Here is a 48,016-nt window from a genome sequence, read left to right as displayed (position 1 = left end):
CGCCGGCAAGGCCAATCCGCCTGGACCGCCATCCGCGACCTGATCGACGGAACCTTCGTCGTCGCCTGACCACTTACCAGCCGCCAGCCAGGTGAGCAGTTACGCGGAGGCCGTGGCGGGGTAGTATTGCCCCTATGGGCAGGACGGAGCGCCGCAATAACAAATTTGCGCAGGCACATTTTTGGGGCGCTTCTCAGGCCATTTTATTTCTACGCCACAAACATTTTTGAAAATAGCTTTGTCGAGATTGTTGGAATTGCTAAAGTCTGCGCGACTGATGTTCGCTCCGCTGAAGTCTGCTTTCTCCAGATCGGCTTCGTCGAAAACGGCTCCTTCGAGCCCGGCTCCGATAAAGGTCGCGCCTTTCAGGTGTGATCTGGTGAAATTCGCCGAATAATTGTACCGCATCCAATCCCACCAACAGCTTTTCCTGGAAATTTCATTCGACCAACCTTTATCTTCTTCATCCTGGCATGTGCTTCTATCCGGGGCGTGATGGTCGTTTTCGCTGGGTGCGCCAAACGCCCTCCAATCGCCAAAATTTGCACCGTCAAACTTTGAATATTCAAAGTTGGCATCACGCATGTCAGCACGAAGAATTGTTGCTCCTGAAAACAGGGAATTGTGATAAGCTCCTGTTCCGTGAAAATTTGGCTGAATAAGGTATAGGTGGCTGAAGTCGATGGCTCGGAAGCCTCTGTCGTAGTCGTTCCACCCGAGTACGTCGATGGCGGCTTGAATGTCTTGTGAAATCTTTTTGTATTCCATTTTCTCTCCAGACTTTATTTTCTCAGGCTCCTGTTCTGTGTGATTTCTGATGTACAGCGTTAAAGACTGCGAAGTAGCGTTATTTAAATCGCTGTCAATTTTAGAGAGATTGCCGATTGAATATATCGCGGAGGCCTTTACGAACGGATCGGATCCGGACAGTGCCGTCATATATTTTTCCATCTGAGCAACGGTTTCTTTCCTGTTCTCCATCTTTCTTGTAGAAAGTTCGTGCTCTTTTTGTTCCGCTTTTGTATCGACGTCTTTGTAAACTCCATAAACGAAAGCTATCGCAGCTCCAATGACGGTTAGGGATGCTGAAAGTATAGCCCTGTGCCGCTCTTCTTCTTTTGCTCTCAATTCGAAAATTTTGATTTCGCTTTCGCTGGCTCCTTTATCGGGCAGGTCTGAGATGAGCCTTTTGGGTGCAAATGCGTAAACGACGAAGAAGGCTGCTGCGAATATAAGTGTGCCGATAATGAGGGTAGTGACCATTCCATCCTCCCTGATTTGTGCCATGGGGATTGCCGCCGACGTTCGGCAGAATGGAATGGTACACCGACCAAAGAGTGTCTCCACCCTATATTTTTTCTATTGAGAACCCCTCCGGCGCCATTTCGAACCCGGCAAACTCGAAGGCCGGGGACACCGTGCAACCGACCAGAACCCAGCCGTCCAGCGGGCGGGCGGCCTGCCAGGCATGAGCCGGGACGACCCCCTGGGGGCGCTGGCCGGCCAGCAGGTCCATGCCCAGGATCAGGCGGTCCACCGACCGCCCGTCCTCGGAAATGGACAGTTCCAGTGGGCCGCCGGCGTGCCAGTGCCACATCTCGACCGCGTCCACCCGGTGCCAATGCGAGTGTTCGCCCGCGCGCAGCAGGAAATAGATGCCGGTCTTCACCCCGCGCCCGCCGCCCTCCGCCCCTTTGTCTTCCGGGACATGCCGGTAGGTTTCCACATAGTGGCCGCCTTCCGGGTGGGGCTGCATGCCCAGCAGGGCGATGATGCGCTCCGGCGTCAGTGGTTCCGGCGTTTGTGGCTCGGTCATGGCCGACGGTCCTTACGCCGGGGGCGGGGCGGTGCGGCGGAAGCTGTCGCGGTCTGACATGGCCGCGAACCACGCCGTCAGCGCCGGGCGGCCCTCCCGCCAGTCCTCATGCCCGAATCGGAAATCCAGGTAGCCCAGCGCCACCAGCACGGCCAGCGTGCCGACGGTCAGCGTGTCGCCAAGCCCTGTGGCGGCCTCCGCCTCCAGCACGTCGAGCGCGCGGGCGACGGCGCGGCGCTGGCGTTCCATCCAGTTGGGCGACTTCTCGCCGTCCGGGCGGTTCGCTTCCAGGCGGCGCAGGATCGCGGCGTCGCAGATGCCATCGGCCAGCGCCTGCTGGCGCAGCGCGGTCCAGCGCGCCGGGCCATGCGCCGGGAACAGGCGGGGGCCGTCGTGCAGCGTGTCCAGATACTCGGCGATGACCGGGCTGTCGTAGAGCGCGGTCCCGTCCTCCAGGACCAGCGCCGGCACCTTGCCCAGCGGGTTGTCCTTGGGCAGGTCCGTTTCCGGCGACCAGGCGTCGGTCTTCTGCGTCTCGACGGCCTTTTCCAGCCCGCATTCGATCGCCACCATCATGACCTTGCGGACGTAGGGCGAGGTCGGGCTCCAGCGCAGCTTCATGCGATTCTCTCCTCCCGGTTGGGTGCACAGGGTAATGCAGTTGCGGACGCCGTCGATCAGAAATTGTCCTTCCGATGGCGGATTTCCGCGAAGACCGCCACCGGGTCGGCCCCGGCCATGCCGACGGCGGCCTGCACCTCCGGAAGGTCGGCGCGCAGGAAGGGGTTGGTGCGCCGCTCCAGCGCGATGGTGGTGGGGATGGTCGGTTCGCCGCGCTCCCGCTTGGCGGCGATTTCCTTGGTGCGGGTCTGGAGGTCGGCGTTGCCGGGCTCGATGGTCAGGGCGAATCGGGCGTTGGACTGGGTGTATTCGTGCCCGCAATAGACCCGCGTGTCGCCCGGCAGGTCGCGCAGCTTCGTCAGCGACAACCACATCTGGGCCGGCGTGCCCTCGAACAAGCGGCCGCAGCCCAGCGCGAACAGCGTGTCGCCGCAGAAGACCGCCTTGGCCTCCGGAAACCAGAAGGCGATGTGGCCGGAGGTGTGGCCGGGGACGAAAAGCACACGCGCCGTCTGGGATCCGAACGAAATGGTCTCGCCTTCGCCCAGGCACGTCTCCATATCCGGTATGCGGGCCACGTCGGCGCGCGCCCCGATGACGTCGGCCCCGGTGCGGGTCTTCAGGGCGTGGTTGCCGCCGATGTGGTCGTTGTGGTGGTGGGTGTTGAAGATGTGCGTCAGCGTCCAGCCGCGCCGCTCCAGCTCGTCGATAACGGGCGCGGCGTCGCCGGGGTCGACGACACCGACGGCCCCACTGGCCGGATCGTGGAGCAGGTAGATGTAATTGTCGGCGAAAGCCGGAACGAGGTGGATCTCCATGGCCGAGCGCCCCTCCGTCATAAATTCATGTTAGTCTCGGGTGACCATGTACACCGATATCGTCGATCTGCGAGAGTTCTACGAGTCCAGCCTGGGGCAGGCGGCGCGGCGGATGATCCGCCGGCGCATCCGCATGATCTGGCCGGACGTGCGCGGGCAGATCATGCTCGGGGTCGGCTTCACCACGCCCTACCTGCGGCCCTTCCGCGACGAGGCGGAACGCGTGATCTCCATCATGCCCGCCACCCAGGGCGTGACCTTCTGGCCACCGGAGGGGCCGGGGCTGGTGGCGCTGGGCGACGAGGCGGATTTGCCGCTGGGCGACATGTCGGTGGACCGCGTGCTGCTCGTCCACGGGCTGGAGGGGACGGAGCAGCTTCGCCCCATGATGCGGGAGATCTGGCGCGTGCTGGCCGGTGGCGGTCGCGTGCTGGCCGTGGTGCCGAACCGGCGCGGTCTGTGGGCGCGCGCCGACTGGACGCCCTTCGGCCACGGCTTCCCCTATTCGGCGTCCCAACTGAAGCAGGTGCTGCGCGACACCATGTTCGTGCCGGAACGCACCGGCCACGCGCTGTTCATCCCGCCGCTGCGCTCCCGCTTCCTGCTGAAGACCGCGCCCGCCTGGGAAGAGGTGGGGGAGCGCTGGTTCAAGGCCTTCGCCGGGGTGACCATGATCGAGGCGTCCAAGCAGATCTTCGCCGGCGTCCCGCGCAAGGCGCAGCCGGTCAAGCGCCGCCTGATCGTCCCGCTGCCCGGCGGCACCGCGCCGGCCCGGCGCCCGGCCGGTTCCGGGGCGTGGCGGGTGTCCGAGGAGCCCAAGTAAGCTCAGACCAAGTAAGCTCAGACGCAGCTCAGTCGTCGGGCGGGCTTTCGATGTCCGGGCGGTATTCCAGAATGTCGCCCGGTTGGCAGTCCAGCACGCGGCAGATGGCCTCCAGCGTGCTGAAGCGGATGGCCTTGGCCTTGCCGGTCTTCAGGATCGACAGGTTCGCCATGCTGATGCTCACGCGTTCCGACAACTCCATCAGCCGCATCTTGCGCTTGGCCAGCATGACATCAAGGTTGACGATAATCGCCATGTCGGCCCGGCTATACGGTGAGTTGATCGAGATCCTGCAATTCGGCGCCGCGCATCATGATCTTCCCCAGCACGAAGAAAAAGGCGCCGGCCATGATGAGGTCGACGCGTATCAGCGCCAGGAGCGGCGTATCGCCCAACCAGGGGCTGATCCTGCGGCAGTACAACAGTTGGGCCATCGCCGGATACGCCAGCGTGTCCAGCACCCCCATCACCGCCAGCCCCATCCCGATGCGCAGGAAACACGGCGAGAGAAGGGAATCGAACAGAATTCCGCGCCGATATTTGTGGGCCAGCCTCCACACCTGCAACGACACGTAGACCCAGGCGAGTTCCGGGCCGAGGACGAGCAACGCGATCGCCCCGGCGTCCAAGGGTGCCAGGGCTTGATAGGTGGTGTTCCAGGTTTCCCCGTCCCTATGCAGCGTGATCGGCGTCCCCCCCAGGAACAACGAAAGCGGCTCGACAAGACTTTGCACCACTGTCAACGAAGCCAGCAGAAGCAGGATGGTGCTCCACCGGGTGAGTTGCGCGTCCTGTGTCGTCGAGGCGGTCATCGCTGTGTCCATGGTGGGGAAAGGCCATTGTCGGAAAGGCGTCCCGACAGGATTCCCCCTCCTCGCCCGGCAAGCAAGCCCCGTGAGGGCGGGGACGAGCCCCGTCGCTCACACGCCGGCCCCGCGTTCCGGTCAATTCAGGAAGACCACCGCGCGTCCCGTTCCGGTCATCAGGCCGCGGCTGGCGAGGCCGGTCCGTTCCGTCACGTACTTCACCTGGATTACCGCGTCCGCGCCCTGGCGGGCGGCCTCCACGCGCAACGCCTCGTCCACGTCGGCGCGCGTCGGGTCGGACGACAGCAGGGTGATCGAACGGCCGTAGCCTTCGACCACGCCGATGACGCGGTAGGGGCGGTTGGTGACGTCGGTTTCCCGGATGATCACGTCGTCGGGGGACTTGATCTTCCGCGGCGCGGCGCTCGCCGCCGACTCGACCCCCTCGGGCCGGAAGCTGGCGTTCGTGTGGACGCAACCGGCCAAGGCCAGGATGGCCGCGCCGAGCATGGCCTGCTTGATGAAAGCGTTCAGCATGGCGGCATCCCGGGGATCAGAAGAAATACTTGAAGCCGAGCTGCACGCTGTGGATCGACGGCGCGTCCACCTTCACGCGGCCGGTCGACGTCTTGAACTTCGTCTCTTCCGTGTTGAAGAAGTTGTAGCCGATCGATTATTCGGTGCCGGGCAGCGCTTCCGGCGCGTAGGAGACGCCGGCCGAGACCTGGTACGCCAGGACGGGGTCCTCGCTGCTCTTGTCCGTGATGCCGAGGCCTGGATACTTGGAAAACAGCGCTCCGCTCGCCCCCAGGCCGCCGCCAACATAAGGCGTGAACGATGTGCCCGTGTGGAAGTCGTAGTACACGTTGTTCATGATGGCGCCATAGGACAGGTAGCCGCCGGGGCTGGACGTGGCGTTCCCGTTCTTGACCTTGTCGGTTTTCAGGCTGCGGCTCGCCAGTTCAGTTTCGAAGCGGACATCGCCGGTGGCGGTGTTGAGCGCCTGCGGGCGGAATCCGACCTTCAGGTCCGTCAGGCCGATGGCGGCCTTGTGGTCGATGCTGCCGGTGGTGCTGCCGCTGACGGAGCTTTTGTCCGCAAAAGACGTGACGAAGTCCGCCCCGACATACCAGGACCGGGACGGTTTTTCGTCGGCCGCAAGAGCGGGGGCAGCCGCAAGGGTGGCCGCGATGGCGGCGGAAATCAGCGTTTTCATGGGAGGATCTCTGGAGTGGGTAAGTTCAGCGATTAGCAGCGAATATATATTGAATATCGATAACAATTTAATGCGTCAACGGGAATTCACGCGCCGCGCGTCCCAGCGGGACAGTCCGAGGGCGCATTCTGGACGGCGGGATTCCAACGTCCGAAAAGCAAGTGTCCGAAAAGCAAAAGGGCGTTGCGGATCCCCGTGGATCCGCAACGCCCCGAAGTAAAGCCTGAGTGATGGAGAAAGGTGGTGGGGACAGGCTTCCGCCTACCCCCGCATCTGCCGCAGCGTCTCGCCGATCTTGCCGTTCAGGCCGCTGACCCGCGAGGTGAGCGTCTGCGCCAGTGAGCCGAGCGTGTCGAGCGTCTTGGACGCGCCGCCGACGGCGCGCTCCGCGTCGCCGATGCTGCGCTCCGCCGCCGCGGCGTCCTGGCGGGACCGGTCGATGGTGCGCGACACCTCGGTCGTCAGGCCGGCCTGCTCGTTGATGGCGGCGGCCACCGTGTCGTTGATCGTCTGGATCGACCCGATGGTGCCGTGGATGCGGCCCAGCGCCTCGTCCACCGCGGCGGTCTCGCGTTGCAGGTTGGCGACCTGATCGGCGATCTGCTTGGTGGCGTCGGCGGTCTGGCGGGACAGCGCCTTCACCTCGTTCGCCACGACCGCGAAGCCGCGCCCGGCCTCGCCCGCGCGGGCGGCCTCGATGGTGGCGTTGAGCGCGAGCAGGTTGGTCTGGCTGGCGATGGCGTTGATCAGCTTCACCACGCTGGCGATCTGCTCCGCCGCCGCGCGCAGCGAGGTCATGACGGTGGTGGCGCGGTCGGAATCGGCGGCGGCGGCCTGGCTGATCTCCCGCGCCTTGGCGGTGTCGCCGGAGATGCGGTCGGCCGTGGCCGACAGCTGGTCGATCACGCTGGCGATGGAGGCGACGGTGCCGTCGACCGCGCGGGCGGCCTGCGCCGCGTCGCCGGTCTGGCGCAGCCCGTCGGCGGAGGCGCGCTTCACGCTGCTCACCGCCTCGTCCAGCTTGCGGCCGATGTCCGCGGCCTCGGCGACCAGACCGCCGACGTCACGTTCCAGCCGCTCGGACAGATCCCGCAGAGGCTGGCGGCGTTGCGCCTCCGCCGTTTCGGCGCGGATGATGGAGATGGCCCAGTGGCGGGCGACGCGGGCGTAGCGGCGGGCCTGATCGACCGGTGCCGCGACGCCCAGCGAGGCGATCCGCCGGCCGTCCACGTCGATCCCGACATTGTAGCCCTCGCGCATGCCGGAGGAGCGCGCGGCTTCCTCCTTGGTCACGGCGCGCTCGTCCGTGCGGCCGGCCATGATTTCCGCCGCGATGGCGTGCTGGCCGCCGATCCGGTCGCGCGCGCTGGAGGCGATGATGGTGCCGCCCGGCCCCATGAAGGACACGACGACGTCCAGTTCACGGCCGATGTGGTCGCAAATCTCTTGAGCGGTGCTGGCGCTGAGTTCCACCTGTTTCCTCCGAGCCGACGGTTTCGGCCGCTGTTGTCGGGCCTTCTTGTTCCGCTACCATAAGGCGGCAAGATTAACGCGGGGTTGAGGATATGGCGAAGGCGAGCGTTCTGATTCTCCCGGGATTGGGGAATTCCGGGCCGGACCATTGGCAAAGCTGGCTCGCCGGCCGCCATCCGGGCTTCCGGCGGGTGGAGCAGGCGGATTGGGACGCCCCGATTCTGGATGACTGGATCGCCGCCCTGGAGCGCGCGGTGGCCGAATCGGCGGCCCCCGTGGTGCTGATCGCCCACAGCCTCGCCTCCATCCTGGTGGCGCACTGGGCGCATTCTGATTTGGTGAGGGCCGACTCTGTGAGGGCCGGCTCGGTGGACAAGGTGGCGGCGGCGCTGCTGGTCGCGCCGCCGGACGTGGAATCGGCGGACCACACCCCGCCGGAGGTGCACGGCTTCGCCCCGGTGCCCACCGACCCGCTGCCTTTCCGCGCCGTGGTGCTGGCCAGCCGGAACGATCCCTACTGCACGGTGCAGCGCGCCTGCGCCTGCGCCTTCGCCGTGGGCTGGGGCGCCGATTTCATCGACGCGGGCGATCTCGGCCACATCAACACCGCCTCCGGCCACGGCCCCTGGCCGGACGGCGAGCGGCTGGTGCTGGACCTGCTGAAGGAGGTCGAAACCGGGCGCTGAGGCGCGCCCTTACGCGATGTAGTTCAGCAGCGACAGCTTCTGCGTCTGGCCGGCGACGGTGTAGGCGGCCTCCAGCGCGTTCATGGAGGATTTCAGGCGCGCTGCCACCTCGGTCTCGTCGATGCCCTCGATGTCGGCGATGCGTTGGGTCACCGTGGCCGAAGCGTCCTTGTGCTCGGTCTTCTTCTGGTCCAGCGTGGCGACGTCGGACGCGACCTTCGCGTGCACGGACCGCACCTCGTCCTTGGCCTGCGACATCAGTTCGCGGGCCTTGCCGACGTAATCCTCGTACTTGCCGGGGTTGGAGGCTGCGACGCGCGCCATGCGGAAGGCGGCGACCAGCTTCTGCATCGCCCGGTCGTTGCTGGACACGCCGTAGGCGATCATTTCCCCATCGTCGATCGTCACGGCCGCCTTGTCCCAAGCCTTGCCGTTCTGCCGCTTGCTCATGAATTCGGAGTCGTAGAAGGGCAGGTTCGGCGGATCGACGTAGGGCAGGTCGGTGATGGAATCCGACTCCGCCGGCAGGTTGGAGACCGTGATGGTGTTGTCGATCTTGCCGTTGATCGCCTTGGCCGTGGTCGCGAACTGCTGGATGCGCGACGGATGGTTCGGGTCCATCGTCGTGTTGCTGGTCAGCGAGATGGTCGACCCGCTGCCCGCCGGGTCGATGGACACCGGCGGCTGCGGCTTTGCCTTGGCGAATTCCGCCCGCAGCTGGTCGGCCACCTTGGACACGTCGGTCACGCCGGCGTTGTAGTCCTGCTCGGTGACCGTGTAGCGGATCGTGTATTTCTGGTAGACCGGCAGGTCTTTCGGCTCGGTCGGATTCTGGGTGTAGTATTTCTGGTTGTAGGGGTCGTCCGGATCACCGACCGCCACGGAGAACTCGAAGGTGTCGCCGATGTCCACGTTGGCGCCGGTCAGCGTGAACTGGTCGATCTGCTTCGCACCGGTGCCGGCCGGTGGCGGCAGCGTCGCCGTTTGCGTCGTGGTCGGGGCGGTGATCGAGTTGTCGATGTTCATCGAATTCTCGACCCGGGCCTTCACGTCGAAGGTCTGGTTGGGGTCGTTGCCGACCAGCGTGATGATGCCGTTGGACGCCAAGGCGCTGATCGGCAGCGCCGGGGACGCGGACTGGATCATGCTGTTCAGCGTGCTGGCGACGAAGGTCACCGTCTTCGGGTCGCTCGCCTGGACCTGATAGGCGAAGGGCTTGCCGTCGATGGACACCTCGAAATAATCGTCGGTGTTCACCATGCCGCCGTTCAGCGTGATCTTGGTCTTCTGCGGCGCCGCCAGCAGGTCGCCCACCGGCTCCGTGCCGTAGCGCGAGCCGGCGAACAGGAAGCGGTCGCCCACCCGCTCGTTCAGCAACTGCCGGATGTCGCGCATCGCGCCCTCGACCCGGCTGAGCGTGTCGTTGGCCTGCGGGTAGGTTACGGTGAAGGTGCTGCTGGAGGCGGCCTGGAGGTTGTCGAAGTTCAGGTTCAGCACCGCGCCCTCGCCGGGGCCGCCGCTGATCGCGAAGTTGTACCCGCCGCCGTCGTTGGGCGGCACGGTTTTCAGGTTGATGGAGCGCGTGGACTTGCCGCCCAGCCCGTCGGTCACCGTGACGTCGAAGGTGCCGTTCACGCCGTTCTGCGACGGCACGGCCGTCACGGAAAAGCGGGCGTTCTGCATGAACTTGGACTTGTCCGTGCTGACCGACACCTTCATCGCGTCGGGGTCGCTGTTGAAGGCGGAGGTGACGGTCGGCGGGCCGGGCTGGAAGGGCATCAGGTTGTTGCCCTGCCAATCCGTGGCCAGCTTCTCCAGCGAGTTCAGCACCGTGTCGGTGGCCTTCAGCCGGGTCGACGCGGTGTCGATGTTCTGGACGTAGTTGTCGCGCTTGACCATCTCCGCCCGCAGGTCCAGGAGCTTCTGCGTCTCCGGCCCGTAGGCGTTGAGGTCCGTGGACTTCTTGCCGGTCGTCAGCTGTTCGGACAGTGTGTCGACCTGCTTCTGGCCGGCGGTCAGGTTGCGGACCAGCCCCAGATACTTGGCATAGCTGCCGGTTTGCGTGATCGAGCTCATCGGATGACCGCCTCCAGCGCGTCAAACATCGAATTAGCCACTTGCATGACTCGTGCCGAAGCGGCGTAGGACGTTTGAAGCTGCTGAAGGTTCGCGATTTCCTCGTCGATGTTGACGCCGGTGGAGGAGTGATAGCGTTCCTCCAGCGTCTGCCGGGCGTTCTTGTCGGCTTCGCTCGTGCCCTGGATGGTCTTGGCCGCCGCCATCCAGGTGCCGGTGATGTTGCTGGCCATGCTGGTGTAGGACGCGTCCTCCAGCTCCAGGCCGTCGGCGTTGAAGCTGCGGCCCGTGGCGTTGACCGCCGCCACCACGTCCTTGGCCGCCGAGGACTTCACCTTCGTTTCGTGGCTCAGCAGCTTGTCGTTCACCGCGATGGTGAAGCGGTCGCTGCCCATGAAGAACTGCGTCGGCTCTTCGCCGGGCTGCACCGGCTTGGCGTTGTCGTAGGCGTCGCGGAAGCTGGTGGGTTCGCCCGGCTGGGTGTGGGCGGTGAACATCTGCGCGTAGGTGTCGAGCTGCGAGCGCATCTTGCGGATGATCTCGCTGGTCGGGTCGCCGCTGGCCGGCTTCGGCGGGTTGGCCGTGGAGCCGTCGGCGCGCATGTCCATCAGCGCCGCGATCTTCCCGTCGCGCAGATGCTGGTTGATGGTGGTGACGTGATTGCCGTTCACTAGGTTGATGTTGCCGCCCTCGACGGTAAGATTTGCCGCGTCGCCGTCGACCAGCGCCAGGCCGGTCGGCGTGAAGATCGCGACACGGCCGTCGGGCCGGTCCACGGTCCGCACGCCGATGTAGGTGCTCAGCTCCTTGATCAGGCCGTCCCGCTTGTCGGCCCCGTCGTCCGCGGCCCCGCCGTAGCTCTGCAGCGACGCCATGTTGTTGTTGATGTCGTTGATCTGCTTCAGCAGACGGTTGACCTCGCCCACCGAGTTGGTGAGGTCGCTGCGCATCTCGTGGTCCAAATCCTCCACGCCCTGCGACACCCGGACGATCTCGCGCGAGAATGTATCGGCCGCCTGCACCAGCTGGTACTGGGCGACTTCGCTTTCCGGCGAGGTCTCCAGCGTCTTCCAGGCGGTCTGGAATGCCTCGGCATACTGGTTCAGCAGCGGCTTCCCGTCGGTCGTCCGCATCATGTCGCCCAGCTTCTGCAGGTAGGACGACTTGGTCGCCGACCCGCCGTCCTTGGCGTTCAGGTCCTGCACCTGGGCGCGCATGGCCTTGTCCACCTCGCGCCGGTACTGGGTCGAGAGGACGAAGCCGCTGCCGTCCAGGACGTTGGAGACGGTGTGGCGGGTGCGGGTGGGGTCGTCCGACCGGGCGATGTTGTCCGAGACAACCTTCACCTGGGCTTGGACGGAGCGCAGACCGGCCGTCGCGCTCCCGAGGGCGCTGAAGAGGGACATGGTCGTTTGACCTTTCGTCGGCGGGGTGGTCGTCTGCTGGGAGGACGGGGCGGCCGCCCTTTATGGGGCCGCCCCCTGTCGTCCGGCGCTTAGCGCTTCAGGCCGAGGACTTCCTGAAGCATCTCGTCGGAGGTCGTGACGATCTTGGTGTTGGCGGAGTAGGTGCGCTGCGTCACGATCAGCTTGGTGAACTCGTCCGCGATGTCCACGTTCGACGCTTCCACGCTGTTCGCCACCACCGCGCCGGCACCGTTGCTGTCCGGGTCGTTGAAGTTCGGCCGGCCGCCTTCGTCCGTCTCGATGTACACGCCGCCGGCCTCGCGCTGCAGCGCGTTGGGGTTGTTGAAGGTGACGACCGGGATGCGGCCGATGATGCGGCTGCGGCCGTTGTCGTAGTTCACGATCACGTCGCCGTTGTCGCCGTAGACCACTTCCTTGTACTGGCCGCGCGACGCGCCGTCCTGGACCAGTTCGCGCACGTTGATCTCGCTGCCGGCATACTGCGTCACGCCGCCCGCCTTGCCGATCTTGCCCAGGTTCAGCGTGATCTGCTGCGGGCCGAAGCCGTAGTCCACCGTGAAGGTGACGTTGGCGTCGGCGCCCAGGGACTGGTTCGCGGCGGTGACCGCCGTGCCGGTGCCCACCTTCGCCGTGCTGATGCCGGTGATGGTGCCGACGTTGTCCGGATCGGTGCCGAAGTTCAGCAGGATGTGGGCCGGGGTCTGGCCCGGGGCGGCAAAGGGGGAGACCGTGAACTGCGAGGCGGGATCGCCCGTCGCCGTCTTCGCGACGATGTTCACCACGCTGCCCTCGGCGCTCGCGGTAACCGGCAGGGAGGTGTTCTTGTTGACCAAGTTCGCCAGGCTTGCCGCGATGGACTCCATCGAGGTCTCTTCGCCGGTCGTGCGGTAGGTGATGGGCGTGCCGCCGATGGTGATCGTGTATTCGGCGCCCTTGTCGCCGGGCGAGCCGGTCAGCGTCACCGACTGCTTCTGCCGCACGCCTTCCACGTTCGACGTGGTCGTCGACGCGGTGAGAGTGCCCGAGCTGCCGGTCGAATTCTGGATGTTGACCTTGGCTTCGAACTTGCCGGTGAGGACCGTGTTGTGGGTGATGGTCAGCCGGCCACCGGAGGCCGTCGCGGTGACGTTCATGCTCTTGGCGTTGATCCGGTTCGCCATTTCCTGCAGGACGCCGGAGATGTCCTTGTAGTTCCCGTAGGTCGTCTTATCCACGTCGACCGAGATCGGCACGCCGTCGATTGCCACCGTGTAGCGGTCGCCGACGTCGATCTGGGTCTGCGGGAACGAGAATTCCTGACGCTGTCCGCGCGAATCCGTCGGATCGCTGATCGTCGGCCCGGTGTAGGTGTTCATCGTCGCCGCACCCGACGTGTACTCCTGCTCCACCTTGAACGGCGTGCCGGCGTTGCGGGCGGTGAGCTGCAGTTCGGAGTTGACGACCGTGGCGATGACGGGCGCCTGCGGCCGGGCCGAATTGATCTTCGCGGCCAGCGCGTTGGCGATCCCGTCGTAGTCGCCCAGGGTCAGCATGTTGTCTTCGGTCACGGACACCGTGTAGGGGATGTTGTCCACCTTCACGGTGTAGGCGTCGCCCAGGCGCACGTTGTCCGATCCGGTGACGGCCAGCTTGTAGGCGCCGACGCCCAGGGCCGTGTTGGCGATCGTGCCCGTCAATTGCAGCGCGCCCGACGGCAGGCGCGTCGCCCCCACGGCCAGACCGGCGGCGTTGATCTGCGCGGCCAGGTCGTCGATGACGCCGTTCATGTCCTTCAGCGTGTTGATGTTGGAGTGCGAGATCGTCGTCTTGAACTCCGTTCCCAGCACCGTGACCGAATACTGGTCGGGAACCTTCAGCGTCGCCCCGGCCGGGAAGGGAACCTGGGTGATTTCGACGATGCCGAGCGCGGGCGCCTGCGTGGTGACCGGGGTCACGCCCGTGTATTTGACGGGCGGAGTACCGGTCACGTCCGACGTTCCGTCGACGTCGTTCTTCCGGCTGTCCGCGTGGGTGAGGCCGTAGGACGTGGTGAAGGTCGCGGCGGTGGCGCTGCCGTCGAGCACGAGCTGGAAGTTGGTGGCGGGCGCGGCGGCACCGGTGACGGCGGCGCCGGTGGCACCGGTCACGCCGGTCACGCCCGTGGCCGCGTTGATCTGGGTGATGAGGTTGTTGATGACGCCCTGGATGTTGGCCAAAGCGCCGATGTTGGTCTGCGTGACGCGCGTCTTGAATTCCTGGCCCGCGACGGTGACGCGGTATTCGTCGCCCACGTCGATGGGGGTGTTGGAGAAGGTGTAGGTCGTCTGCTGCTTGCCGCCGACCGTGCCCGTAAGATTGGTGTTCGGCCCGCTGACGGTGGTCGTCTGCGGGTTTGCGTTCGAGAAGCTGCCGGTGACGTCCACGGGCGACCCATCGGTCGTCCGAACCAGGATGCGGCGCGAATCCGCCGGGTCGGCCTCGGCCACATAGGTGCCCAGGGCGTTGATCTGGCTCATCAGCGCGCCGGCGACGTCGCCGTACGTCAGGAAGCCGGCGATGTTGTTCGGGCCGGCCGCGGTGGTGAGCGGGCCGACCGTCAAGGTGGTGCCGTTGACCGTCACGCTGTAGGTGTCACCCACGCGGATGTTGTCCTGCGACGTGGCCGGGGTGCCCGGATAGTAATTGGTCCGGCCGCTGATCATGAACGACGACTTGGAGACGTAGTTCGTCCCGTCGACGCGCACGCTGCTGACCTGGGCGACCGCCGTCACACCCGCCACGGCACCGCCGGTGTTCATGTTCACGGCCCCGCCGGTGAAGGAACCGGCGACCGGCTGCGTGGAGCTGCCCGGCGCTTCGATGCCCAGACGCCAGGCGTTGTTGCCGTCCTGGCGCCAGTTGAACTGGACGGTCCGCGCGTTGCCCTGCGTGTCGTAGACCTGGATGCTGGAGGACGGGATCGGAACGCCCGGCGTCGGCGTGGCCGGCAGGTTGGCGCTCAGCGTGATGCTGTTGGTCGACTGCGGCTTGTCGGTCAGCGTGTTCACCTGGAGCGGCTGCACGACGTCCTTCTTCAGCTGCCCGGTCACGTCGTCCACGATCCAGCCGTTCAGCGCGAAGCCGGCGCTGTTGACCAGATAGCGGTTCTTGTCCAGTTCGAAGTCGCCGACGCGGGTGTAGTAGACGTTGTCGGCGTTCAGCGTGCCGGTCTGCGTCTGCACCGTCTCGCCCTGCTGGCCGGGGCCGGTCAGGCCGCGGCTGAGCTTGGACACGCTGAAGAAGCCCTGGCCCTGGATGGCGGCGTTGGTCGCGCTCTGGACCTGGGTCAGGTTGCCCTGGATGTTGTTCATGAAGACGGGGGCTGCGGTCACGCCGCCCGGCTCGTGCAGGCGGGAGTTGGACTGCAGGACCATCGTCTCGAACGCGGTGTTCACGCGCTTGTAGCCGTTGGTCGAGGCGTTGGCGATGTTGTCAGAGATGTGACCGAGGGCCTTCGACTGCGCGCTCAGGCCGAGGACGGCGGTGGTCATCGAACCGAAGATGCTCATGGCCAGGGATCTCCACGAAGAAAGGGTGCTGCGTCTTTGCGCACCAACAAGCAAGCCGGATGCCAACTGGCGCGGCCGGCTCAGGACCCTGTTTCCAAAGGAGTTTTCGCGGACGCGCGGTGGAGCGCCCGCTTTTTGCCGGCCTGTGGGAAAAATTCGCCTAGCGCCCCCGGCAGGGGATGGGGAAGAAAGCTCCTCCCGCTTCGCAGACTCCCCACACGGCCCGCCCCCTTGGCCCGCCAGGGTATCCGCTATGGCTAGGAAGTCGCCGAACACACGCGCTGGTAGACTGCCCCGGAGCGAGCGAAACAAGGGAAGGAGGGAGCGTCGTGGACCGCGTCGAACCGATGCTGCTGTCGCTGCTGGCCGCGGCGGTGCTGGGCCAGATGCTCAGCACGGCTCCCGTGCGTTTCGAGGCGCTGTTCGCGGCACCGCGCGACCCGGCCCCCTTCGACGTAGCGTCCATCATGATCCCGCCGGACGAACCGATACCCCACCGCGTCGCGATGAGCGATCAGGCCGCGCCGGAGGATCGCAACGACTGCTTCTGCGGCGCCAACTGAATCAAAGGGAGTTGGTCGCGCCGGCTTTCGCTTCCGCCAGGGTGCGCAACTCCGCCGCCACGGTCTCCAGGACGCTGCTCCAGTCGCCGGGGCGCGTCTGGCGGTGGACTCGCAGGGACGGATACCAGGGGCTGTCCGACCGGTCGAGCAGCCAGCGCCAGTCCGGCGCGTAGGGCACCAGCAGCCAGGCCGGTACCCCCAGCGCCCCCGCCAGATGAATGACCGCCGTGTCCACCGCGATCAGCAGGTCGAGGTTCTTCAGGATGGCCGCCGTGTCGGCGAAATCGCGCACGCCCTCGATCAGGTCCGTCACGCCAGCCGGCCGGGACGCGCGCGCATCGCCGGTTTGCAGGCTGAACACGCGCACCCCCGGAATCGCCAGCAGCGGACCCAGCGCCTGCACGGGGATCGAGCGGTTGCGGTCGTTGCGGTGTTGCGGGTTGCCGGCCCAGACGAGGCCCACGCGCAGGCCGCCGCCCATGGTCCCGCTCCCGGTGTCCCTTTCGGCGATGCGCCGGCCCCAGCGTTCGACCTCGTCGGGATCGGCGGACAGGTAGGAGGGGGTGGTGGGGATGGACGCCAGCTCCGTACCGAAGGCGCGCGGCAGGCTCATCAAGGGGCAGTGCAGGTCGTGTGGCGCCGGTTTCGGGCTGTGGACGAGCACCTGGATCTCCGGCCCCAGCGTCTTCATCAGGCGGAACAGCAGCGGGTGGATCTCCAGGATCACCCGCCCGCCGGTCCGCGCGACCATCGGCGCGTAGCGCGCGAACTGGATGGCGTCGCCGAATCCCTGCTCGGCGTGCAGAAGGATGGTCCGGCCCTCCAGCGGCTCGCCGGCCCAGGGCGGCGCGGCGAAGCGGCGCCAGCGCCATTCGAATCCCTCCCATCCAGCGCGCAAGTCACCCTGGAGCAGACGCCCGACCGCGCGGGCCAGATGGGCTTCCGCATGGTCTGGCCGGGCGGCGAGGGCGGCGTCGAAGCAGCCCTCCGCTTCCGCGAAGCGGCGCACGTCGCGCAGGACGGTCCCCAGGTTGACAAGCGTGTCGGGATGACGGGGCCGCAACCGCGCCGCCCGCGTCAGCCAGGACCGCGCCGCCTCGTACCGCGCCAGCGTGTGACACGCCGCCCCCAGATGGTCGAGGGCGTCGTCCTGAGCCGGGTCCAGGGCCAGGGCTCGGGCCAGCACCGGTTCCGCTTCCTCCACCCGGACCAGCGCCCGCAGCACGCCCCCCAGATGCGCCCACGGGGCGGCCGTTTGGGGCCGCAGGCGGATCGCCCTCGTGATCAACCGGGCCGCCCGTTCGTGGGTGCGGCGCTGTGCTTCCAGCACGCCCAGCAGGTGCAGCGCGTCGGGCAGCGCCGGCTCCACCGCCAGGACGAGCCGGTAGAGCGCCGCCGCCTCGTCGAGCCGGCCGGCCATGTGGTGGTTGACGGCAGCGTCCAGAGCGTCCAGGAGAGTCGCCATTCCTGTTGTCTACACCGGGGGCATGGCCGATGGCGAGCCCCCAGCATTGGGGAGCTTCATGGACGACCGCCTGCCGACGCATCTCTGGGTCATGGCGCACATCCGCGCCGCGGATTCCCAGGGCGTTTCGATGATGGTGCTGCGCAAGGGCGACCCCAGCCGCGGCACGGTCATCCTGAAGCTGAACCGGCTGGACCGGACCTTCAGCGTCCTGGTCCAGGTGCGCGAGGAGGAGCGTCTGCGCTGGTCCCGCGGCACCGGCGCCGACCCGGTGGACGAGGCCACCGCCGACGCCTACATCGCCCGCCAGACCCGCTACGACCCCGACGTCTGGGTCATCGAGGTCGAAGACCGCCACGGCCGCCACTGGTTCGAGGGCGAGGTCATTTAAGCATCCCCATACCGGCGAGCCAGCAAGCTGACTTGCCGTATTGCGTTCAAACGCCACGCAGGCTTTTCCGCGCCAACCATAAAGAATTAAGGGGGCGCGGCGCCCTCTTGGGCGCTCCGTCAAGGGAATGAACGGGAGAACCCGTTCATTCCCTTGACGGCATCACACCGCCCCCGCCTCGGCCTTCGCGCCGGCCGGGGCCGGGGCGACGCGGGGGAAGCGCAGGGTGAAGCGGGTGCCTTCGCCCGGGGTGCTGGCGACGGCGATGCTGCCGCGCAGCGTGCCGGTGACGAGGTTGTAGACGATGTGCAGGCCCAGGCCGCTGCCGCCGCGCCCGCGCCGCGTCGTGAAGAAGGGGTCGAAGATCTTCGGCAGGATGTCGGGCGGGATGCCGGCCCCGTCGTCGGCCACCTCCAGCTCCACCATGTCCGACGGCAGGGTGCGCGCGGTGATGGCGAGCCGGCCCGGCCGGTCCGGCGTGAAGGCGTGCGTCAGCGCGTTGATGACGAGGTTGGTCAGCACCTGCGACAGGGCGCCGGGGTAGCCGTCCAGCTCCAGCCCCTGCGGGCAGTCCAGGGCGGTGTCGACCCCCTTCAGGTCCTTGTAGGCGGGGCGCAGGCTGCGCAGCAGCTCCCCGACATAGTCGTTCAGGTCGAAGCGTCGCCGCTCGCCGCTCGACTGGTCCACGGCGACCATCTTGAAGCTCTGCACCAGATTGGCCGCGCGCGTGCTGTTGGACAGGATGAGCTGCGCCATTTCCCGCCCGTCGGACAGGAACCGCAGGAAGTCGGAGCGCTTGATGGCCCCTTCCGCCTGCTGGCGGGCCAGCTCGTCGATCAGGGTGACGAGCTGCGAGGCGCCGGTGATGGTGATGCCGATGGGGGTGTTCACCTCGTGCGCCACGCCGGCGACGAGCTGGCCGAGCGAGGCCATCTTCTCCGCCTGGATCAGGTTGGCCTGGGTTTCCTTCAGGTCGCGCAGTGCCTGCTCCGCCGCGTCGCGGGACCGGCGCAGCGCCGCTTCCGCCTCCACCTCGCGCGTCACGTCCACGGCGATGGACTGCACGGCCGGCTGGCCCATCCAGTCGACCAGACGGCTGGTCAGCTCGATCCACAGCTCCGTGCCGTCGAACCGGAAGGCGCGCAGGCGCCGCCGCTCGCTCGGCCGGCCGGATTGGACGATGTGGTAGTAGTTGGCCTGCACCGTGTCCCGCTCGTCGGTGGGGATCATGTCCAGGACCGACCGCAGGTCGAGCGCCTGGTCGATGCTGGTTCCCAGCATCTGGGCGAAGGCGTCGTTGGCGTAGAGCGGGCGGAAGTCGCGGTGAATGACGATGCCCTGGATCGACCCTTCGACGAGGTCGCGGAAACGCCGCTCGTTCTCCGCCAGATCGTGCTGGCGGCGGTCGATCTCGTCGATGAAGTAGCGGATGGAGGCGCCGATGTCCGTGATCTCGTCGTTGCCGGCGACCGGCACGGCGGTGTCCGAACCCGAGGTATTCGACCCCGACAGGCGGGCCAGCACCGCGCCGTTCAGCGCCACCAGCCGCGAGGTCAGGAAGCGGCGGAAGAACAGGTAGACGCCAATCGCCAGCAGCACCGACGCGCCGCCCAGCCCCATCACCACCCGCGTGCGCTCGTTGATCAGGGCCTTCAGCGCGCTCGTCCGCTCGGTCGAGCGGTCGTGCAGGGAGTCGAACAGCGCGCGGGTGGAGCGGTCCACCGTGTCCACCAGCACGCGGGACTGCCCGGACAGCGCCTGGGCGCGGTTGCGCGCCTGCAACCGTTCGGCGGAGGCGTCGAACAGGCCGCCCGGCGCCAGCAGGATGCGGGCCAGCTCGCCCCGGACGCGCTCCATCGCGCCGCCGGCCGGTTCCGGTGTCGCGGCGGCGATGCGGCCCAGCTCGGCCAGGGTGTTCTCGGCGGTGCGTCGTTCCGTGCGCAGCCGGTTCAGATGGTCGATCTGCACCGCCCCCGCCGCGCGGGCCATCAGGCCGCCCGCCCGCACCGCCCAGGGTCCGAGCGTCCCCGCCGCATCGGATCCCGACAGCCCTTCAAGAGCGTCGGACAGCTGGGCCAGCGCGCGGATGGCTTCGGCCTGCCGTTCGCCCGCTTCGATCTGGCGTGCGACCTCGCTGTTCAGGTCCGCGACCGTCGCGGCCAGGATCGGCAGGGCGGAGCGCACCTGCTCCAGTAGGCGGGCGTCGCCGCCTTCCCCGTCCCGGTCATCCTCCCCGCCGGCCCGCCGTCGGCTCGCCTCCTGAAGCACCTGCATGCGGTCCACGAGCTTGCGCAGGGACTCCAGCTCGGCCACCAGTTCGTCAAAGACGGCCCGGCGCTGCGGCATGCTGGCGGCCCCCGCCAGCACCGGCAGCCGCGCCACGAGCTGCTGGAGCGACCCGCGCAGCTCCGCGCTGGCGATGACCTCCGGCAGGGTGGTCGCCGACAGGGACGACACCTCCGCCCGGAACAGCCGGAAGGAGGATAGGGAGACGGCGCCGATCAGCACCACCAGCATCGCCATGACGCTCAGGCCCAGGGTGATGCGCAGCACGATGCCGACCCGCCGGCGCGCCGGGCGGGGCAGAGGAGGGGCGGCCGCCGCGGGCAGCTGCTGGTTGGGCGGCTGGTTGGGACAGTCCATTGGGGCGGCTTACCGTTTGATCGTCACGCGCCCGTCGAGCCGCGGCGCGAAGCGTCCGGTGCGGGCGATCTGGGTGGCAAGGATCGTGGAGACGAAATCGGCGTCGCGGTCGTCGACCAGACGCCGCGCCGAGGCCAGCGCCCCATAGCCGTCGCCCCCGCCGGCGAGATAGCTGCCCGTGGCGAGCCGGTAGCGCGCCGCCGGGTCCACCGGCTTGCCGCCGACCGTCAGCTCGACCACGCGCTGCCCGGCGGGCTTGGTCGCGTCCACCGTCACGCGGGCGTTGGACAGGTGGGGAAAGCGGCCGTGCATCTGCTCGATCCCGGAATAGCCGGCCTCCAGCACATCGCGGAGCTGCTTGCCCGTGACCTCGACCAGCACGGCGGTGTCGTGGAAGGGAAATTCGGTCTGGATGTCGCGGCGGGTCAGCACGGTGCCGGCCGCGTATTGCCGGTCGCCGCGGATGGAACCGCCGTTCATCAGCGCCACGTCGGCCTCCATCGCCGCGCGCAGCGCGTCGGCCACCGCGTTGCCGAAGGCGTTCTCGCCGCCGCGCACCGATTCACGCCGGGTGTCCATGGGCGTGTCGAGCAGCCCGACCTCCGCGCCCAGCATGCCGTCCAGCCGCGCGAGATAGGCCTTGGCCCGGCTTTCCACCGCGCTGTCGGGCGGCACCCCGGCGGTGTCGACCGCGCGCACGCCGGCGGTCCAGGCGGTGCGGGGCGTCGCGTTCGCGGCGTGCCCGGCCTTCTCCACCCGGTCGATGGTCAGGTCCAGCGCCAGCACCCAGGCCGCCTGCGCGTCCACCGTGGCGGACAGCATCTTGCCGCTGTAGTCCACGCCGACGGTGCGCCCCCGGTCCTGGTACAGCACGATGTCGGCGGCGCGGGCGGCGATGATGCCGCGGTGCGTGTCGCCGGAATTTCCCGTCAGCACGACGATCAGGTCCACCCCGTTGGCGCGGAGTTCCTGGGCCTTCTCGGTGACGGCCTTGACGGGATCGCGGAACTCCGTACGGGGGGAGCGGGTCGTCTCCCGCGTCTGCGCCGGGGTCGCCGCCAGCACGCCGACCCGGTACGGCCCGGCGGTCAGCACCACCGCGTTCTCAAGCCCGTCCAGAGCCTTTCCGGTCCCGCGGTCCACGGCGTTGGTGGTGACGAGGGGGAAGTTCGCCTCGAAGGCGCGGCTCATCAGGATGTCGTCGCCGTGGTGGAATTCCCGGTTCAGGGCCGCCATGGCGTCGATGCCCAGCCCGTTCAGCAGGTCGATGACGTGGGCGCCCTGGTCGTAGAAGGACATCACCGACGGCGCCAGAGACTGCCCGCCGTGCAGAACCAGCACCGTGCCGCGCGCCGCGCGCTCCCGCTGGATCAGCGTGGCCAGCCGGGCGAGCCCGCCGCGCCCCTGGCTTTCCTCCAACTCCGTCGTGCTGTGGGCGTAGAGGATGGTGAAGTGGAACGGCTCCGCCCGCGCCGGTCCCAGGAGGGCCGACAGCGCCAGGAAGAACATCGTCAGGATCGGTGCCGTCAGGATCGGGGCAACCCGCGAACGCCACACACCCTTGCCCCAGCCCATACTCCATCCTCCCCGTGCGCCGCTCCCGGCGATTGGATGTGATTATGCGCGTTCTCGCGCCGGTGGTGAAGCGTTGCCGTGGATGACAAATCGCCCCGTCCGATCGCTACTTCCGGCCGGGTCGGCGCTTGTTGCCGGTTTCGTTTGCAACAATCTGTAGGGCAAAGCCATCGAGACCCAGAAGGCTCCAGGGGAGGGCGCCGCCGTGAAGAACTTCATCACCCCGCCGCGCGTGGAGGGCTCGTCCTCCCGCCAGGCCCACGCCGACCTGCCGGCCGGAACCTACGAACGGGAGCTGGGGAAGGAGGGGTTCTTCGGCCCCGCCACCCACATGTACCACCGCCACCCGCCCACGGGATGGGTGGACTGGGAAGGTCCGCTGCGCCCGCGCGCCTTCGACCTGACGCGGATCGAGGGCGCGCAGGACTCGCCTTGGGACGCGGCGGACATCCTGCACAACGCCCATGTGCGCATGCGCCTGTGGCGCGCGCCGGAGCGGATGGACCATCTGGCCCGCAACGGCGACGGCGATGAACTGATCTTCATCCACGCCGGCCGGGGGGAATTCTTCTGCGACTACGGACACCTGAGTTTCCGGACCGGCGACTACATCGTCCTGCCGCGCTCCACCATGTGGCGGATGGAGTGCGCGGAACCGGTGACCGCCCTGCTGATCGAGGCGACGAACGGCACCTACCGCCTGCCGGACAAGGGGCTGGTCGGGGCGCACGCCCTGTTCGACCCGGCCATCCTGGACGTGCCGGCCATCGACGACGCCTTCCTGGCGCAGCAGGACGAAAAGCCCTGGCAGGTCCGCATCAAGCGGCGCGGGGAGAACTCCACCGTCACCTACCCCTTCAACCCGCTGGACGCGGTGGGGTGGAAGGGCGATCTGGTGCCGGTGCGGCTGAACGTGGCGGACATCCGGCCGCTGATGAGCCACCGCTACCACCTGCCGCCCAGCGCCCACACGACCTTCGTCGCCGACCGCTTCGTCGTCTGCACCTTCACCCCGCGCCCCTTCGAAAGCGACCCCGGCGCGCTGAAGGTGCCCTTCTTCCACAACAACGACGACTTCGACGAGGTGATCTTCTACCACGCCGGCGATTTCTTCAGCCGCGACAACATCCATCCGGGGATGGTGACCTTCCACCCCTGCGGCTTCACCCACGGCCCGCACCCCAAGGCGCTGGGCGCCGCCTTCACCCCGCGCAAGCCCGCCACCGACGAGTATGCCGTGATGCTCGACACCCGCGACGCGCTGGAACTGGGGGAGGGCGCCAAGGCGGTCGAATGGACCGGCTATGTGGACAGCTGGAAGGCCCCCGGCGCCGCCCCCAAGGCTGGGGAGTAACCGCCATGCCCCACCGCAGCCTTCCCCTGCACTACGTCACCCCGCCCGAACTGCGCGGGGAGACGGCCGGGCGCCGGCCCGTGGTGATCGTCGGCGGCGGGCCGGTCGGTCTGGCCGCCGCCATCGACTGCGGGCTGCACGGCATCCCGGTCCTGTTGCTGGACGAGGACGACCGCGTGTCCACCGGCAGCCGGGCCATCTGCTGGTCCAAGCGGACGCTGGAGATCTTCGACCGGCTGGGCGTCGCCGGCCGCATGCTCGCCAAGGGCATTACCTGGAAGGTGGGCAAGCTGTTCCACCGCGACCGCATGGTCTACCAGTTCGACCTGCTGCCGGAGGCCGGGCACAAGATGCCGGCCTTCATCAACCTCCAGCAATATCACGTGGAGGAATACCTGATCGAGCGCGCGGTCGAACTGCCCCAGGTCGAGCTGCGCTGGAAAAGCCGCGTCATCGGCCTGACCTGCACGCCCGACGGCGTGACGCTGGAGGTGGAAACGCCGGAGGGGCGCTACAGGGTCGAGGCCGACTGGCTGCTGGCCTGCGACGGCGCCCGCAGCCCGATCCGCAAGATGATGGGGCTCAGCTTCGAAGGGAAGGTGTTCGAGGACCGCTTCCTGATCGCCGACGTGAAGATGACGGCGGATTTCCCGACCGAGCGCTGGTTCTGGTTCGACCCGCCCTTCCACTCCGGCTCGAGCGCTTTGCTGCACCGGCAGGCCGACAACGTCTTTCGCATCGACCTGCAACTGGGCTGGTGCGCCGATCCGGAGGAAGAGAAGAAGCCCGAGCGCGTCATCCCGCGCCTGCGCGCCATGCTGGGGGAGGAGGTGCCATTCGAGCTGGAATGGGTGTCCATCTACACCTTCCAGTGCCGGCGGCTGGAACGGTTCCGGCACGGCCGCGTGCTGTTCGTCGGCGACAGCGCGCATCAGGTCAGCCCCTTCGGCGCGCGGGGAGGCAACGGTGGCCTTCAGGACGCCGACAATCTGGTGTGGAAACTGGCCCTGGTCCTGCGCGGGGCGGCGCCGGATGCGCTGCTGGACAGCTACGACGAGGAACGCATTCGCGGCTGTGACGAGAACATCCGCAACTCCACCCGTTCCACCGACTTCATTTCGCCCAAGGGACCGGGCGCGCAGCTCTTCCGCGACGCGGCGCTGAGCCTCGCCGCCGATGCCCCCTTCGCCCGGCGTCTGGTGAACTCCGGCCGGCTGTCGGTGCCCTGCTCGCTGGAGGGCTGCGGGTTGCAGACCCCGGATTCGGCGCCGTGGGAGGACGGGGCGGGCCCTGGCACGCCCTGCCCCGACGCGCCTGTCATCGAACGCAATGGCATGCCCGGCTGGTTGCTGACCGAGCTAGGACACGACTTCGCGCTGCTGGTCTTCGCCGACAGCCCCGCTAACCTGCCGGACCGCGCGGCGCTGAAGCGTCTGCAACGCCATCCGGCGGGTCTGCGGGAACTGGTGGTGGCGCCGAGCGCCGAGGGCTTCGACGGTGAGCTTGCCCTTCTCACCGACGCGGACGGCTTGGCGCGGCGCCGGTACGGCGGCCGGCCGGGCTCGGTTCACCTGATCCGTCCGGACCAGCACGTCGCCGCGCGCTGGCCGGTATTGGACGAGGCGGCGGTGTGGTCCGCCCTGGACCGCGCCACCGGCCGCCCCACCTCCCCGGCGGTGGCCGCGGCGTGAGGCGGGGGGTAAGCACAAAATCGCAGCGAAATCACAGCAAATTCGTGGCGTATGCGCATGCTGCACTGCACCCATTCCGGATTGGTAATACCAGTTTGTGTGCGCTGCATCATATCTTGGCCTTGCCCATTCTCGGGGCGTTTCCTCCCTAGACTCAGGGCCGCGGCTTTCCGCGGCCCTTTTTTCTTGCCCTCACCCCCGCTCGCCCCAGCGGTCCTGGAAGACCAGATCCTCCAGCGGCAGACGCTCCCGCCAGCCGGCCTTTTCCAGCTCCGGCGTCTCGTGGAAGTGGGAGACGTGGCCGATGCACAGGTAGGCGATGGGGACGATCCGCTCCGGGATGCCCAGCGCCTCGCGGATCTTGTCCTCGTGCAGGATGCTGACCCAGCCGACGCCCAGCCCCTCCGCCCGCGCCGCCAGCCACAGGTTCTGCACGGCGCAGACGCAGGAATAGAGGTCCATGGTCGGGATGTGCGTGCGGCCCAGCACGACGGGGCCGGCGCGCTCGCGGTCGCAGGTGATGCACAGGTTGACGGGCGCCTCGCGGATGCCTTCCAGCTTCAGGCGGTTGTAGAGCGCCTGCCGCTCGCCGGTGAACAGGCTTGCCGCTTCCTCGTTGGCCTGCGTGAAATCGGCGTGGACGCGGGCCTTCACCGCCGGGTCGCGGATCACGATGAAGTTCCAGGGCTGCATGAAGCCCACGGACGGCGCGTGATGCGCGGCGGTCAGGATGCGGGTCAGCACCTCGTCCGGCACCGGGGCGGGGGCGAACTGCCCGCGCACGTCGCGGCGCGAGAAGATGGCCTTGTAGAGCGCGTCGCGCTCCTCCGGTGTAAAGGCGTGGTTCATTCGGAACGGTCCGCCGCGATGACGTGGAAGAAGGACGCGAAGACGTTGCCCCGCCGCCCGCCGAGCGGCCCGAGGTCCGACCCGTCTGCCGCCGTGGCGGTGACCAGCGGATCGTCCTCCCCGCGCGCGAGGACGGAGGCGTAGTGGAACTCGTGCCCGCGCAGCGCCGTGCCGGCCCGCCCCAGTGGGGTGTCGGCCAGCAGCACCGCCCGGCGGTAGCCCAGGTGCAGCTTCCGCTTGGCGAAGGAGGTCCGCACGCCGAGCAGCCCCAGCATCGGGTGCGTGGTGCCGCCTGCGTCCTCCAGCGTTTCGCCCAGCACCATGTAGCCGCCGCACTCGCCATAGACAGGCCGGGTCTCGGCGAAGCTGCGCAGGGATTCGCGGAACCGCCCGGCGGCGGCGAGCCGCCCCGCGTGCAGTTCCGGATAGCCGCCGGGCAGGTAGACGGCATCCGAGCCCTCCGGCGGTGCCTCGTCGGCCAGGGGGGAGAAGGTCACGACCTCCGCCCCCGCCACGCGCCAGCTTTCCAGCAGATGCGGGTAGGCGAAGGTGAAGGCGGCGTCCCGCGCGATGGCGATGCGCTGCCCCAGCGGCGGCAGGGCGGGCGCGAAGGCCCCCTCCGGCGCGCGCGACGGCGTGGCGAGCGCCGTTATCTTGTCCAAGTCCACATGCTGCGCGACGAAGCGGCCGAGCGCCTCCAGCCGCGCCTGAAGGTCCGCCGTCTCCTCCGCCTGGATCAGGCCCAGGTGGCGTTCCGGCAGGATCACGTCGGGCGTGCGGGGCAGGGCGCCCAGCAGGGGAATGCCCAACGCCTCGATGGCGGTGCCGGCCAGCGCGGTGTGGCGGGGGCTGCCGACGTTGTTCAGGATGACGCCGCCGATGCGCACGCCCTCCCGGTAGGTCGCGAAGCCCTTGACCAGCGCGGCGGCGGACTGCGACTGCCCCTTGGCGTTGACCACCAGCAGCACCGGCCAGCCGGTGCGCTCCGCGATGTCCGAGGTGGCGCCGGTGCCGGTGGCCCCGACGCTCGCCACGCCGTCGAACAGGCCCATCAGGGCCTCGCAGACCAGGATGTCCGTGCCGTCCCCGGCGCGGCGGACCAGCGAGTCCAGCAGGTCCGGCCCCATGGACCATGTGTCGAGGTTGTAGCTCGGTCGCCCGGTGGCCGCCTGATGGAAGGCCGGGTCGATGTAGTCCGGCCCCGCCTTGACCGCCCCGACCGCGAGGCCCTGCGCCCGCAGCGCCGCCAGCAGGCCCAGCGTCACCGTGGTCTTGCCGGTGCCGGAAGCCGGCGCCCCGACGATCAGCCCGCGCGGCGCCTTACCGGGCATGGCCGACTCCTTGGGGAAGCCACTCCAGCACGGGGCGCAGGCGCACCACCTCGCCGATCACGATGATGGCCGGGGGCTCCAGGCCGCTTTTCGCCAGATCCTCCACGCAGGTGCCGAGCGCGGTCACCAGCACGCGCTGGCGCTCGGTGGTCGCGTCGGTGACGACGCCGACGGGGGTATCCGGGGGCAGGCCGCCCTCCATCAGCTCCGCCGCGATGCCCGGCAGACCCTTCCAGGCCATGTAGAGGATCAGCGGCGCGCCCGTGGCGGCCAGCGCCTTCCAGTTCGGCCCGCCCGCGCAGGAATGGCCGGTCGCCAGGATCACCGCCTGGTTGGCCGTGCGGTGCGTCGCCGGGATGCCGGCGTAGGCCGGGCCGGCGATGCCCGCGGTGATGCCGGGAATGATGCGGAAGGGGATGCCCTGCTCGGCCAGCGCCTGCGCCTCCTCACCGCCGCGCCCGAAGACGAAGGGGTCGCCGCCCTTCAGCCGCAGCACGCGGTGCCCCTCGCGCGCCAGCTCGATCAGGCGGTTGGTGATGTCGTCCTGCTGGGCGGACGGCCGCCCGCCGCGCTTTCCCGCGAACTCCAGCCTTGCCGTGGGCGATGCCAGCGCCATGATCCGTTCGCCGACCAGCGCATCGTGGACGATCACGTCGGCTTGCCTTAGACCTTGCAGGGCCAGCAGGGTCAGCAGGCCGGGGTCGCCCGGCCCGGACCCCGCCAGCCAGACGCTGCCGGGGGCGAAGGGAACCGGATCCAAGGGGAAGGGGAGGGAGTCGGGCAACGGCTCTGTGGTCATGGACGAGCACTCAGCGACGGAAAACGGGGCGACGGAAGACGGGGCAGCGGAAAACGGCGTGGAGAGCGGAGAGGGCGACGGTAAGGCCTTGCGCCGGGGTTGGACGACGGGCACCTGCGCCACTGCCGCCGCGCGCGCGGCCTGCGAGGCGCTGTTCACCGGCAGCTTCCCCGACCCGGTGACGGTGACCCTGCCCGGCGGCCAGACGCCGGCTTTTACTTTGGCCTGGACTAGCCAGGGAGACGGCTGGGCGGCGGCCGGCGTGGTCAAGGACGCGGGCGACGACCCGGACGTGACGCACGGCGCGCTGATCCGCGCCCGCCTGTGGCGTGCGGAGCCCGGCCAGGGCGTCGTCTTCCGCGCGGGCGAGGGGGTCGGCACCGTGACTCGCCCCGGCCTGCCGGTCCCGGTGGGGGAGCCCGCCATCAACCCGGTCCCCCGCGCCATGATCCGCCAAGCGGTTCAGGAAGCGGCGGCGCTGGCCGGGCAGCCGGCGGACGTCGTGGTCGAAGTGTCGGTGGAGAATGGGGAGGTGCTGGCCCGCCGCACCATGAACCCGCGATTGGGCATCGTCGGCGGCCTGTCGATCCTGGGGACCACGGGCATCGTCGTGCCCTATTCCTGCGCGGCCTGGATCGCCTCCATCCAGCGCGGCGTCGACGTGGCGCGCGCCGCCGGCCTGCCCCACGTCGCGGCCTGCACCGGCGACACCTCGGAAAAGGCGGTCGTCGCCCGCTACGGCCTGCCGGAACACGCCCTGATCGACATGGGCGATTTTGTCGGCGGCACGCTGAAATACCTGCGCCGCAACCCCGTGCCGCGCCTGACGCTCTGCGGCGGCTTCGCCAAGTTCGGCAAGCTGGCGCGCGGCCTGCTGGACCTGCATTCCAAGCGCAGCAGCGTCGACCTCGACTGGCTGGCGGACCGCATGGCGGAGCTTGGCGCCGCGCCCGAGCGGGTCGCGGAAGCCCGCCACGCCAACACCGCGGCGCATGTCCTGGGCATAGCGAAGGACGCTGGCTTGCCGCTCGCCGACCGCGTGGCCGCGCTGGCGCAGGACGCGGCACTCGCCGTGCTGGACGGCGCCCCCGTGGAGGTCGAGGTGCTGGTCACCGACCGCGCCGGAGCCATCGTGGGTGAGGCCAGGTGGCGGGGACCACATCAGCCATAGTCCCCTCTCCCCTCCGGGGAGAGGGTTAGGGTGAGGGGGGTGCGCTTTGGCCGGACGCGCCGCCACGCGCAACCCCCTCACCCTCCCCTCTCCCCGGAGGGGAGAGGGTTTCTGGCCGTGGATGGGCGTCCTCACTCCCCCAACCCCCGGTACCGCCGGACATGCGACCCGTCGTAGAGGGCGCTGCACCGGAAATCCTCCACGCCCAGCGCCGGGCCGACCAGGATCAGCGCGGTGCGCTCCATGGGTGCTTCGGCGACCTTGGCGGCGATGTCGGCCAGCGTGCCGCGCAGAACCCGCTCGTCCGGCCATGTCGCCCGATAGATGACCGCCGCCGGGCAGTCGGCGCCGTAGAGGGGCGTCAGCCGCTCGACCACCCGGTCGATCACATGGATGGACAGGTGGATGGCCAGCGTCGCGCCGGACTGCCCCAGCACCTCCAGCGTCTCGCTTGCGGGCATGGCGGAGGCGCGGCCCTCCGTGCGTGTCAAAATCAGCGTCTGGCTCACCTCCGGCAGGGTCAGCTCCCGCCCCAGCGCGGCGGACGCCGCCGCGAAGGCCGGCACGCCGGGGGTGATGGTGTAGGGGATGCCCAGTTCCCGCAGCGCCCGCGTCTGCTCGCCCAGCGCGCTGAACACCGACAGGTCGCCGGAATGCAGCCGGGCCACGTCCTGCCCGGTCTCATGCGCCGCTTTGAACTCCGTCACGATCTGGTCGAGCGTCATGGGGGCCGTGTCCACCACCCGCGCCCCCGGCGGGGCGTAGGCCAGGATCTCCTTCGGCACGAGGGAGCCGGCGTAGAGGCAGACCGGGCAGGCGGCGATCAGGTCGCGGCCGCGCAGGGTCAGCAGGTCGGGGGCGCCCGGTCCGGCGCCGATGAAGTGAACGGTCATTGGGAATCCCCCGAGATGGCGAGCGCGCAGGTCGCGCGCTGAGTGGAGCGGCGCGGCAGCAGCAGGCGAGCGCCCGGCCCGGCGGCGGCCAGCGCCGCGGCCTCGGCCACGGACGCCACCCCCACGGCGGCCTCTACCCGCGCGGAGCGGGTGACGGTCTGGTCCTGAGCGGCGGCAAGGGCCGCGTCATCGATGAAGGTCAGCGGCAGGGCGAGCCGACGCGCGGCCTCCTGCACGCCCGCTTCGCCGCGTTTGCGTTCGGGTGCCGCCAGGACGGCACAGGCAGCATCACTCAGCTTCGCTTCCTCGAAGGCGGCGCGGACCAGCGCGGCGATCTCGTCGCCGGGACAGCCGGAACGGCAGCCGATGCCGGCGGCGATCATAGGGGCCGCGATCATAGCGCCTTCTCCGCCAGCCACAGCGTGACCGGCATCAGCGGGCGCCAGCCGGTGAAGCCGCCGATGGGGGCCGCGCGGCTGACCGCGATCTGCGACAGCTGCCCGCCCAGCCGCTTGTGCGCCGTGATCAGCATGGCCTCGCTTTCCAGCGTCACGGCGTTGGCGACGATCCGCCCGCCGGGCTTCAGCGCGGTCCAGCAAGCGTCCAGAACGCCGTCGTTGGTCAGCCCGCCGCCGATGAACACCGCGTCCGGCGCGGGAAGCCCGCTCAGCGCCTCCGGCGCCTTGCCGCGCACCAGCTCCAGCGCCGGCACCCCGAAGGCGGCGGCGTTGGCGGGGATGCGGGCGAGGCGGTCCGCCTTGTGCTCGATGGCGATGGCGCGGTTGGTTGGGTCGCTCAGCATCCATTCCACGCCGATGGAGCCCGACCCGGCGCCCACGTCCCACAGCAGCTCCCCGCGCCGGGGCGCCAGCCAGGAGAGGGTGACGGCGCGGATCTCGCGCTTGGTGATCTGCCCGTCATGCTCGAACCAGTCGTCGGGCAGTCCCGGCGTGCGCGGCAGGCTGCGGGCGCCGGGCACGGCGACGCACTCCACGGCCAGCGTGTTCAGGTCGGCGACGCGCTCCGCGTCCCACGCCTCGGCGGTGGCATCGACGCGGCGTTCGCGCGGGCCGCCCATGGCCTCCAGCGCGGTGATCCGGGACGGCCCGAACCCGTGCGCCATCAGCAGAGCCGCCAGCTTGGCCGGAGTCGTGCCGTCCCAGGACAGGGCCAGCAGGCGCGCGCCGTCTTGCAGGTGCGGGATGACCAGCTCCAGCGGGCGGCCGTGCACGGTCAGGCACACCGCCTCCTGCAACGGCCAGCCCAGCCGCGCCGCCGCGAGGCTGAAGGAGGACGGGGCGGGGACCACCAAGGTTTCCTCCGCCGGGACGATCCGGGACAGCGTGGCGCCGATGCCGTACCAGGACGGATCGCCGCTCGCCAGCACGCAGACCCGCCGTCCGCGCCGCACCAGCAGGGCGGGGTAGGCGTCCGACAGCGGCGAGGGCCAGGACAGCCGCTCCTGCCCGTTCATCTCCGGCACCAGGGACAGGTGCCGGGCGCCGCCGGCCAGCAGTTCGGCGCTTTCGACCAGGGCGCGCGCGGCGGGGGACAGGCCGTCCCACCCGTCCTCGCCCAGGCCCACGATGCTGAGCCAACGCCCCGGTGATGTGCTATTCATCGCGCGACCCACCGGCTGAGAGGGAAACCATGAAGGCGCTGATGCCTTTCAAAGCGCTGATACTGGGCGGCACGACGGAGGCCACGGCGCTGGCGCGCCTGCTGACCGGTCATCCGGCCATCGACGCCACCGTCTCGCTGGCCGGGCGCACCAAGCAGCCGGTGCTGCCGCCCCTGCCGACCCGCATCGGTGGCTTCGGCGGCGTGGACGGGCTGGCGGCACACCTCGTCGAGAACGGCATCCAGGCGGTGGTGGATGCGACGCACCCCTTTGCCGACCAGATCTCCGCCAATGCGGCGGCGGCCTGCGCGCGCGCCGGTGTGCCGCTGCTGGTGCTGACCCGCAAGCCCTGGATGCCGGGCGAGGGCGACCGCTGGATCGGCGTGCCGACCATGGAGGCCGCCGCCGAAGCCCTGCGCCCGCTGGGCGAGAACGTCTTCCTGACCATCGGCCGGCAGGAGGTCGCGGTGTTCGAGGCGGTGCCGGACAAGAGCTACCTGATCCGCGCGGTCGACCCGCCGGAGCCCACGCCAAACCTGTCGCGCCACTGCCTGATCCTCGACCGCGGTCCCTTCACGCTGGACGGCGAACTCGCCTTGCTCGCCGAACACGACATCGATGTGATCGTCAGCAAGAACAGCGGCGGCACGGCGACCGAGGCGAAGCTGGAAGCGGCCCGCCGCCGCGGCATCCCCGTCGTGATGGTCGAACGCCCCCCCGGCAACGGCGTGGCCGAGGTCCACGACGCGCCGTCCGCGCTCCGCTGGCTGGAGGGGCTGGCCGGTCACGCCCGCACCCCGTAGCTGCGCGGGGTGTAGACCCAGGGCTGCGCGCCGTCGCGCGGGACCAGCCGGGTGTGCGAGGCGCCGATGATGACGCAGGTCCGCATGTCGGCCTGGGCCGCGTCCACCGCACCCAGCGTCGTGACGATCAGGTTTTCGTCCGGGCGCCCGACCGCCTGCGCCAGGATGACGGGCGTTTCCGGTGAACGGATGTCCCGCAGCGCGTCGAAGGCGGCGCCAAGCTGCCAGGGGCGGGCGCGGCTGATCGGGTTGTAGAGCGCGATGACGAAGTCCGCCTCCGCCGCCAGACGCAGGCGCTTCAGCACAACGTCCCAGGGCTTCAGGTTGTCGGACAGGGAGATGGCGCAGAAATCGTGCCCCAGCGGAGCGCCCGCGCGCGCGGCGGCGGCCTGCATGGCGGAAATGCCGGGATCGACCTGAAGGGGCACCCGGTGCCACGCGTCCGGCGCGTTCGGGTCGTCCAGTGCTTCGAACACGGCGGCGGCCATGGCGAAGACGCCGGGATCGCCACCCGACACCACCGCGACCTTGCGGCCCTCCGCCGCCAGTTGCAGGGCGTGGCGGGCACGGTCCAGCTCCACCCGGTTGTCGGAGGCGTGGCGCACCTGCGGCCCCGGCGGCACGCGCTCCACATAGGGGAAATAGCCGACGAGATCCGTGGCCTCGGCCAGATCGCGCCGGGCCTCCGGCGTCAGCCAGTCCTCCGTCCCCGGCCCGAGGCCGACCACCTTCAACCAGCCATCATTTGGGTTGGCAGTCATCGCCGCAGACCCACGCCGGGAATGACGATCTGCGAGAAGTAGGGCGCGACTTCCGGAGCCTCGGTGAAAGGCAGGACGCGCTGGTTCTCCATGCTCGCGCGCTCGATGTACCAGGCGCGGTCGGCGAGCCCGGCGGCGATCACGGCGCGGCGCACCTTCGGCAGGTTCTGGCCCAGCTTCATGATGACGGCGGCGTCGGTGTTGTTGAGCGCGGTCAGCAACGCCTCCTCGCTCAGCGTGCCGGGGATGACCGACAGCACGTCGTCGCGCAGCGTCAGCGGGCGCGGCAATAGCGAGGCGCTGCACGACATCGACGTGACGCCCGGCACCACCTCCGTCGGGAAACGGGAGGCCAGCCGCAGGAACAGGTGCATGAAGCTGCCGTAGAAGAAGGCGTCGCCCTCGTTCAGCGCGGCGATGTTGCGCCCGGCCTTCAGATGCTCGGCCAGCCGCTCGGCGGATTCGTCGAAGAACTCCTCGATCTGCCGGCCGTAGTCCGGGTGCTGCGGCGGCAGCTCCACGGTCACCGGATAGACCAGCGGCAGTTCGATGTGCTCCGCCGTGATGCAGTCGGCGGCGATGCGCCGAGCCTGGCCGGAGGTGCCGCGCTTGCAGAAATAGGCCACCACCGGGCAGGATTTGATGGTGCGGATGGCGCGGACAGTCATCAGGTCCGGGTCGCCGGGGCCGACGCTGACGCCAAAAAGCTTGCCGGTAATGGTTTGGGGATCGGTGCTCATTATTCGACGTCGCTCGCCAGGGCGTTGACCGCGGCCGCTGCCATGGCGCTGCCGCCACGCCGGCCCCGGATGGCCAGGAAGGGAATGCCGTAGGAATGCTCGGCCAGAGCGTCCTTGCTCTCGGCGGCCCCCACGAAGCCGACGGGGAAGCCCAGGATCGCCGCCGGCTTCGGCGCGCCGTCGCGGATCATCTCCAGCAGCTTGAACAGCGCGGTCGGCGCGTTGCCGATGGCGACGACGGAGCCTTCCAGCTTGGGCCGCCACAGCTCCAGCGCGGCGGCGGAGCGGGTGTTGTCCACCTGTTTGGCCAGATCCGGCACGGCCGGGTCGCGCAGGGTGCAGATCACCGCGTTGTCGGCCGGCAGGCGCGCCCGCGTGATGCCGTGCGCCACCATCTCGCTGTCGCAGAGGATCGGCGCGCCGGCACGCAGGGCCTTGCGCGCGGACGAGCCCACGTCGGGGGAGAACATCAGCTCCCGCGCCGCATCGACCATGCCGCAGGCATGGATCACGCGCACGGCGACCGGCTTCAGGTCGTCGGGCAGGGCGGACAGGTCGGCCTCCGCCCGGATGGTGGCGAAGGACTGCCGGTAGATGGCCGCTCCATCGCGGATGTAGTCGTAAAGCGGCGCATCAGACACGGGACAACTCCTCGATAGAAAGATCGGCCACGGCGTCCACCGCCTCGGCCGGCGTCAGGCCGGACCGCCAGGGTTCGGCGCCGGGAACGGCGTTCAGCGCGACATCGTAGACGCCTTCACGCGCGGTCAGCGTGACATCCGCAGCGCCGGGATGCGCGCAGCCCTTCACGCAGCCGGAGACATGCACCATCCGCACCCCTTCCAGCAACCCCGGCGCGCGCCGGGCGATGGCGAGGCCGTCGGCGTGGGTGTCGGTGGTGCCCACGTCGCAGCCGGTGATGCCGCTGCACGCGGTGATCTTCAGACGCACGTCGGCGGGGGACAGGATGCCGCCCAGCGCTGCGGCCTTGTCCGCTTCGGCCTCGCCCGCCCCGACCAGCAGCAGGGCGCGCCAGGGGGTGAGGCGGAGTTCATGGGTGAGGTCGGCCAGCGCCTCCAGCCGGTTGCAGTCCAGGCGCCCGAAGGGGAAGGCCACGCCGAGCCAGGAGGGTTGGGGGCCGAGGAACAATTGCCCCCTCCCTAACCCTCCCCCGCCGATGGCGGTGGAGGGGACTGCCGCCGTCTTTCCCTCCACCGCCACAGGCGGGGGAGGGAGGGACCCACGCGCCAGCGTGGGGGGGAGGGGGCACAGAGCCCCAACCCGCTCCCGCACCGCCTCGACCCCCACCGCCTTCACCAGCCCCGCCATGCGCCGCGGCGGTTCCACCAAGCCGGCGCGCAGGTCGAGAAACGCCCGCGCGACCGCCGCGCCCAACTCCACCATATCCTCCGGCCGGCAGAGCCCCAGCAGCGCCGCCGTTCCAAGATCGCCGCCCAGGCCCACGCGAAACCGCGGCCCATCCTCCGTCGCCACGGCCTCGAACCGCAAGTCGGTGCTGCTGTCGAACAGAGTCGCCCGCCCGCCGCCGTCCACCAGCCAGCCGAACTTGGGCGGCAGCCGGTGCAGATCCGCGTCCGCCGCCAGCCGCGCGTCCAACTCCAGCGCGAAGGGGCGCACGTCCAGCACGGCCTCTGCGTCCAGCCCGGCGGTAGGGGAGGTCAGCACGTTGCGCACCGCCTCGCTTTCCGCGTCGGTGGAGACGTAGCCGAGCAGCCGCAACTCCTCGATCAGCGTGCCCATGTCCTCGGCGCGGACGCCGCGCAGTTGCAGGTTGCCGCGGTGGCTGAGGTCCACCAGACCGTTGCCGAAGCGCCGACCAAGCTCCGCGATGCGCTTGGCCGCAGCGCTCGGCAGCACGCCCGCCGGGACGCGGACGCGGACCAGAAGGCCGTCGCCGACCTCCATGGGCGCCAACACGCCGGGGCACATGCCGCGCCGGCGTGGGGCATTGCGGGGCGGCGCGTTGCGGGTTGGAACCGGTTGCGTGGTCATGCGACCATCTCCTTGCGGCGGCGCAGATCGTCGCCCGTTGAGTTGCGGCGGGGGTGCCAGAGCCCGCGCTCCAGCGCCTCCGTCAGGCGGTCCAGGATATGTCGGGCGGCGGCCGGATTGGACTGCGCCAGGAAGTCCCACACCCGCTCGTCCTCGACATAGGCGTCGAACATCTGGTCGAAGTGGTGCGGGCGCACCGCCGCCGTGGTGGCGGCGAAGGCGAACAGCGTGTCGACGCTGGCGGCCAGCTCCGCGGCCCCCCGGTAGCCGTGGCGCATCATCCCCGCGATCCAGCGCGGGTTCGCGGCCCGGCCGCGCAGCACGCGGGCGATCTCCTCCGACAGGGTGCGGACGGCCAGCTTCTCCGGCTCCGACGTGTCGAGGTGGTAAAGCGTCGGATCGTTGTCCGCCAGCGCGGCGGCGGCGGAGAAGCCGCCCTCATACTGCATGGAGCCGTCGGTGGAGAGCACGTCGTGCTCCCGCTGGTCCTGGTGGTGGACCAGGGCGTCGGCCTCGCCCACGCGGCGGCGGAACAGGGTGGGCAGGGGCACGCCCTCCAGGTCCTTGCCGTAGGCGTGGCAGCTTCCCTCCAGATAGGCGGCGCCGAAGTCGGCCCGCGCCGCCCAGTCGCCGCGCGCCACCATGCCCGGCAGGGCGGTACCGTAGACGCCCGGCGCCGAGCCGAACACCCGCGCGCTGGCCCAGCGGTCGGCATCCTCCGGCGCGGTCCCGCCGGCTTCCAGCGCGGCGCGGTCGGCGCGGACGGCGACGGCGACGGGGTTCACGTCCGCCGGCTCGTCCTCCGCGATCACGGCGCGGACGGCCTGGTCGAACAGCGCGATCTGCTGCGGGAAGACGTCGCGGAACAGGCCGGAGATGCGCAGCGTCACGTCCACGCGCGGCCGGCCGAGCACCGATGCCGGCATCACCTCGAATCCGGTGACGCGGCCGGAGCCATTCTCCCACAGCGGACGCACGCCCAGCAGCGCCATGGCCTGCGCCAGCTCGTCGCCGCCGGTGCGCATGGCGGGCGTGCCCCAGCAGTCCACGACCAGCCGCTGCGGCCAATCGCCGTGGTCTTGCAGGTAGCGGGTGATCAGCGCGTCCGCCGCCTGCCAGCCCAACGTCCAGGCGGTCGGCGTCGGTACCCCGCGCGGGTCCAGCGCGTAGAGGTTCCGCCCGGTGGGCAGCGTGTCTGCCCGCCCGCGCGCCGGGGAGCCGCCGGGGCCGGGCCTCACGAAGCGCCCGTCCAGCCCGGCGAGCAGCGCCGCCATCTCCGCCTCGCCGCAGGAGTCGAGCCGGCCGGCGACATCCTCGTCCTTCGTGAAGCGGGCGACGGCGGCCAGCAGGCGGGCGCGGCGTTCCGGCTCCGGCGTGGTGCCGAAGACGTGCAGGCCGTCGCGGATCTGCATCTCCTTCACGTCGCAGAGATGCGCGTCCAGCCGGTTCAGGACCGTGTCGGGATCGTCGTCGGGCCGCAGGTTGCAGTCGGCGGCCACGCCCGACCGCCACGCCAGATCGAGGATCGTTTCGCGCAGCGTGCCCAGCCGGCGCGGGTCCAGCCCGGTCGCCTGGCTGTACTCGTCGATGGCCTGTTCCAGGGCGGCAAGGTCGCCGTGCAGACCGGCCTCGACCGGCGGGGGCGTCAGGTGGCCGATCAGCACGGCGCCCAGACGGCGGCGCGCCTGCACGCCCTCGCCCGGATTGTTCACGATGAAGGGGTAGAGGCAGGGCAGAGGGCCGGCCACGATCTCCGGCCAGCAGTCGGACGACAGCGCCACCGCTTTGCCCGGCAGCCATTCCAGCGTGCCGTGCGCGCCCACCTGCACCAGCGCGTGGATGCCCACGGCGTGCCGAAGCCAGAGGTGGAAGGCGAGATAGCCGTGGCTGGGAGGCGTCTCCGGGTCGTGATGCTGCGCGGTGGTCAACGGGCCGTGGCCCCGGCTGGGCTGCACGGCGACGACAGCGTTGCGGCAGGTGACGACGCGGAAGTGGAACGCGCCGTCGGAGAGGAGGGGATCGGCGCCTTCATCGCCCCAGGTCGCGGCGATGCGGGCGCGGGCCTCGGCGGGGGCGAGGCGGCGGTAGTCCTCCAGGCTGAGGCTTACCGTGGCCCCGCCGGTCAGGGCGGCCATCAGCGCGGCGGAATCGGTCGGGGCGCCGTCGATGCTGTAGCCCTCACCCCGCAGGCGGTTCAGCATGCCGACGACGCTGGCCGGCGTGTCGAGGCCCACAGCGTGGCCGATGCCGCCGCCCGGCCCCGGATAGTCGGACAGCACCAGCGCCAGCCGCCGCTGCGCGCGCGGGGTGGCTCCGAGAGTCACCCAGGCCAGCGCCAAGTCGGCGGCAAAGGCGACGCGGTCGGGCACCGGGCGGATCAGGGTGGGGGCGAACTCCAGTTCCGGATCCGTCTCGCACTCCGCCTTGAAGGCGACGGCGCGGGTCAGGATGCGGCCGTCCATCTCCGGCAACACCACATTCATGGCGAGGTCCGACGGTCCCAGCCCGCGCGCGGAGGCCCGCCAACCGTCCTCAGGTGCCGTGCTCAGCACCACTTGCAGCACGGGCGTGCCGTTGGCCTCCAGCGGCGACCCGTCCTCCCGCGCGGCGGAAAAGCCGGTCAGGTTCAGCACCACGGCGGCGTTGCGGGCGGTCAGGGTTGCGCGCATCCAGGCCGCGCAGTCCGGCTCCTTCAGGCTCGCCACGAACAGGGGCAGGGGGGACAGGCCGCGTTCGGCCAGCGCGTCGCACAGGGCGTGCACCGTCTCCAGGTCGCCGGCCAGCAGGTGGGAGCGGTAGAAGATCACCGGAGCCGTCGGGCCGCTCGCCGTGCCCCGCCAGCCCTCGTAGGCGCCAAAGCGCGGCACCGGTGCCGGCTCGCGCCAGGGCCGCTCGTGCCCGGCGAGCGTGGCGGCGTAGGCCAGCAGGTTGGCCATGTTGTCCGGCCCGCCCTCGGTGAAATAGCACCACAGGCGTTGCGCGGCGTCGGGTGGGACGGTGCCGTAGCCATCCAGGCTCGGGTTCGGCTGCGCGCAGCCCGGCAGCACGGCCAGCGCCACGCCCGCCTCCCGGCAGGCGGCGGCCACCGTGTCCAGCCCATAGCGCCAATAGCCCGCCCCGCCCAGCAGGCGCAGCACCACCAGCTTGGCATTGCGCAGCACGGATTCGACGTAGAGGTCAACCGACAGCGGATGCCCCAGCCGTGCGAGGTTCGCCAGCCGCAGCGAGGGGAGTTGCGCGCGCTCCCGCCTCCAGGTGGTGGCGAGCGCCGTCAGGTCGCTGTCGGAAAAGGACAGCACCACCAGCTCCGCCGGAGTCTGCCCCAGGTCCACGGCCTGGGGGCCGGCGTCGAGATCTTCCTGGCGGGCGGCGAGCAGGTGCATGACAGACGGTGCTTTGCGTGAACTCTGCGTTGTCCCCTCTCCCCTCCGGGGAGAGGGTTAGGGTGAGGGGGATGCGCATGGCGGGGCGTTCGGCAAAAGCGCAACCCCCTCACCCCGCCCCTCTCCCCAGAGGGGAGAGGGAGAAGAAGAGCTTAGCCGATCGCCGCCGTCACTGCCTCCCGGTCCAGGCCCGTTTCGCCGATCACCACCAGACGGCTGCGGCGGGGCTCGTCGGCTTTCCAGAAGCGGTCGAAGTGGGTCTGGATGCGGGTGCCCACGCCCTGGACCAGCAGGCGCATCGGCTTGCCCGGCACGTCGATGAAGCCCTTCAGGCGCAGCACGCCGTGGGCGGCGGCGACGCGCTCCAGCGTCTTCGCCAGGGCCGCCGGGTCCGGCTGGGGGCCGAGTTCCACGATGAAGCTGGTGAAGTCGTCGTGGTCGTGGCCCTCTTCCTCGTCGTGGTGGCTCGGGCGGTTGGGGAGGTCGTCCTCGACCGCCGCGCCGACGCCCAGCAGCACCAGCGGGTCCACCTTGCCGTTCGACGCGCGGATGATCTTGGCGTCCCGTGCGACGCCGCCCTCGGCCATGGCACCCCGGATCAGGTCCTCGACCTTCGCCAGTTCGGCGGCCTCGACCAGATCGGTCTTGTTCACCACGATCAGGTCGGCGCAGAGCAGCTGGTCCTCGAACACCTCCTCCACCGGGGTTTCGTGGTCCACCTGCCCGGCGTCGGCGCGCTGGGCGGCCAGCGCCGCCGGGTCGGGGGCGAAGCGGCCCTCGGCCGCCGCGGCGGCGTCCACCACGGCGACCACCCCGTCCACGGTCACCCGCGTCTTGATGGCCGGCCAATGGAAAGCCTGGACCAGCGGCTTCGGCAGGGCGAGGCCGCTGGTCTCGATGATGATGTGCTCGGGCGGCTCCGGGCGGGCCAGCAGCTTTTCGATGGCCGGGACGAAGTCGTCGGCCACGGTGCAGCACAGGCAGCCGTTCGCCAGCTCGATGACGTCGTCCTCGGTGCAGGTCGGGTTGCCGCAGGCGCGCAGGATCTCGCCGTCGATGCCGACGTCGCCGAACTCGTTGATGATCAGCGCCAGCCGCCGCCCGGCCGCCTGCTCCAGCAGGTTGCGGATCAGCGTCGTCTTGCCGGCGCCGAGGAAGCCGGTGATGACGGTGGCGGGAGTCTTGGTGTTCAGCTTTGGGGCAGCCATCGGGCCGGTCTTCATCGGCCGTCTCCTAAAAGAGCGAAAGTGTCAGGGGCGGGGCGGAACGACCCGCTGCATCAGGGCGCCGCAGGTGCTGCCCAGCGCCGCCCAGAACAGGGCGGCCACGCCGATGGACAGCACGGCGAAGCGTGCGGCCATCTCCGGCGGGACGACGCCTTCCGGGCTTTCCGGATGGGGCGCGCCGACCAGATGCGGCAGCGCCGCCAGCACGACGCCCGCCGCGATGGCGAAGCGGTTCCGCGCGAAGGCGAGCGCCAGCATCCCGCCGGCCGCGCAGAGCGCCGCGGCAATCCACCAGGCCTGCCGGGCCTCCAGCCCCGCCCCGCCCATGCCGGGAAGCTCCGGCGGCAAGCCGACGGCGGGGGCGAGTGCGAAGGCGAAGAAGCCTCCGACACCCCACACCAAGCCGCGCCGCGCGTCCACCGGCGCGCCGGCCAGAAGCATCGTGCCGGCCAGCAGCAGCCCATAGGCCACCCCGACCAGCAGGTTGGTCACGACCGTCAGACCGACGCGCTGGAACGCGTCCTCCTCCGGCGCGGCGGGCGCGGGGGCGGCGTGGACGTGGCCTTGACCGGTGTGGCCGGACTCAGCCGGCGTGGCGGCGGGCGCCGGGACGGTCTCGTACCGTTCGGCTTCCAGGATCAGGGGGACGGTGGTCACCTGCTGAACGACGGACGCGGCCGTGCCGGAGAGCACGCCCGCGACCACGGCGGCCAGAAACAGCCGCCGGAACAGGACCATGGAGAAACGCTCAGTGGCAGGGGAACGCGAAGGAGTGGCGCCCGTCGTGCGCCGCGTCGTGGATCGTCTGCGGCTGGGCGAAGCCGACGCCGAACAGGATGAAGGCGCCCAGCAGCATCGCGCCGAAGGCGGCGGCGACGGTCTGGAGCGACGAGACGGACGAATGACGGACGGCGTTCAGGACGGGGGCGTTCAGCATGATACAGGTTCCCTTCTCCGCCACACCCGGCGGGCTGGACTTGCGGTTGGTCGACGGCAGGTTTCCTGGCTCGCGGGTCGCCGTTCCACCTCCCGCCTTCCCGCCCCATCAGGGACAGTGGCTTTTGGGAGGGGCACTCGCCGCTTACAGTTGCGGGGGCAGCCGCGGCGTTGGACCCCCATCCGGGTCCGCACCGCATTCCCTATTATCCCCGCGCCTTTGCGGTCACGGGGCACCATCGGTTGCGCAGAATTGCAGGGTCGCCCCGCTTTGGCAAGCATCAATACGCATTGGACCGTTTGTGCAAGAATGTTACGGGCCGCCGTCTGTTTGTGTGTCGGGCAACGGCGACAGGCTGTCCGGAATCCTGACGCCGCCATCAGGGTGTCGGCGGGTGGAGGCTGGGCGGATCGTCAGCTTTTCCAATGGTTACGACTGTATCGTCGGTGGTTGGCACGCTACATGCTTGTGCATGTTCCAAAACGCAAAGTCCTGCGTCCGGACGAACCGGAGCCGAATGGGACAACAGGGAGGGGAAGGAATGGCGACAGGCCAGGACATCGTTCTGGAAGCGCGCGGACTCTCGAAGGAGTTCCGGGGCTTCATCGCGGTGAAGGAGGTGAACCTCCAGGTCCGCCGCGGCACGATCCACGCGCTGATCGGCCCCAACGGGGCGGGCAAGAGCACGGTGTTCAACCTGCTCACCAAGTTCCTGGCGCCGACGCGCGGCCAGATCCTCTACAAGGGCCGCGACATCACGGCGATGAAGCCGGCGGACGTGGCGTTGCTCGGCCTCGTGCGGTCCTTCCAGATCTCGGCCGTCTTCCCGCACCTGTCGGTTCTGGAGAATGTACGCGTCGCCTTGCAGCGGCCGCTTGGCACCAGCTTTCACTTCTGGAAGCCCGAATCGAGCCTGCGCGCGCTGCACGACCGCGCCATGCAGCTGATCGAGGACGTCAACCTCACCCCCTGGGCCAACCACACCGCCGCGGAGCTTCCCTACGGCCGCAAGCGCGCGCTCGAAATCGCCACGACGCTGGCGCTGGAACCGGAGGTGATGCTGCTGGACGAGCCGCTGGCCGGCATGGGGCACGAGGACATCGAGCGCACCGCCGCCCTCATCAAGCGCGTGTCCGCCGACCGCACCATCCTGATGGTGGAGCACAACCTGTCGGTCGTCGCCCACCTGTCCGACACCATCACCGTGCTCCGCCGCGGCGAGATCCTGGCCGAAGGGCCATACGACGTCGTATCGCGCAACCCGCAGGTGATGGAGGCCTATATGGGTTCGGGAGGTGTGGGCCATGCCTGACGCAAGCGGAACCAAGACGGCGATGCTGGAGATCAACGACCTGCACGCCTTCTACGGCGAAAGCCACGTCCTGCACGGGGTGAGCCTGGAGGTGCGGCAGGGCGAGGTGGTGACGCTGCTCGGCCGCAACGGTGCGGGCAAGACGACCACCATGCGCTCCATCATGGGCATCGTCGGCAAGCGCACCGGCTCGATCCGCTTCCTGGGCAAGGAACTGATCGGCATGGCGCAGCACAAGATCCCGCGCCTTGGCATCGGCTACGTGCCGGAGGAGCGCGGCATATTCTCCAGCCTGTCGGTGGACGAGAACCTGACCCTGCCGCCCGTCGTGAAGGACGGCGGCATGACCGTGCCGCAGATTTACGAGCTGTTCCCGAACCTCCAGGGGCGCGGCTCCACCCAGGGCACGCGCCTGTCGGGCGGCGAGCAGCAAATGCTGGCCATCGGGCGTATCCTGCGAACCGGCGCCAACCTGATCCTGTTGGATGAACCGACGGAAGGTCTGGCCCCGGTCATCATCGAGCAGATCGGCGTCGCCGTGCGCAAGCTGAAGCAGCGCGGCTTCACCATCGTGCTCGTGGAACAGAATTTTCGTTTCGCCTCGACCATCGCCGACCGCCATTACGTGATGGAGGAAGGCCATGTCGTGGACATGATCCCCAACGATCAACTCGCCCAGAACATGGAAAAGCTGCACGCCTACCTTGGGGTTTGATCCGGGCCGGCGTGTAAAGAAAGCAGAATAAGGGAGTTCGAGATGCTCAAGACTTTGCTGTGCGGCACCGCTTTGCTTGCCCTGACCGCCGGTGCGGCGCACGCGCAGGTGTCCAACAACGTGATCAAGATCGGCGTCATGAACGACCGATCCGGCATCTACGCCGATCTGGCGGGCGAGGGCTCGGCCGTCGCCGCGCGCATGGCCGCCGAGGAATTCGGCAACAAGGTCGCCGGCGCGCCGGTGGAGATCGTCGTCGCCGACCATCAGAACAAGGCCGACATCGCCGCCAACAAGGCCCGCGAGTGGGTGGACGCGGAGAATGTGGACGTCATCGCCGACGTGCCGAACTCCGCCGCAGCACTGGCCGTGCAGGGCATCACCAAGGACAAGAAGCGCATCTTCCTGATGTCCGGCCCGGGTTCCACCGACCTGACCGGCAAGTCCTGCTCGCCCTACGGCTTCCAGTGGACCTACGACAACTACGCCATGGCCGCCGGCACCGCCCGCGCGCTGGTCGAGCAGGGCAAGAAGAGCTGGTTCTTCATCACCGCCGACTACGCCTTCGGCCACTCGCTGGAGGATGAGACGAGCAAGATGGTCAAGCAGCTCGGCGGCAAGGTCGCCGGGGCCGTCCGCCATCCGCTGGGCACGTCCGACTTTTCCTCCTTCCTGCTGCAGGCCCAGGGCTCGAAGGCCGACGTGATCGGCCTCGCCAACGCCGGCGGCGACACGACCAACGCGGTCAAGCAGGCGTCGGAGTTCGGCATCACCCAGTCGGGCCAGAGCCTTGCCGGCCTGCTGCTGTTCATCAGCGATGTGAACGCGCTGGGGCTCCAGGCCGCGCAGGGTCTGATGCTGACCACCGGCTTCTACCACGACATGAACGACGAGACCCGCGCCTGGTCCAAGAAGTTCATGGAGAAGACCGGCAAGATGCCGACCATGGTGCAGGCCGGCGTCTACTCCGCCGTGCGCCACTATCTGAAGGCGGTCGAGGCGGTCGGCTCCGACGATCCGGACAAGGTGGCGGCGAAGATGCGCGAACTGCCGGTGAACGACATGTTCGCCAAGAACGGCAAGATCGGCCCGAACGGCCGCATGTTCCACGACATGTATCTGGCCCAGGTGAAGACCCCGGCCGAGTCCAAGGCCCCGTGGGATTACTACAAGATCGTCAAGACGATCCCGGCCCAGCAGGCGTATCTGGATCCGGCGCAGAGCGGGTGTTCGTTGGTGAAGTAAGGGCGATGTAGGGTTTTGCCCCCTCCCTAACCCTCCCCCGCTTCGCGGTGGAGGGAACTCCGCCGCAAGTCCCGATACCCTCTCCCGCGCAGCGGGGGAGGGAGGGACCCGCGAAGCGGGAGGGAGGGGGCAAAGCCCACACAAAAACAAAAAAGCATAAAACACACAGGGAGGGACGGACATGTTCGACGTGCTGGGGGTGGCGCCCCAAGTCCTGTTCGGCCAATTGCTGCTCGGCCTGATCAACGGCTCCTTCTACGCGCTGTTGAGCCTCGGGCTGGCGGTCATCTTCGGCATGCTGAACGTCATCAACTTCGCCCACGGCGCGCTCTACATGATCGGCGCCTTCGTGGCGTGGCTGCTGCTGAACCAGCTTGGCCTCGGCTACTGGTGGGCGCTGGTGCTGTCCCCGGTCGTGGTCGGACTGGTCGGCGTCGTTCTGGAAAAGACGATGTTGTCGCGGCTCTACAAGCTCGACCATCTCTACGGCCTGCTGCTGACCTTCGGTCTGGCGCTGATCTTCGAGGGCGCCTTCCGCCACTTCTACGGCGTGTCCGGCCAGCCCTACCCGATTCCCGACGCGCTGAAGGGCGGGCAGAACCTGGGCTTCATGTTCCTGCCCAACTACCGCGCCTGGGTCGTGGCGGCCTCGCTGGTCGTCTGCTTCGGCACCTGGTTCGCCATCGAGCGCACGCGGCTGGGCGCCTACCTGCGCGCGGCGACCGAAAATCCGGTGCTGGTCCAGGCCTTCGGCATCAACGTACCGGTCATGATCACGGCGACCTACGGCTTCGGCGTGGCGCTGGCGGGGCTCGCCGGCGTGCTGGCGGCACCTATCTACCAAGTGTCGCCGCTGATGGGCTCGAACCTCATCATCGTGGTGTTTGCGGTGGTGGTGATCGGCGGCATGGGCTCGATCCTGGGCGCGATCGTCACGGGGCTGGGGCTGGGGCTGCTGGAGGGCCTGACCAAGGTCTTCTACCCCGAGGCTTCCAACATCGTGGTGTTCGTCGTGATGGCGATCGTCCTTCTCATCAAGCCCGCGGGCCTCTTCGGACGGGAGCGCTGAACCATGGCCGCCCAAGTCAAAACGACGGATGTCCAGTCGACCACCATCGCCGTGCGCAAGCCGGCGCAGGACTCCTCCCGGAATCTCGCGCTGGTCGGGATCGGGCTGCTGGCGGCGATCGCCGCACCCTTCCTGCTGTACCCCGTCTTCGTGATGAAGGTGCTGTGCTTCGCGCTGTTCGCCTGCGCCTTCAACCTGCTGATCGGCTTCGCCGGCCTGCTGAGCTTCGGCCACGCCGCCTTCTTCGGCGGGGCCGCCTACGTCACGGCACACGCGGCCAAGGTGTGGGGCTTCAGCCCGGAACTGGCCATCCTGCTGGGCACCGCTTTCTCCGCCGTGCTTGGGCTGGCCTTCGGCCTGCTGGCGATCCGGCGGCAGGGCATCTACTTCGCCATGATCACGCTGGCGCTGTCGCAGATGGTCTTCTTCATGGCCCTGCAGCTGAAGTTCACCGGCGGCGAGGACGGCATCCAGGGCGTGCCGCGCGGGCACCTGTTCGGGGTCATCGACCTGAACGAGCCGCTGGCGATGTACTATTTCGTCCTGGCTGTCTTCCTGATCGGCTTCGCACTGATCTGGCGGACGGTGCACTCGCCCTTCGGGCAGGTGCTGAAGGCGATCCGCGAGAACGAGCCGCGCGCCATCTCGCTGGGCTACCGGACGGAGCGCTACAAGCTGCTGGCCTTCGTGCTGTCGGCGAGCCTTGCCGGGCTGGCCGGCGGGACCAAGTCGCTGGTCTTCCAGCTCGCCTCGCTGACCGACGTGACGTGGCAGATGTCGGGCGAGGTGGTGCTGATGACGCTGCTGGGCGGCATGGGCACGCTGTTCGGCCCGGTGGTGGGCGCGGGCATCGTGGTGACGCTGGAAAGCTATCTGGCCGGCACGAACCTGCCGGTGCCTGTGGTGATCGGCGCGATCTTCGTGGTCTGCGTCCTGCTGTTCCGCCGCGGCATCGTAGGTGAGCTTCAGGCCTTCCTGGCCCGCCGCCATCGTCACTGAGAACGAAAGAGCAAAGGCATAGGGGGAAACCCATGAGTGTGAAGGGCAAGGTCGCGGTGGTCACGGGATCCACCAGCGGCATCGGACTCGGCATCGCCCGCGCGCTGGCCGGGGCCGGGGCGGACGTGGTGCTGAACGGCTTCGGCGACGCCAAGGCCATCGAGGAGCTGCGCGCCGGCATCAAGGCGGAGTTCGGCGTGCGCGCCGGCTACCACGGCGCCGACCTGTCGAAGCCGGAGGAGATCCGCGACCTGATCGGCTACGCGGAGACGGAGTTCGGCGCGGTCGACATCCTGGTCAACAACGCCGGCATCCAGCACGTCGCCCCGGTGGAGGAGTTCCCGCCGGAGCGCTGGGACGCGGTGATCGCCATCAACCTGTCGGCGGTCTTCCACGGCATCCACCATGCGCTGCCGGGCATGAAGCGGCGCGGCTGGGGCCGCATCATCAACATCGCCTCCGCGCACGGGCTGGTGGCCTCGGCCAACAAGTCGGCCTATGTGGCGGCCAAGCACGGCGTGGTCGGCCTGACCAAGACCGTGGCGCTGGAGACGGTGGGCACGGGTGTCACCTGCAACGCCATCTGCCCCGGCTGGGTGCTGACCCCGCTGGTGCAGAAGCAGATCGACGCACTGGCCGCCGCCCGCAACCTGAGCAACGAGGATGCCGGCCGCGAACTGCTGAGCGAGAAGCAACCCTCCAAGAGCTTCGTCACGCCGGAACAGTTGGGCGGGCTGGCCGCCTTCCTGTGCTCCGACGCGGCGGCGCAGATGACCGGGGCCAGCGTCAGCATGGATGGCGGCTGGACGGCACAGTGAGGCATGAAATCTTTTCGCCTATGACGTTCGTTCGAGGGTGAGAAGAAAAGCCCTGACCAAAATCCGGTAAATCCGGAACCATTCCAAGAATAACGCGCATCTTCCCCTTGCGCGCGACGCTGCGGTACGATGAAAATCGTAAGAAGTACCGCCGCGTCGCGCTGCATTGCAGCAACCATTGCACCGACGACGGCGCAAGAATGAAAAACAGCCGGTTGCTTTGGAGGGGTGCGTGACGGAAGACCTGGACTTCGAGTCCCTGAAACAGCGCGCGGTCGCGTCGCTGTTCGGGCACCTGGAGGGCATGTGCGTCGGCACCGTGGGGGGGGGAAGGCACAACCGCACCGCCCTGAGGGAAGA

The 48,016-nt window shown here is 69.0% G+C and carries 43 protein-coding genes and 1 riboswitch; of the genes, 14 read left to right on the top strand and 29 right to left on the bottom strand.

The genetic code is table 11. The features are described from left to right. Positions 1-132: 132 nt before the first annotated feature. From ACSVC7_RS26510 to gloB, 4 genes are all read right to left on the bottom strand, one after another. On the bottom strand, positions 133-1,263 hold the full coding sequence (locus tag ACSVC7_RS26510; protein WP_448206286.1) for a pentapeptide repeat-containing protein: 1,131 nt from the start codon (positions 1,261-1,263) through the stop codon (positions 133-135). Between the two features lie 85 nt (positions 1,264-1,348). Next, positions 1,349-1,816, bottom strand: coding sequence for a cupin domain-containing protein (locus ACSVC7_RS26505; RefSeq protein WP_483508854.1), 468 nt, complete (start codon positions 1,814-1,816; stop codon positions 1,349-1,351). A 12-nt stretch (positions 1,817-1,828) separates the two neighbouring features. After that, on the bottom strand, positions 1,829-2,437 hold the full coding sequence (locus ACSVC7_RS26500; protein WP_448206288.1) for a glutathione S-transferase C-terminal domain-containing protein: 609 nt from the start codon (positions 2,435-2,437) through the stop codon (positions 1,829-1,831). 56 nt (positions 2,438-2,493) lie between these two features. Then, complete coding sequence (gloB, locus tag ACSVC7_RS26495; protein ID WP_448206289.1) at positions 2,494-3,255, bottom strand: hydroxyacylglutathione hydrolase; 762 nt, start codon at positions 3,253-3,255, stop codon at positions 2,494-2,496. Positions 3,256-3,301: 46 nt separating this feature from the next. On the opposite strand from gloB, the gene ACSVC7_RS26490 reads away from it, so the two are divergent. Next, positions 3,302-4,078: a class I SAM-dependent methyltransferase gene (locus ACSVC7_RS26490; RefSeq protein WP_448206290.1), complete on the top strand. Its 777-nt coding sequence runs from the start codon at positions 3,302-3,304 to the stop codon at positions 4,076-4,078. A gap of 28 nt (positions 4,079-4,106) precedes the next feature. Here the strand turns inward: ACSVC7_RS26490 and ACSVC7_RS26485 are convergent, their stop codons facing one another. The 5 genes from ACSVC7_RS26485 to ACSVC7_RS26465 form a co-directional block, all read right to left on the bottom strand. Beyond that, positions 4,107-4,334, bottom strand: coding sequence for a helix-turn-helix domain-containing protein (locus ACSVC7_RS26485; protein WP_448206291.1), 228 nt, complete (start codon positions 4,332-4,334; stop codon positions 4,107-4,109). A 10-nt stretch (positions 4,335-4,344) separates the two neighbouring features. Further along, positions 4,345-4,890, bottom strand: a complete 546-nt coding sequence (locus ACSVC7_RS26480; RefSeq protein ID WP_448206292.1) for a hypothetical protein — start codon at positions 4,888-4,890, stop codon at positions 4,345-4,347. A 132-nt stretch (positions 4,891-5,022) separates the two neighbouring features. Further along, positions 5,023-5,421: a hypothetical protein gene (locus tag ACSVC7_RS26475; protein ID WP_448206293.1), complete on the bottom strand. Its 399-nt coding sequence runs from the start codon at positions 5,419-5,421 to the stop codon at positions 5,023-5,025. A gap of 136 nt (positions 5,422-5,557) precedes the next feature. Continuing rightward, a complete protein-coding gene (locus tag ACSVC7_RS26470; RefSeq protein ID WP_448206294.1) occupies positions 5,558-6,100 on the bottom strand; it encodes a P44/Msp2 family outer membrane protein in 543 nt (180 codons plus the stop codon). A gap of 261 nt (positions 6,101-6,361) precedes the next feature. Beyond that, positions 6,362-7,573 carry a methyl-accepting chemotaxis protein gene (locus ACSVC7_RS26465; protein WP_448206295.1) on the bottom strand — a complete coding sequence of 404 codons (1,212 nt, stop codon included), beginning with the start codon at positions 7,571-7,573 and terminating at the stop codon, positions 6,362-6,364. A gap of 92 nt (positions 7,574-7,665) precedes the next feature. Here ACSVC7_RS26465 and ACSVC7_RS26460 point away from each other — a divergent pair, with 92 nt between their 5' ends. Further along, positions 7,666-8,259 (top strand): RBBP9/YdeN family alpha/beta hydrolase, encoded by a 594-nt coding sequence (locus ACSVC7_RS26460; protein ID WP_448206296.1) that lies wholly within the window; start codon positions 7,666-7,668, stop codon positions 8,257-8,259. A gap of 9 nt (positions 8,260-8,268) precedes the next feature. Here ACSVC7_RS26460 and ACSVC7_RS26455 read toward each other — a convergent pair whose 3' ends face one another. The 3 genes from ACSVC7_RS26455 to ACSVC7_RS26445 all read right to left on the bottom strand — a co-directional run bounded on the left by ACSVC7_RS26455 (position 8,269) and on the right by ACSVC7_RS26445 (position 15,289). Then, the gene (locus tag ACSVC7_RS26455) at positions 8,269-10,335 is read right to left on the bottom strand and encodes a hypothetical protein (RefSeq protein ID WP_448206297.1); all 2,067 of its coding nucleotides are present in this window, start codon (positions 10,333-10,335) and stop codon (positions 8,269-8,271) included. Then, on the bottom strand, positions 10,332-11,741 hold the full coding sequence (gene flgK, locus ACSVC7_RS26450; RefSeq protein ID WP_448206298.1) for a flagellar hook-associated protein FlgK: 1,410 nt from the start codon (positions 11,739-11,741) through the stop codon (positions 10,332-10,334). Before flgK ends, ACSVC7_RS26455 begins: the two co-directional genes overlap by 4 nt. A gap of 89 nt (positions 11,742-11,830) precedes the next feature. Next, positions 11,831-15,289, bottom strand: a complete 3,459-nt coding sequence (locus tag ACSVC7_RS26445; protein WP_448206299.1) for a flagellar hook-basal body complex protein — start codon at positions 15,287-15,289, stop codon at positions 11,831-11,833. A 329-nt stretch (positions 15,290-15,618) separates the two neighbouring features. Here ACSVC7_RS26445 and ACSVC7_RS26440 point away from each other — a divergent pair, with 329 nt between their 5' ends. Further along, positions 15,619-15,852 (top strand): hypothetical protein, encoded by a 234-nt coding sequence (locus ACSVC7_RS26440; protein ID WP_448206300.1) that lies wholly within the window; start codon positions 15,619-15,621, stop codon positions 15,850-15,852. 1 nt (position 15,853) lies between these two features. Here the strand turns inward: ACSVC7_RS26440 and ACSVC7_RS26435 are convergent, their stop codons facing one another. Beyond that, complete coding sequence (locus tag ACSVC7_RS26435; protein WP_448206301.1) at positions 15,854-17,317, bottom strand: tetratricopeptide repeat protein; 1,464 nt, start codon at positions 17,315-17,317, stop codon at positions 15,854-15,856. Positions 17,318-17,375: 58 nt separating this feature from the next. Here ACSVC7_RS26435 and ACSVC7_RS26430 point away from each other — a divergent pair, with 58 nt between their 5' ends. Next, the gene (locus tag ACSVC7_RS26430) at positions 17,376-17,708 is read left to right on the top strand and encodes a DUF1491 family protein (RefSeq protein WP_448206302.1); all 333 of its coding nucleotides are present in this window, start codon (positions 17,376-17,378) and stop codon (positions 17,706-17,708) included. Between the two features lie 162 nt (positions 17,709-17,870). On the opposite strand, the gene ACSVC7_RS26425 is transcribed toward ACSVC7_RS26430, so the two are convergent. Together ACSVC7_RS26425 and ACSVC7_RS26420 are read right to left on the bottom strand one after the other, a co-directional pair. Continuing rightward, positions 17,871-20,351, bottom strand: coding sequence for an ATP-binding protein (locus tag ACSVC7_RS26425; RefSeq protein ID WP_448206303.1), 2,481 nt, complete (start codon positions 20,349-20,351; stop codon positions 17,871-17,873). A gap of 9 nt (positions 20,352-20,360) precedes the next feature. Further along, positions 20,361-21,926: a bifunctional metallophosphatase/5'-nucleotidase gene (locus tag ACSVC7_RS26420; RefSeq protein WP_448206304.1), complete on the bottom strand. Its 1,566-nt coding sequence runs from the start codon at positions 21,924-21,926 to the stop codon at positions 20,361-20,363. Between the two features lie 205 nt (positions 21,927-22,131). On the opposite strand from ACSVC7_RS26420, the gene ACSVC7_RS26415 reads away from it, so the two are divergent. Both ACSVC7_RS26415 and ACSVC7_RS26410 read left to right on the top strand, forming a co-directional pair. Continuing rightward, the gene (locus ACSVC7_RS26415) at positions 22,132-23,280 is read left to right on the top strand and encodes a homogentisate 1,2-dioxygenase (protein WP_448206305.1); all 1,149 of its coding nucleotides are present in this window, start codon (positions 22,132-22,134) and stop codon (positions 23,278-23,280) included. A 5-nt stretch (positions 23,281-23,285) separates the two neighbouring features. Then, on the top strand, positions 23,286-24,971 hold the full coding sequence (locus ACSVC7_RS26410; RefSeq protein ID WP_448206306.1) for an FAD-dependent oxidoreductase: 1,686 nt from the start codon (positions 23,286-23,288) through the stop codon (positions 24,969-24,971). Positions 24,972-25,163: 192 nt separating this feature from the next. Here the strand turns inward: ACSVC7_RS26410 and bluB are convergent, their stop codons facing one another. From bluB to cobA, 3 genes are read right to left on the bottom strand one after another with little or no spacing between them, the layout of a single operon-like run. Continuing rightward, a complete protein-coding gene (gene bluB, locus ACSVC7_RS26405) occupies positions 25,164-25,820 on the bottom strand; it encodes a 5,6-dimethylbenzimidazole synthase (protein WP_448206307.1) in 657 nt (218 codons plus the stop codon). After that, the gene (locus tag ACSVC7_RS26400) at positions 25,817-27,151 is read right to left on the bottom strand and encodes a cobyrinic acid a,c-diamide synthase CobB (RefSeq protein WP_448206308.1); all 1,335 of its coding nucleotides are present in this window, start codon (positions 27,149-27,151) and stop codon (positions 25,817-25,819) included. The genes bluB and ACSVC7_RS26400 overlap by 4 nt, the downstream gene beginning before the upstream one ends. Further along, entirely contained in the window at positions 27,141-27,950 is an 810-nt protein-coding gene (gene cobA, locus ACSVC7_RS26395) for a uroporphyrinogen-III C-methyltransferase (RefSeq protein WP_448206309.1), read from the bottom strand. The genes ACSVC7_RS26400 and cobA overlap by 11 nt, the downstream gene beginning before the upstream one ends. Between cobA and ACSVC7_RS26390 the strand changes: the two genes are divergently transcribed. Next, on the top strand, positions 27,949-29,121 hold the full coding sequence (locus ACSVC7_RS26390; protein WP_448206310.1) for a cobalt-precorrin-5B (C(1))-methyltransferase: 1,173 nt from the start codon (positions 27,949-27,951) through the stop codon (positions 29,119-29,121). The two genes, cobA and ACSVC7_RS26390, sit on opposite strands and share 2 nt — an antisense overlap. 131 nt (positions 29,122-29,252) lie before the next feature. On the opposite strand, the gene cobM is transcribed toward ACSVC7_RS26390, so the two are convergent. Genes cobM through cbiE form a run of 3 tightly spaced genes read right to left on the bottom strand, consistent with a single transcriptional unit; the run spans position 29,253 to position 31,635 of the window. Further along, complete coding sequence (gene cobM / locus ACSVC7_RS26385) at positions 29,253-30,014, bottom strand: precorrin-4 C(11)-methyltransferase (protein WP_448206311.1); 762 nt, start codon at positions 30,012-30,014, stop codon at positions 29,253-29,255. After that, complete coding sequence (locus tag ACSVC7_RS26380) at positions 30,011-30,412, bottom strand: cobalamin biosynthesis protein (protein ID WP_448206312.1); 402 nt, start codon at positions 30,410-30,412, stop codon at positions 30,011-30,013. The genes cobM and ACSVC7_RS26380 overlap by 4 nt, the downstream gene beginning before the upstream one ends. Continuing rightward, positions 30,409-31,635: a precorrin-6y C5,15-methyltransferase (decarboxylating) subunit CbiE gene (gene cbiE, locus ACSVC7_RS26375; protein WP_448206313.1), complete on the bottom strand. Its 1,227-nt coding sequence runs from the start codon at positions 31,633-31,635 to the stop codon at positions 30,409-30,411. Before cbiE ends, ACSVC7_RS26380 begins: the two co-directional genes overlap by 4 nt. A gap of 41 nt (positions 31,636-31,676) precedes the next feature. Here cbiE and ACSVC7_RS26370 point away from each other — a divergent pair, with 41 nt between their 5' ends. Next, positions 31,677-32,438 carry a cobalt-precorrin-6A reductase gene (locus ACSVC7_RS26370; protein ID WP_448206314.1) on the top strand — a complete coding sequence of 254 codons (762 nt, stop codon included), beginning with the start codon at positions 31,677-31,679 and terminating at the stop codon, positions 32,436-32,438. On the opposite strand, the gene cobJ is transcribed toward ACSVC7_RS26370, so the two are convergent. The 8 genes from cobJ to ACSVC7_RS26330 form a co-directional block, all read right to left on the bottom strand. Further along, positions 32,420-33,199: a precorrin-3B C(17)-methyltransferase gene (gene cobJ / locus ACSVC7_RS26365; protein WP_448206315.1), complete on the bottom strand. Its 780-nt coding sequence runs from the start codon at positions 33,197-33,199 to the stop codon at positions 32,420-32,422. The genes ACSVC7_RS26370 and cobJ overlap by 19 nt on opposite strands. Next, entirely contained in the window at positions 33,196-33,939 is a 744-nt protein-coding gene (locus tag ACSVC7_RS26360) for a precorrin-2 C(20)-methyltransferase (RefSeq protein WP_448206316.1), read from the bottom strand. The genes cobJ and ACSVC7_RS26360 overlap by 4 nt, the downstream gene beginning before the upstream one ends. Next, on the bottom strand, positions 33,939-34,580 hold the full coding sequence (locus tag ACSVC7_RS26355) for a precorrin-8X methylmutase (protein WP_448206317.1): 642 nt from the start codon (positions 34,578-34,580) through the stop codon (positions 33,939-33,941). The genes ACSVC7_RS26360 and ACSVC7_RS26355 overlap by 1 nt, the downstream gene beginning before the upstream one ends. Further along, complete coding sequence (gene cobG, locus ACSVC7_RS26350; RefSeq protein ID WP_448206318.1) at positions 34,573-35,952, bottom strand: precorrin-3B synthase; 1,380 nt, start codon at positions 35,950-35,952, stop codon at positions 34,573-34,575. Before cobG ends, ACSVC7_RS26355 begins: the two co-directional genes overlap by 8 nt. Next, complete coding sequence (cobN, locus tag ACSVC7_RS26345) at positions 35,949-39,335, bottom strand: cobaltochelatase subunit CobN (RefSeq protein ID WP_448206319.1); 3,387 nt, start codon at positions 39,333-39,335, stop codon at positions 35,949-35,951. The genes cobG and cobN overlap by 4 nt, the downstream gene beginning before the upstream one ends. Positions 39,336-39,487: 152 nt before the next feature. Continuing rightward, positions 39,488-40,558, bottom strand: a complete 1,071-nt coding sequence (cobW, locus tag ACSVC7_RS26340; RefSeq protein WP_448206320.1) for a cobalamin biosynthesis protein CobW — start codon at positions 40,556-40,558, stop codon at positions 39,488-39,490. 27 nt (positions 40,559-40,585) lie between these two features. Next, positions 40,586-41,299 (bottom strand): CbtA family protein, encoded by a 714-nt coding sequence (locus ACSVC7_RS26335; protein ID WP_448206321.1) that lies wholly within the window; start codon positions 41,297-41,299, stop codon positions 40,586-40,588. A 10-nt stretch (positions 41,300-41,309) separates the two neighbouring features. Beyond that, complete coding sequence (locus tag ACSVC7_RS26330; RefSeq protein ID WP_448206322.1) at positions 41,310-41,498, bottom strand: CbtB domain-containing protein; 189 nt, start codon at positions 41,496-41,498, stop codon at positions 41,310-41,312. A 38-nt stretch (positions 41,499-41,536) separates the two neighbouring features. Next, positions 41,537-41,753: riboswitch (cobalamin riboswitch) on the bottom strand. A gap of 286 nt (positions 41,754-42,039) precedes the next feature. Here ACSVC7_RS26330 and ACSVC7_RS26325 point away from each other — a divergent pair. From ACSVC7_RS26325 to ACSVC7_RS26300, 6 genes are all read left to right on the top strand, one after another. Beyond that, positions 42,040-42,810 carry an ABC transporter ATP-binding protein gene (locus ACSVC7_RS26325; protein ID WP_448206323.1) on the top strand — a complete coding sequence of 257 codons (771 nt, stop codon included), beginning with the start codon at positions 42,040-42,042 and terminating at the stop codon, positions 42,808-42,810. Beyond that, entirely contained in the window at positions 42,803-43,525 is a 723-nt protein-coding gene (locus tag ACSVC7_RS26320; RefSeq protein ID WP_448206324.1) for an ABC transporter ATP-binding protein, read from the top strand. The genes ACSVC7_RS26325 and ACSVC7_RS26320 overlap by 8 nt, the downstream gene beginning before the upstream one ends. A 42-nt stretch (positions 43,526-43,567) precedes the next feature. Then, positions 43,568-44,770 carry an ABC transporter substrate-binding protein gene (locus tag ACSVC7_RS26315; RefSeq protein WP_448206325.1) on the top strand — a complete coding sequence of 401 codons (1,203 nt, stop codon included), beginning with the start codon at positions 43,568-43,570 and terminating at the stop codon, positions 44,768-44,770. Positions 44,771-44,951: 181 nt separating this feature from the next. Then, positions 44,952-45,839 (top strand): branched-chain amino acid ABC transporter permease, encoded by an 888-nt coding sequence (locus ACSVC7_RS26310; RefSeq protein ID WP_448206326.1) that lies wholly within the window; start codon positions 44,952-44,954, stop codon positions 45,837-45,839. Positions 45,840-45,842: 3 nt separating this feature from the next. After that, on the top strand, positions 45,843-46,838 hold the full coding sequence (locus tag ACSVC7_RS26305; RefSeq protein WP_448206327.1) for a branched-chain amino acid ABC transporter permease: 996 nt from the start codon (positions 45,843-45,845) through the stop codon (positions 46,836-46,838). A 32-nt stretch (positions 46,839-46,870) separates the two neighbouring features. After that, positions 46,871-47,656: a 3-hydroxybutyrate dehydrogenase gene (locus ACSVC7_RS26300; protein ID WP_448206328.1), complete on the top strand. Its 786-nt coding sequence runs from the start codon at positions 46,871-46,873 to the stop codon at positions 47,654-47,656. The last annotated feature ends 360 nt before the right edge of the window (positions 47,657-48,016 follow it).

Source organism: Azospirillum mesophilum, assembly GCF_053470405.2.
The sequence above is the reverse complement of the archived record's forward strand: the minus strand, read 5'-3'. Positions and strand labels throughout refer to the sequence as shown.

Bases quoted from the DNA above. Each gene is read 5' to 3' on its own strand.
- ACSVC7_RS26510 (WP_448206286.1), bottom strand. From the start codon at position 1,263: ATGGTCACTACCCTCATTATCGGCACACTTATATTCGCAGCAGCCTTC.
- ACSVC7_RS26505 (WP_483508854.1), bottom strand. From the start codon at position 1,816: ATGACCGAGCCACAAACGCCGGAACCACTGACGCCGGAGCGCATCATC.
- ACSVC7_RS26500 (WP_448206288.1), bottom strand. From the start codon at position 2,437: ATGAAGCTGCGCTGGAGCCCGACCTCGCCCTACGTCCGCAAGGTCATG.
- gloB (WP_448206289.1), bottom strand. From the start codon at position 3,255: ATGGAGATCCACCTCGTTCCGGCTTTCGCCGACAATTACATCTACCTG.
- ACSVC7_RS26490 (WP_448206290.1), top strand. From the start codon at position 3,302: ATGTACACCGATATCGTCGATCTGCGAGAGTTCTACGAGTCCAGCCTG.
- ACSVC7_RS26485 (WP_448206291.1), bottom strand. From the start codon at position 4,334: ATGGCGATTATCGTCAACCTTGATGTCATGCTGGCCAAGCGCAAGATG.
- ACSVC7_RS26480 (WP_448206292.1), bottom strand. From the start codon at position 4,890: ATGACCGCCTCGACGACACAGGACGCGCAACTCACCCGGTGGAGCACC.
- ACSVC7_RS26475 (WP_448206293.1), bottom strand. From the start codon at position 5,421: ATGCTGAACGCTTTCATCAAGCAGGCCATGCTCGGCGCGGCCATCCTG.
- ACSVC7_RS26470 (WP_448206294.1), bottom strand. From the start codon at position 6,100: ATGAAAACGCTGATTTCCGCCGCCATCGCGGCCACCCTTGCGGCTGCC.
- ACSVC7_RS26460 (WP_448206296.1), top strand. From the start codon at position 7,666: ATGGCGAAGGCGAGCGTTCTGATTCTCCCGGGATTGGGGAATTCCGGG.
- ACSVC7_RS26455 (WP_448206297.1), bottom strand. From the start codon at position 10,335: ATGAGCTCGATCACGCAAACCGGCAGCTATGCCAAGTATCTGGGGCTG.
- flgK (WP_448206298.1), bottom strand. From the start codon at position 11,741: ATGTCCCTCTTCAGCGCCCTCGGGAGCGCGACGGCCGGTCTGCGCTCC.
- ACSVC7_RS26445 (WP_448206299.1), bottom strand. From the start codon at position 15,289: ATGAGCATCTTCGGTTCGATGACCACCGCCGTCCTCGGCCTGAGCGCG.
- ACSVC7_RS26435 (WP_448206301.1), bottom strand. From the start codon at position 17,317: ATGGCGACTCTCCTGGACGCTCTGGACGCTGCCGTCAACCACCACATG.
- ACSVC7_RS26430 (WP_448206302.1), top strand. From the start codon at position 17,376: ATGGACGACCGCCTGCCGACGCATCTCTGGGTCATGGCGCACATCCGC.
- ACSVC7_RS26425 (WP_448206303.1), bottom strand. From the start codon at position 20,351: ATGGACTGTCCCAACCAGCCGCCCAACCAGCAGCTGCCCGCGGCGGCC.
- ACSVC7_RS26420 (WP_448206304.1), bottom strand. From the start codon at position 21,926: ATGGGCTGGGGCAAGGGTGTGTGGCGTTCGCGGGTTGCCCCGATCCTG.
- ACSVC7_RS26410 (WP_448206306.1), top strand. From the start codon at position 23,286: ATGCCCCACCGCAGCCTTCCCCTGCACTACGTCACCCCGCCCGAACTG.
- bluB (WP_448206307.1), bottom strand. From the start codon at position 25,820: ATGAACCACGCCTTTACACCGGAGGAGCGCGACGCGCTCTACAAGGCC.
- ACSVC7_RS26400 (WP_448206308.1), bottom strand. From the start codon at position 27,151: ATGCCCGGTAAGGCGCCGCGCGGGCTGATCGTCGGGGCGCCGGCTTCC.
- ACSVC7_RS26390 (WP_448206310.1), top strand. From the start codon at position 27,949: ATGGACGAGCACTCAGCGACGGAAAACGGGGCGACGGAAGACGGGGCA.
- cobA (WP_448206309.1), bottom strand. From the start codon at position 27,950: ATGACCACAGAGCCGTTGCCCGACTCCCTCCCCTTCCCCTTGGATCCG.
- cobM (WP_448206311.1), bottom strand. From the start codon at position 30,014: ATGACCGTTCACTTCATCGGCGCCGGACCGGGCGCCCCCGACCTGCTG.
- ACSVC7_RS26380 (WP_448206312.1), bottom strand. From the start codon at position 30,412: ATGATCGCGGCCCCTATGATCGCCGCCGGCATCGGCTGCCGTTCCGGC.
- cbiE (WP_448206313.1), bottom strand. From the start codon at position 31,635: ATGAATAGCACATCACCGGGGCGTTGGCTCAGCATCGTGGGCCTGGGC.
- ACSVC7_RS26370 (WP_448206314.1), top strand. From the start codon at position 31,677: ATGCCTTTCAAAGCGCTGATACTGGGCGGCACGACGGAGGCCACGGCG.
- cobJ (WP_448206315.1), bottom strand. From the start codon at position 33,199: ATGACTGCCAACCCAAATGATGGCTGGTTGAAGGTGGTCGGCCTCGGG.
- ACSVC7_RS26360 (WP_448206316.1), bottom strand. From the start codon at position 33,939: ATGAGCACCGATCCCCAAACCATTACCGGCAAGCTTTTTGGCGTCAGC.
- cobG (WP_448206318.1), bottom strand. From the start codon at position 35,952: ATGACCACGCAACCGGTTCCAACCCGCAACGCGCCGCCCCGCAATGCC.
- cobN (WP_448206319.1), bottom strand. From the start codon at position 39,335: ATGCACCTGCTCGCCGCCCGCCAGGAAGATCTCGACGCCGGCCCCCAG.
- cobW (WP_448206320.1), bottom strand. From the start codon at position 40,558: ATGAAGACCGGCCCGATGGCTGCCCCAAAGCTGAACACCAAGACTCCC.
- ACSVC7_RS26335 (WP_448206321.1), bottom strand. From the start codon at position 41,299: ATGGTCCTGTTCCGGCGGCTGTTTCTGGCCGCCGTGGTCGCGGGCGTG.
- ACSVC7_RS26330 (WP_448206322.1), bottom strand. From the start codon at position 41,498: ATGCTGAACGCCCCCGTCCTGAACGCCGTCCGTCATTCGTCCGTCTCG.
- ACSVC7_RS26325 (WP_448206323.1), top strand. From the start codon at position 42,040: ATGGCGACAGGCCAGGACATCGTTCTGGAAGCGCGCGGACTCTCGAAG.
- ACSVC7_RS26320 (WP_448206324.1), top strand. From the start codon at position 42,803: ATGCCTGACGCAAGCGGAACCAAGACGGCGATGCTGGAGATCAACGAC.
- ACSVC7_RS26315 (WP_448206325.1), top strand. From the start codon at position 43,568: ATGCTCAAGACTTTGCTGTGCGGCACCGCTTTGCTTGCCCTGACCGCC.
- ACSVC7_RS26310 (WP_448206326.1), top strand. From the start codon at position 44,952: ATGTTCGACGTGCTGGGGGTGGCGCCCCAAGTCCTGTTCGGCCAATTG.
- ACSVC7_RS26305 (WP_448206327.1), top strand. From the start codon at position 45,843: ATGGCCGCCCAAGTCAAAACGACGGATGTCCAGTCGACCACCATCGCC.
- ACSVC7_RS26300 (WP_448206328.1), top strand. From the start codon at position 46,871: ATGAGTGTGAAGGGCAAGGTCGCGGTGGTCACGGGATCCACCAGCGGC.